The sequence below is a fragment of the Xenorhabdus griffiniae genome (genome assembly GCF_037265215.1).
In the GTDB taxonomy this organism is placed as follows: domain Bacteria; phylum Pseudomonadota; class Gammaproteobacteria; order Enterobacterales; family Enterobacteriaceae; genus Xenorhabdus; species Xenorhabdus griffiniae.
In genome coordinates, this window is record NZ_CP147737.1 from 403,700 (window position 1) to 461,370 (window position 57,671).

Annotated in this window: 45 protein-coding genes, 2 tRNA genes, 3 rRNA genes and 1 riboswitch (2 of these 51 running past the window's edge); of the genes, 28 read left to right on the plus strand and 22 right to left on the minus strand. The window is 45.4% G+C overall.

From position 1 onward, the window contains the following. The 5 genes in view from WDV75_RS01805 to thiC are tightly spaced (at most 19 nt apart) and all read right to left on the minus strand, a layout consistent with a single transcriptional unit that may run on beyond the window. Positions 1 to 356, minus strand: the beginning of a protein-coding gene (locus WDV75_RS01805; protein ID WP_273570655.1) for a thiazole synthase. Its footprint begins 415 nt before the window's first position; 356 of the gene's 771 nt are visible here — the first part of the coding sequence; it begins with the start codon at positions 354 to 356; the stop codon falls past the left edge of the window. 19 nt (positions 357 to 375) lie between these two features. Beyond that, entirely contained in the window at positions 376 to 591 is a 216-nt protein-coding gene (gene thiS, locus WDV75_RS01810; protein ID WP_273570657.1) for a sulfur carrier protein ThiS, read from the minus strand. Then, entirely contained in the window at positions 588 to 1,373 is a 786-nt protein-coding gene (locus WDV75_RS01815) for a HesA/MoeB/ThiF family protein (RefSeq protein ID WP_273570659.1), read from the minus strand. The genes thiS and WDV75_RS01815 overlap by 4 nt, the downstream gene beginning before the upstream one ends. Then, positions 1,367 to 2,041 (minus strand): thiamine phosphate synthase, encoded by a 675-nt coding sequence (thiE, locus tag WDV75_RS01820; RefSeq protein ID WP_273570661.1) that lies wholly within the window; start codon positions 2,039 to 2,041, stop codon positions 1,367 to 1,369. The genes WDV75_RS01815 and thiE overlap by 7 nt, the downstream gene beginning before the upstream one ends. Then, the gene (gene thiC / locus WDV75_RS01825; protein WP_273570663.1) at positions 2,025 to 4,001 is read right to left on the minus strand and encodes a phosphomethylpyrimidine synthase ThiC; all 1,977 of its coding nucleotides are present in this window, start codon (positions 3,999 to 4,001) and stop codon (positions 2,025 to 2,027) included. The genes thiE and thiC overlap by 17 nt, the downstream gene beginning before the upstream one ends. Positions 4,002 to 4,146: 145 nt before the next feature. After that, positions 4,147 to 4,271, minus strand: a riboswitch (TPP riboswitch). Positions 4,272 to 4,534: 263 nt separating this feature from the next. Here thiC and nudC point away from each other — a divergent pair. From nudC to WDV75_RS01855, 6 genes are all read left to right on the plus strand, one after another. After that, the gene (gene nudC, locus WDV75_RS01830) at positions 4,535 to 5,302 is read left to right on the plus strand and encodes an NAD(+) diphosphatase (RefSeq protein WP_273570665.1); all 768 of its coding nucleotides are present in this window, start codon (positions 4,535 to 4,537) and stop codon (positions 5,300 to 5,302) included. Positions 5,303 to 5,408: 106 nt separating this feature from the next. Beyond that, on the plus strand, positions 5,409 to 6,473 hold the full coding sequence (hemE, locus tag WDV75_RS01835; protein WP_189759096.1) for a uroporphyrinogen decarboxylase: 1,065 nt from the start codon (positions 5,409 to 5,411) through the stop codon (positions 6,471 to 6,473). Positions 6,474 to 6,477: 4 nt separating this feature from the next. Further along, entirely contained in the window at positions 6,478 to 7,155 is a 678-nt protein-coding gene (gene nfi / locus WDV75_RS01840) for a deoxyribonuclease V (RefSeq protein ID WP_273570668.1), read from the plus strand. Positions 7,156 to 7,231: 76 nt separating this feature from the next. Then, positions 7,232 to 7,822: a YjaG family protein gene (locus WDV75_RS01845; protein ID WP_273570670.1), complete on the plus strand. Its 591-nt coding sequence runs from the start codon at positions 7,232 to 7,234 to the stop codon at positions 7,820 to 7,822. Positions 7,823 to 8,007: 185 nt separating this feature from the next. Then, positions 8,008 to 8,280 (plus strand): nucleoid-associated protein HU-alpha, encoded by a 273-nt coding sequence (hupA, locus tag WDV75_RS01850; protein WP_010848914.1) that lies wholly within the window; start codon positions 8,008 to 8,010, stop codon positions 8,278 to 8,280. A gap of 40 nt (positions 8,281 to 8,320) precedes the next feature. Next, positions 8,321 to 8,995, plus strand: coding sequence for a DUF1481 domain-containing protein (locus WDV75_RS01855; protein ID WP_337927178.1), 675 nt, complete (start codon positions 8,321 to 8,323; stop codon positions 8,993 to 8,995). 29 nt (positions 8,996 to 9,024) lie between these two features. Here the strand turns inward: WDV75_RS01855 and purD are convergent, their stop codons facing one another. Both purD and purH read right to left on the minus strand, forming a co-directional pair. After that, positions 9,025 to 10,320, minus strand: coding sequence for a phosphoribosylamine--glycine ligase (gene purD, locus WDV75_RS01860; RefSeq protein WP_273570671.1), 1,296 nt, complete (start codon positions 10,318 to 10,320; stop codon positions 9,025 to 9,027). 30 nt (positions 10,321 to 10,350) lie between these two features. After that, a complete protein-coding gene (gene purH / locus WDV75_RS01865; protein ID WP_273570673.1) occupies positions 10,351 to 11,940 on the minus strand; it encodes a bifunctional phosphoribosylaminoimidazolecarboxamide formyltransferase/IMP cyclohydrolase in 1,590 nt (529 codons plus the stop codon). A gap of 589 nt (positions 11,941 to 12,529) precedes the next feature. On the opposite strand from purH, the gene WDV75_RS01870 reads away from it, so the two are divergent. The 5 genes from WDV75_RS01870 to rrf all read left to right on the plus strand — a co-directional run bounded on the left by WDV75_RS01870 (position 12,530) and on the right by rrf (position 17,595). After that, positions 12,530 to 14,071 (plus strand): 16S ribosomal RNA (locus WDV75_RS01870). Positions 14,072 to 14,137: 66 nt separating this feature from the next. After that, positions 14,138 to 14,214, plus strand: a tRNA-Ile gene (locus tag WDV75_RS01875). Positions 14,215 to 14,234: 20 nt separating this feature from the next. Further along, positions 14,235 to 14,310, plus strand: a tRNA-Ala gene (locus tag WDV75_RS01880). A gap of 169 nt (positions 14,311 to 14,479) precedes the next feature. After that, positions 14,480 to 17,390, plus strand: a 23S ribosomal RNA gene (locus WDV75_RS01885). Between the two features lie 89 nt (positions 17,391 to 17,479). After that, a 5S ribosomal RNA gene (gene rrf, locus WDV75_RS01890) occupies positions 17,480 to 17,595 on the plus strand. The 16S, 23S and 5S rRNA genes sit together here with 2 tRNA genes alongside, the layout of an rRNA operon. A 55-nt stretch (positions 17,596 to 17,650) precedes the next feature. On the opposite strand, the gene WDV75_RS01895 is transcribed toward rrf, so the two are convergent. Continuing rightward, a complete protein-coding gene (locus tag WDV75_RS01895) occupies positions 17,651 to 18,316 on the minus strand; it encodes a GntR family transcriptional regulator (protein WP_273571104.1) in 666 nt (221 codons plus the stop codon). A gap of 419 nt (positions 18,317 to 18,735) precedes the next feature. Between WDV75_RS01895 and WDV75_RS01900 the strand changes: the two genes are divergently transcribed. From WDV75_RS01900 to WDV75_RS01915, 4 genes are all read left to right on the plus strand, one after another. Next, positions 18,736 to 19,503 (plus strand): LamB/YcsF family protein, encoded by a 768-nt coding sequence (locus WDV75_RS01900; RefSeq protein WP_273571103.1) that lies wholly within the window; start codon positions 18,736 to 18,738, stop codon positions 19,501 to 19,503. 43 nt (positions 19,504 to 19,546) lie between these two features. After that, on the plus strand, positions 19,547 to 21,175 hold the full coding sequence (locus WDV75_RS01905; protein ID WP_273571102.1) for a 5-oxoprolinase/urea amidolyase family protein: 1,629 nt from the start codon (positions 19,547 to 19,549) through the stop codon (positions 21,173 to 21,175). After that, positions 21,172 to 22,944, plus strand: a complete 1,773-nt coding sequence (locus tag WDV75_RS01910; RefSeq protein WP_273571101.1) for an acetyl/propionyl/methylcrotonyl-CoA carboxylase subunit alpha — start codon at positions 21,172 to 21,174, stop codon at positions 22,942 to 22,944. Before WDV75_RS01905 ends, WDV75_RS01910 begins: the two co-directional genes overlap by 4 nt. A gap of 94 nt (positions 22,945 to 23,038) precedes the next feature. Next, positions 23,039 to 25,141, plus strand: a complete 2,103-nt coding sequence (locus tag WDV75_RS01915; RefSeq protein ID WP_273571100.1) for a TonB-dependent receptor domain-containing protein — start codon at positions 23,039 to 23,041, stop codon at positions 25,139 to 25,141. A 77-nt stretch (positions 25,142 to 25,218) separates the two neighbouring features. Here WDV75_RS01915 and frdD read toward each other — a convergent pair whose 3' ends face one another. Genes frdD through frdA form a run of 4 tightly spaced genes read right to left on the minus strand, consistent with a single transcriptional unit; the run spans position 25,219 to position 28,522 of the window. Further along, positions 25,219 to 25,575, minus strand: coding sequence for a fumarate reductase subunit FrdD (gene frdD, locus WDV75_RS01920; protein WP_273571106.1), 357 nt, complete (start codon positions 25,573 to 25,575; stop codon positions 25,219 to 25,221). Positions 25,576 to 25,588: 13 nt separating this feature from the next. Further along, complete coding sequence (gene frdC, locus WDV75_RS01925; RefSeq protein ID WP_189759585.1) at positions 25,589 to 25,984, minus strand: fumarate reductase subunit FrdC; 396 nt, start codon at positions 25,982 to 25,984, stop codon at positions 25,589 to 25,591. Between the two features lie 14 nt (positions 25,985 to 25,998). Next, positions 25,999 to 26,733 (minus strand): succinate dehydrogenase/fumarate reductase iron-sulfur subunit, encoded by a 735-nt coding sequence (locus WDV75_RS01930; protein WP_273571099.1) that lies wholly within the window; start codon positions 26,731 to 26,733, stop codon positions 25,999 to 26,001. Beyond that, entirely contained in the window at positions 26,726 to 28,522 is a 1,797-nt protein-coding gene (frdA, locus tag WDV75_RS01935; RefSeq protein ID WP_273571098.1) for a fumarate reductase (quinol) flavoprotein subunit, read from the minus strand. The genes WDV75_RS01930 and frdA overlap by 8 nt, the downstream gene beginning before the upstream one ends. Positions 28,523 to 29,123: 601 nt before the next feature. Here frdA and epmA point away from each other — a divergent pair. Then, positions 29,124 to 30,101, plus strand: a complete 978-nt coding sequence (gene epmA, locus WDV75_RS01940; protein ID WP_273571097.1) for an elongation factor P--(R)-beta-lysine ligase — start codon at positions 29,124 to 29,126, stop codon at positions 30,099 to 30,101. Between the two features lie 73 nt (positions 30,102 to 30,174). Here the strand turns inward: epmA and glpQ are convergent, their stop codons facing one another. Together glpQ and glpT are read right to left on the minus strand one after the other, a co-directional pair. Further along, the gene (gene glpQ, locus WDV75_RS01945) at positions 30,175 to 31,251 is read right to left on the minus strand and encodes a glycerophosphodiester phosphodiesterase (protein ID WP_189759581.1); all 1,077 of its coding nucleotides are present in this window, start codon (positions 31,249 to 31,251) and stop codon (positions 30,175 to 30,177) included. Positions 31,252 to 32,093: 842 nt separating this feature from the next. Next, positions 32,094 to 33,446, minus strand: coding sequence for a glycerol-3-phosphate transporter (gene glpT / locus WDV75_RS01950; RefSeq protein WP_189759580.1), 1,353 nt, complete (start codon positions 33,444 to 33,446; stop codon positions 32,094 to 32,096). A 1,182-nt stretch (positions 33,447 to 34,628) separates the two neighbouring features. On the opposite strand from glpT, the gene WDV75_RS01955 reads away from it, so the two are divergent. The 3 genes from WDV75_RS01955 (at position 34,629) to WDV75_RS01965 (ending at position 36,384) form a co-directional block, all read left to right on the plus strand. Beyond that, positions 34,629 to 34,934, plus strand: coding sequence for a hypothetical protein (locus WDV75_RS01955; protein ID WP_273571096.1), 306 nt, complete (start codon positions 34,629 to 34,631; stop codon positions 34,932 to 34,934). Beyond that, entirely contained in the window at positions 34,922 to 35,104 is a 183-nt protein-coding gene (locus WDV75_RS01960) for an MbtH family NRPS accessory protein (protein ID WP_273571095.1), read from the plus strand. The genes WDV75_RS01955 and WDV75_RS01960 overlap by 13 nt, the downstream gene beginning before the upstream one ends. 185 nt (positions 35,105 to 35,289) lie before the next feature. Further along, the gene (locus tag WDV75_RS01965) at positions 35,290 to 36,384 is read left to right on the plus strand and encodes a Fic family protein (RefSeq protein ID WP_273571094.1); all 1,095 of its coding nucleotides are present in this window, start codon (positions 35,290 to 35,292) and stop codon (positions 36,382 to 36,384) included. 70 nt (positions 36,385 to 36,454) lie between these two features. Here the strand turns inward: WDV75_RS01965 and WDV75_RS01970 are convergent, their stop codons facing one another. Further along, on the minus strand, positions 36,455 to 37,555 hold the full coding sequence (locus WDV75_RS01970) for a glycerol dehydrogenase (protein WP_189759576.1): 1,101 nt from the start codon (positions 37,553 to 37,555) through the stop codon (positions 36,455 to 36,457). 193 nt (positions 37,556 to 37,748) lie between these two features. After that, on the minus strand, positions 37,749 to 38,417 hold the full coding sequence (locus WDV75_RS01975; RefSeq protein WP_273571093.1) for a 7-cyano-7-deazaguanine/7-aminomethyl-7-deazaguanine transporter: 669 nt from the start codon (positions 38,415 to 38,417) through the stop codon (positions 37,749 to 37,751). 271 nt (positions 38,418 to 38,688) lie between these two features. Between WDV75_RS01975 and tusA the strand changes: the two genes are divergently transcribed. Further along, positions 38,689 to 38,943, plus strand: a complete 255-nt coding sequence (gene tusA / locus WDV75_RS01980) for a sulfurtransferase TusA (RefSeq protein ID WP_273571092.1) — start codon at positions 38,689 to 38,691, stop codon at positions 38,941 to 38,943. 255 nt (positions 38,944 to 39,198) lie between these two features. Here tusA and WDV75_RS01985 read toward each other — a convergent pair whose 3' ends face one another. The 4 genes from WDV75_RS01985 to rsmD all read right to left on the minus strand — a co-directional run bounded on the left by WDV75_RS01985 (position 39,199) and on the right by rsmD (position 43,486). Further along, a complete protein-coding gene (locus tag WDV75_RS01985; protein WP_273571091.1) occupies positions 39,199 to 41,553 on the minus strand; it encodes a zinc/cadmium/mercury/lead-transporting ATPase in 2,355 nt (784 codons plus the stop codon). A gap of 191 nt (positions 41,554 to 41,744) precedes the next feature. Continuing rightward, on the minus strand, positions 41,745 to 42,371 hold the full coding sequence (locus WDV75_RS01990) for a lysoplasmalogenase (RefSeq protein WP_273571090.1): 627 nt from the start codon (positions 42,369 to 42,371) through the stop codon (positions 41,745 to 41,747). A gap of 213 nt (positions 42,372 to 42,584) precedes the next feature. Next, entirely contained in the window at positions 42,585 to 42,866 is a 282-nt protein-coding gene (locus tag WDV75_RS01995) for a DUF1145 family protein (RefSeq protein ID WP_189759571.1), read from the minus strand. A gap of 41 nt (positions 42,867 to 42,907) precedes the next feature. After that, the gene (gene rsmD / locus WDV75_RS02000) at positions 42,908 to 43,486 is read right to left on the minus strand and encodes a 16S rRNA (guanine(966)-N(2))-methyltransferase (protein WP_273571089.1); all 579 of its coding nucleotides are present in this window, start codon (positions 43,484 to 43,486) and stop codon (positions 42,908 to 42,910) included. 227 nt (positions 43,487 to 43,713) lie between these two features. Between rsmD and ftsY the strand changes: the two genes are divergently transcribed. From ftsY to WDV75_RS02025, 5 genes are all read left to right on the plus strand, one after another. Next, positions 43,714 to 45,234, plus strand: coding sequence for a signal recognition particle-docking protein FtsY (ftsY, locus tag WDV75_RS02005; RefSeq protein WP_273571088.1), 1,521 nt, complete (start codon positions 43,714 to 43,716; stop codon positions 45,232 to 45,234). A 6-nt stretch (positions 45,235 to 45,240) separates the two neighbouring features. After that, positions 45,241 to 45,906: a cell division ATP-binding protein FtsE gene (gene ftsE / locus WDV75_RS02010; protein ID WP_074024812.1), complete on the plus strand. Its 666-nt coding sequence runs from the start codon at positions 45,241 to 45,243 to the stop codon at positions 45,904 to 45,906. After that, positions 45,899 to 46,873, plus strand: a complete 975-nt coding sequence (gene ftsX / locus WDV75_RS02015; protein ID WP_273571087.1) for a permease-like cell division protein FtsX — start codon at positions 45,899 to 45,901, stop codon at positions 46,871 to 46,873. The genes ftsE and ftsX overlap by 8 nt, the downstream gene beginning before the upstream one ends. 208 nt (positions 46,874 to 47,081) lie before the next feature. Beyond that, entirely contained in the window at positions 47,082 to 47,939 is an 858-nt protein-coding gene (gene rpoH / locus WDV75_RS02020; protein ID WP_189760839.1) for an RNA polymerase sigma factor RpoH, read from the plus strand. A gap of 105 nt (positions 47,940 to 48,044) precedes the next feature. Next, positions 48,045 to 49,178, plus strand: a complete 1,134-nt coding sequence (locus WDV75_RS02025; protein WP_273571105.1) for a glycerate kinase — start codon at positions 48,045 to 48,047, stop codon at positions 49,176 to 49,178. 18 nt (positions 49,179 to 49,196) lie between these two features. On the opposite strand, the gene WDV75_RS02030 is transcribed toward WDV75_RS02025, so the two are convergent. Continuing rightward, positions 49,197 to 50,411, minus strand: coding sequence for an MFS transporter (locus WDV75_RS02030; RefSeq protein WP_337927181.1), 1,215 nt, complete (start codon positions 50,409 to 50,411; stop codon positions 49,197 to 49,199). A 138-nt stretch (positions 50,412 to 50,549) separates the two neighbouring features. Here WDV75_RS02030 and WDV75_RS02035 point away from each other — a divergent pair, with 138 nt between their 5' ends. Beyond that, complete coding sequence (locus WDV75_RS02035) at positions 50,550 to 51,020, plus strand: MarR family transcriptional regulator (RefSeq protein WP_273571085.1); 471 nt, start codon at positions 50,550 to 50,552, stop codon at positions 51,018 to 51,020. A 102-nt stretch (positions 51,021 to 51,122) separates the two neighbouring features. Here WDV75_RS02035 and WDV75_RS02040 read toward each other — a convergent pair whose 3' ends face one another. Beyond that, positions 51,123 to 51,425: a helix-turn-helix domain-containing protein gene (locus WDV75_RS02040; RefSeq protein ID WP_273571084.1), complete on the minus strand. Its 303-nt coding sequence runs from the start codon at positions 51,423 to 51,425 to the stop codon at positions 51,123 to 51,125. Between the two features lie 1,035 nt (positions 51,426 to 52,460). Here WDV75_RS02040 and WDV75_RS02045 point away from each other — a divergent pair. Together WDV75_RS02045 and WDV75_RS02050 are read left to right on the plus strand one after the other, a co-directional pair. Then, on the plus strand, positions 52,461 to 52,622 hold the full coding sequence (locus WDV75_RS02045; RefSeq protein WP_273559819.1) for a hypothetical protein: 162 nt from the start codon (positions 52,461 to 52,463) through the stop codon (positions 52,620 to 52,622). Positions 52,623 to 53,808: 1,186 nt separating this feature from the next. Further along, positions 53,809 to 57,671: the 5' portion of an amino acid adenylation domain-containing protein gene (locus WDV75_RS02050; RefSeq protein ID WP_420497525.1), read on the plus strand. Its footprint extends 11,590 nt past the window's final position; only the first 3,863 of its 15,453 coding nucleotides appear in the window; its start codon is at positions 53,809 to 53,811; the stop codon falls past the right edge of the window.

Consider the following 57,671-nt stretch of genomic DNA (forward strand, 5'->3'; position numbering starts at 1 on the left):
TGTTCCGCCCCTTTTAATGTCTCAACGGGATCGGGCAGCAGGTATTTTACATCGGGGTGGATCTCCAATTTTATCCAGTGAGTTCCCAATGCTTCCCGTGCCAGGCGAGCGGCGAAAATAGCTTCTTCCGCTGTTTTGGCGCCAGAGGTATTGGGTAGCAGTTTGACACCCAACTGTTGCAATGGGGCAAGAATGCCATCGTCATTATTGCCGTGGAGATCGAGGCGTTTCATTGCCATTGTGACCAGTTGGCTGCCAGAGGCGCGGATCGCGTCGATCATTAATCCTGCATTGGCAAATTTGCCTGTTCCGGTAAATAAACGGGATTGGAAGATGGTATCTGCAATTTTTAACATAAATTAACCTCCGGCAATATCAGCCACCCGCAATGGCCTGAAACAGCAAGATAGTATCCCCGTCATTAATCTGATGGGTTTGCCATTCTGAACGCGGAATAATGGTTTGATTGATAGCCAACGCAGTGCCTGATTGCGGGCGTTCTATATGTTCCAGCAATTGATGTTCCAGAAATTGTTGCACCGTCATGGGCGCGTTCAGTGTCACTGGTTGATCGTTGACGATAATGTTCATGCGACTTCTTTTCCTAACCGTTTTTTATCGGTTTGTCTGGTAGTGCTACAAATTGGGCACTGTGATGAACGGGTAAGCTGTAATGTGCTCCAGCTTTGCTGTTTGCCATCAAACAGCCGGAGTTTTCCGTTTAAGGGAGAAGAAAGACCCGCCAGCATTTTTATGGCTTCCAGTGATTGCAAGGTGCCGATGACTCCAACAATAGGGCCTAAGATACCGGCTGTCCGACAATTTCGGTGGGGTTCTTCTTGGTTAGGATAGAGGCAGGCATAGCAACCGTGCTGGTAAGGGGGAGTCAATACCATTAATTGTCCACTAAAGCCGACGGCACTGCCGCTGATAAGTGGTTTGTTTTCTGCAATACAGGCGGCATTGATGGCATGGCGAGTTGCCATGTTGTCACAGCAATCTAATACCAGATCGACTTGACTGACAGCATTAACCAAAGATTCACGATCTTGCCGCTCAGCGAGGGCTGTGATATTGATTTGCGGGTTTAACTCAGCCAGTTGTTTTGCGGCTAATTGGGCTTTGTTGGCCGGAATATCTGCGGTGCGATAGATAATCTGGCGTTGCAGGTTTGAGATATGCAACTTGTCATCATCTGCCAGATAAAGGTTTCCCACCCCTGCTGCCGCGAGATAGAGCGCAGCCGGTGATCCTAATCCACCCAAACCGACAACCAATACCTTGCTGGCTTTTAATTTCTCTTGCCCTTCAGAACCAATGTCTTCCAGCAGTAATTGGCGACTGTAACGCATAAATTCTTGATCGTTTAACATAAAAGCCTCCGATCTTGCCCTTCAACCAGATGAAGTAGCCTGGCTGTTGCCTGTCGCCAATCTTTCGCTTTTGTAATGGCACTGACCAGTGCCACACCACCGACTCCCGTTGCCACCACATCAGGCACTCTTTCCAGAGAAATACCGCCAATGGCGACGGTAGGATATTCTGGGGTGATCTCGACCTGATGTTTGAGTGCGGCAAGTCCTTGTGGTGACGAGGGCATCTCTTTCGTGGTAGTGGGAAAAATATGCCCTAGTGCGATATAAGAGGGGCGCAGGGATTTTGCCCGCGCCAGTTCTTGTTGATCGTGGGTCGAAATGCCCAGACGCAACCCAGCGTGCTGGATGGCATTGAGATCGGCGATATCAAGGTCTTCCTGTCCCAAATGAACGCCATAGGCATGATGCTTGATCGCCAGACGCCAGTAATCATTAATGAATAATCGGGCATTATATTGGTGACCGAGGGCAATGGCAGATTGAATAGCTTTCTCTACCTGTTCTTCCGGCTGATCTTTGATGCGCAATTGCAGGGTTTTGACTCCAGCTTCCAGTAACCGCTCAATCCACATGAGGGAATCCACTACCGGATAAAGCCCCAAGCGGTGCACTGTGGGGGCAAAGGGGAGTTGTGGCAGCGTTGAGATATCAGGCTGATTTTTCACGCGTCACCTCCTCAGCACTGTGATAGAGTTCGCTGCCACGCGAACGGAAGGCTTCTGACATCTGTTCCATACCGGCTTCCTGTTCCAGTTTTGCTGCATAGTCGCGCACATCTTGTGTGATTTTCATTGAGCAGAACTTTGGCCCACACATGGAACAGAAGTGGGCAACTTTGCCGGATTCCTGCGGTAAAGTTTCATCGTGATAGGCGCGGGCGGTATCAGGATCAAGTGCCAGATTAAATTGATCTTCCCAGCGGAATTCAAATCGCGCCTTCGACATAGCATTGTCACGGATTTGTGCACCCGGATGGCCTTTGGCAAGATCTGCCGCATGGGCTGCGATTTTGTAAGTAATCAGGCCCTGTTTGACATCTTCCTTGTTGGGCAGGCCGAGGTGCTCTTTGGGGGTGACATAACACAACATGGCACAGCCAAACCAGCCAATCATGGCGGCGCCAATGCCAGAGGTGAAATGGTCATAACCTGGGGCAATATCGGTCGTCAATGGCCCTAAAGTATAAAATGGGGCTTCGTGGCAATGTTCCAGCTCTTCCGTCATATTACGGCGGATAAGTTGCATTGGGATATGCCCAGGACCTTCAATCATGACCTGAACATCGTATTCCCATGCGATCTTGGTTAGTTCACCAAGGGTATGCAGTTCGGCAAATTGGGCTTCGTCATTGGCATCCTGAATTGAGCCAGGACGCAATCCATCCCCTAAAGAGAGGGAAACATCATAGGCCGCGCAAATTTCACAAATTCCACGAAAGTGGGTATAGAGGAAATTTTCTTGATGATGGGAAAGGCACCATTTCGCCATAATTGAGCCGCCACGGGAAACAATGCCAGTCAGACGTTTGGCGGTCATCGGTACATAACGCAGCAGTACACCAGCATGGATAGTGAAATAATCCACCCCTTGCTCGGCCTGTTCCAGTAAGGTATCGCGGAACATTTCCCATGTCAGGTTTTCTGCAATGCCGTTGACCTTTTCCAGTGCCTGATAAATCGGCACAGTCCCAATGGGAACCGGACTATTGCGCAAGATCCACTCGCGGGTTTCGTGAATGTAGCGTCCGGTGGAGAGATCCATCACGGTATCTGCACCCCAGCGGGTAGACCAAATCAGCTTTTCCACCTCTTCTTCAATGGAGGATGTGACGGAGGAGTTACCGATATTAGCATTGACTTTTACCAGAAAATTGCGACCAATAATCATCGGCTCAGATTCAGGATGATTAATATTGGCGGGAATAATCGCGCGGCCGGCAGCAACTTCCTGGCGGACGAATTCGGGGGTAATGTTTTCCGGTAAGTTGGCACCGAAACTTTGCCCTGCATGTTGCTGGCGCAAGACTTCACTACGAATGCGTTCGCGCCCCATATTTTCACGCAATGCGATAAATTCCATTTCGGGTGTCACGATCCCCTGGCGTGCATAGTGCAATTGGGTGACTCGCTTGCCATGCCTAGCTTTCAGTGGATGCGGGCGATAGTGAAAACGCAGGTGATCTAATCCGGCATCGGCAAGGCGTTGTTGGGTAAAATCGGAACTGAGGATTGAAACAGGTTCGGTATCATTGCGTTCATCAATCCACGGTTGGCGGATCTTAGACAACCCCTTCCTTACATCCAGTATGGCAGCAGGATCGCCATAAGAGCCGGAAGTGTCATAAACGGGAACCGGTTCGTTTGCCTCAAATTGGGGATTTTCTTTCGTGCCCCCAATAAATGTGGGAGAAAGTTGGATCTCACGCATAGGAACCTGAATATCTTGACGTGAGCCTTCAAGGTAAATGCGTTTTGAGTTGGGAAAAGTAACCCCTTGAATGGAATGGATAAACGCTTGTGCCGCATCTCGTTGAGCCTTACGTGGCCGTGCTGGATGGGCTTTAGGCGAGATATCAGCCGTTGGAATAACAGTATTCGAAATAACGATATTGTTGGACTTAGACATAGCAAATTCCTGACCGTGTTATCGCCTGTCTCATTGTTGATCAGGCTTAAGTTGAGAAAATTGCTTGTCTGGAGCTCGCAGGGAGTAATGGTTGGTGCTGATTAATATCTGTACATGTAATGTATAGATGTACGATTGTTGGCAGCGGGGGATTACTCTTGTTCCCTTCGCGGGTATTAGCCCGATCAGGTTCTGCGGATCCCGAATTAACGGTCTCAGCCTGTGTCCATCGTGATATACGTTGAACGCTAGGCACTCCGACAAGAAAAAAACACCCCAAAGTATAAAGGGGATTGTGAAAACTACAACCCCGTTTTTGGGAGCATGTGTTTATTACTGTGACGCCCATTTAAGAAGAGTATTTGCCAGTGCGGTTAATATAATGAGATTGAAGACGTTATATACCCATCTCACTTCAAGATGCATATTGTTTCTCCCCGCTTCGCGGGGAGAAACAATGAGTTATGTTGTCTTATAATGAGCAACTTGAAAGGTAAAGCGTATAAATCACATAACCCATGATGGAACAGATTATGCAACAAAAACTGACAGGTGGAGAACAAGGCTGGTGGATTGTCAGTCTCGAAAATCGCGTTTGGCTCCCGCAAGGAGAGTTACCTTTAGGTACGGCCAGTCAATGGTCCTTACAAGGCCATATGGCAAAACCGATTGGTGAGTGGTTGGGGGAAACGGTCTGGCTGGTGCGTCATAAAATGGCTTCAGATATGTCCTCTCCCCGTTTAATTGCTGATCGGGATGCTAAGTTATTTCAGTTGGTTGGGCGCGGTGTTCAACTGGCTGAATTTTATCGTTCACATCATTATTGTGGTTACTGTGGTCATGAGATGCAGCATAGTCAGCATGAATGGGCCTGTTTGTGCAACCACTGCCATGAACATTACTATCCACAAATTGCGCCCAGCATCATTGTCGGTATTCGCCGTGATGACCATATCTTGCTGGCACAACACCAGCGTCACCGTAATGGGATCCATACCGTGCTGGCCGGGTTTGTTGAAGTGGGGGAAACTCTGGAGGAAGCTGTGCATCGTGAAGTGATGGAAGAGAGCGGAATTAAGATCCGTAACTTGCGTTATGTCGCCTCCCAGCCGTGGCCTTTTCCAAATTCATTGATGGTGGGTTTTCTGGCCGATTATGAGAGCGGTGAAATCAATATTGATCCCGTCGAACTTATTAGTGCAGATTGGCACCGTTATGATCACCTTCCCTTGATTCCTCCCCCTGATACGATTGCCCGCCGTTTAATTGAAGATACAGTTGCGTTATGCCGACATCAATAATCATCACGTTATTGGCGGTTATGTCAGAAGTTCAAATTTAGGCATGTTAAACTGCACCGGTTTTCTCGTGTGTTTGTCGTGCATAAATTAATCAAGGGAGCTTGTCATGAATGAGTTGAAAAACGACCGCTATCTGCGTGCCTTATTGCGTCAGCCCGTCGATATCACACCGGTATGGATGATGCGTCAGGCTGGTCGATATTTACCTGAATATAAAGCTACGCGTCAGGCGGCGGGAGATTTCATCTCGTTATGTAAAAACACCGAATTGGCTTGTGAAGTCACTCTCCAGCCCTTACGTCGCTTTCCGCTGGATGCAGCTATCCTGTTTTCTGATATTTTGACTATTCCTGATGCGATGGGATTAGGGCTGTATTTTGAAACTGGAGAAGGGCCACGTTTTCATTCTCCGATTCAGAATCATGCTGATGTAGAAAAATTGCCTGTGCCTGATCCCGAACTGGAGTTAGGCTATGTTATGGATGCCGTGCGGGCTATTCGTAAGGCATTGGCAGGGCAAGTCCCTTTGATCGGTTTTTCTGGTAGCCCGTGGACATTGGCCACTTATATGGTTGAAGGCGGTAGCAGCAAGGCTTTCACCAAAATTAAGGCCATGATGTATACAGAGCCTGCTACCTTGCATATGTTACTGGATAAATTGGCAAACAGCGTTATTCTATATCTGAATGCGCAAATAAAAGCCGGTGCTCAATCTGTCATGATTTTCGATACTTGGGGTGGGGTTTTGTCCCATCGCGATTATCTGGCGTTTTCCCTGCAATATATGCATAAAATTGTTGATGGTTTGATCCGCGAACATGAAGGACGTCGTGTGCCGGTTACCCTGTTTACCAAAGGGGGAGGGCAGTGGCTTGAAGCGATGGCGGCGACAGGATGTGATGCGCTGGGTTTGGATTGGACAACGAATATGGCTGATGCGCGTCGGCGTGTTGGAGATAAGGTCGCTTTGCAGGGTAATATGGATCCGTCCATGCTATATGCCCCGCCAGCGCGAATTGAAGAAGAAGTTTCGACAATTTTGCAGGATTTTGGTGTGGGTAGTGGGCATGTTTTCAATTTGGGGCACGGTATTCATCAGGATGTTCCGCCAGAGCACGCAGGTGCATTTGTCGAAGCTGTACATAGACTTTCAGTAAAATACCACCAATGATTTTATGATTGATACAAAGGCATTACGTCAAGAACAGAGAGAGAAATCACAGCTGGTTATCCGCCATGATGTTTTTTCCGCATCTTTTACGCCAAGGTTCATTGCGGGTGCTGATGTTGGATTTGAAAAAAGCGGTACGGTGACGCGTGCCGCTATTGCGGTATTGCAATATCCCTCACTAGAATTGGTCGAGTACCAAATTGCCAGAATTGATACAGTACTTCCCTATATCCCCGGTTTGCTCTCATTTCGTGAATATCCTGCACTGATAGCTGCATGGCAAAAATTAAGTTTGCGGCCTGATTTGGTCATGGTGGATGGTCAGGGTATTGCCCATCCTCGGCGTTTTGGTATCGCCAGCCATTTTGGTGTCTTAGTGGATGTTCCCACCATTGGGGTGGCAAAAAGTCGTTTGTGTGGTGAACATATACCGGTAGGTGAGGTTCTGGGTGATCGTCAGCCATTAATAGATCACGGTGAACAGATTGGTGTCGTATTGAGGAGCAAAAAAAGATGCAATCCGCTCTATATTTCTCTTGGACATAAGATCAGTATTGATAGTGCGGTATTCTGGGTTGAGCAGTGTATAAGGGGATATAAACTGCCTGAACCCACCCGTTGGGCGGACGGGATTGCTTCAAATAGGGCGTTTTTTGAGCAAACAATGCAGAAAAATCTATAATTGTGGCGGAAAAGTGTGGATATTCTTGATTTTCAGGTAAACTTCGACGCAAATTAGGCATTATGAGTAACGACCAATGTTAAGAAACCCGATCCACCTGCGGTTGGAGAAACTCGAAAGTTGGCAACATTTGACTTTTATGGCTAGTCTATGTGAGCGGATGTATCCAAATTATCAGGCATTTTGTCTCCAAAGCGGATTTGCAGACCCTGTACAATATCGACGCATTTTGGATCTTGTGTGGGAAATTTTGGTCGTTAAAGATGTAAAAGTGAATTTTGATAATCAGCTGGAAAAATTGGAAACCATTATCCCATCATCAGAAGATTATGATATTTATGGTGTGTATCCAGCGATTGATGCGTGCATTGCATTGAGTGAAGTAATTCATTCTCGTCTGAATGGCTCGACGTTAGAGTATGCAATAACCGTCAGTGAAACATCCGTCCGTACTGTTGCGATGCTAGAAATGACGCAGGCCGGTAGGGAAATGACTGAGGATGAGTTAAAAGTATTACCTGCCATTGAGGAAGAGTGGGACATTCAATGGGAGATTTACCGTTTGTTGGCAAATTGCGAAGAACGGGACATCGAATTGATTAAAGGATTAAAGGCTGATCTCCGTGAGGCGGGGGTTAGCAATATCGGTATAAATTTGGCGCAATAACTTATAAAACGTGACTTAGTGCTTGATTTGCCGTATTTAAAGGCTTCACATTTGCCCTCACTCTGTTCTACATTGGGGGGCGAAAAGAAGTGGCTATCGGTGCGTGTATGCAGGGGTGCTGTCAAATCGGCATATCCGTCGCACTCGATGCTTTGCAAACGATAAACACACTGTAAGGATAATCTATGAATAAGACTGAATTAGTTGATGCAATTGCAGCAGGTGCAGACCTGACCAAAACCCAGGCTAAAGCTGCTCTGGAATCAACTCTGAATGCAATCACTGAATCTCTGAAAAACGGTGATGCAGTGCAGTTGGTAGGCTTTGGTACTTTCAAAGTTAATCATCGTGCAGAGCGTACTGGTCGTAACCCACAGACTGGTAAAGAAATTAAAATCGCAGCAGCAAACGTACCTGCTTTCTCCGCTGGTAAAGCACTGAAAGACGCAGTTAAGTAATCGAATTGCAAAAAAAATAAGAGGGGGAAATAAACCCCTTTTGTTGATTCTACAGGGGCTGTTAGCATTAGGGTTCATCTCTTTGCTCAGCGCCTGTTCGATTCAGCCAACAACCCCGCTTTTCAGCGCCAGTGGTTTTGTGACCGATAACGGCGTGATTCGTTTATGGCGTTTAAACGATCAAGACAGTAAGCCTCAGGTTATCATGAGTGTTTACAGCCCCTACCACAATAAAGCTCCCCATAATAAAGATACGATTGTGACTTTCTACGAATATCGTCATGGCAGCTTGTGGCAAATTCGCCGCAATGTGTTTGATAATCCACCCATTGTAGAGACATTACGTATTTCTCAGGATAATTCTGTCATTTTCAAGCTACGGCAATTACAAAAACGCAATGAACCGTTGTCCGATGATGATGTGACTCGTCTGAAATTTGACGCTAAGCAGATAGAAAAAATCAGTGACGCTTTAATTGCTGATAAGGTTAAGTTGCTGCAAGGGCATTGGCAGAATGGACGAGTGACCACCTGCTTAGGAAAACAATTATTCATTGAATTTGGGCCTCATGCGCAAAAATGGCTCGAAGAAAGGCAAAGCAATAGCTCCGGTTTACTGACTATTGCATGGTTGGATTCGCCTGAAGGTAAAAAGCTATTGTTGGTCGCCAATGATGATTTTTGTCGTTGGGAACCGACGAAAGATAAGCTGTAATTCTGTTATTTTCGTCGGTTGAGGTTGAGCTATTTCAAACGGGCAATGGCTCGGTAGCCAATATCTTTACGATAAAAGCACCCTTCCCAGTCGATTTGTCCGGCTCTCAGATAGGCTTTTTTCTGGGCCTCTGCGATATCGCAACCTAAGGCAGTAACACATAAGACACGCCCGCCCGCGGTGATAATATTTTCATCTTTAAGGGCTGTCCCTGCGTGGAAGACTTTTTCATTGGTGTCAGATTCATCGGCATCAGACTTCTCTAACCCACTGATAACGTCACCTTTGGTATAACTGGCCGGATAACCGCCCGCCGCCAGTACAACGCCCAAAGCAGGACGGGCGTCCCATTCAGAGGTTTTTTCACCTAACTGACCTTTAGCTCCGGCAAGACACAGTTCGACCAAATCAGAACGTAGACGCATCATGATAGGTTGGGTTTCGGGATCACCAAAGCGACAGTTAAATTCGATCACTTTCGGTTCACCTTGGTTATCAATCATCAATCCCGCATACAGAAATCCAACGTAGGTATGGCCTTCAGCCGCCATTCCTTCCACTGTGGGGTAAATGATTTTTTCCATCACTCGCTGATGGATCTCATCTGTGACTACCGGAGCGGGGGAGTAAGCCCCCATTCCTCCGGTATTTGGCCCTGTATCACCGTCACCTACGCGCTTGTGATCTTGACTGGTTGCCATCGGAACCACGTTTTTGCCATCCACCATAACAATAAAACTGGCTTCTTCTCCTGCCAGAAATTCTTCAATGACAATACGATGCCCAGCATCACCAAATGCATTACCTGCCAGCATATCTTTGATCGCGTTTTGTGCTTCTTCCAGGGTTGTAGCAACGACTACACCTTTACCGGCAGCTAAACCATCGGCTTTGATAACGATTGGCGCGCCTACTTTTTCCAGATAAGCCAGTGCGGGTTCAATTTCTGTGAAATTTTGGTAGGCCGCTGTAGGTATATGATGGCGGGCAAGAAAATCTTTAGTAAAGGCTTTGGAACCTTCCAATTGCGCGGCCGCTTTTGTCGGGCCGAAAATAGTCAGCCCTGCCTGTTGGAAAGCATCAACTACACCGATAACCAGTGGCGCTTCAGGCCCCACAATGGTTAGGCCAATATCATTATCTTGGGCAAATGCCAGTAACCCTTCAATATCAGTCGCGGCAATGTCCACATTTTCTAAATTAGCTTCCAACGCAGTACCTGCGTTACCTGGTGCGACATATACCTTGTTTGCCAGAGGCGATTGTGCTGCTTTCCAGGCTAATGCATGTTCTCTTCCGCCACTGCCAATAACTAATATGTTCATCTGGAGCTCCTATTAATAAGACATAAGTTGTTAATGGCGAAAATGGCGCATGCCAGTGAAAATCATGGCGATGCCGTGTTCATTGGCAGCGGCAATCACCTCATCATCACGAATGGAGCCACCAGGTTGGATAATACAGCTCACACTTACAGCGGCTGCGGCATCAATACCATCACGGAATGGAAAAAATGCATCTGAAGCCATGGCACAGCCCTGAACTTCCAATCCTTCATCTGCTGCCTTAATGCCGGCGATTTTGGCAGAGTAAACACGGCTCATTTGTCCGGCTCCAATACCAACGGTCATATTATCCTTGGCATAAACAATCGCATTGGATTTGACGAACTTAGCAACTTTCCAGCAAAACAGAGCATCCTGCATTTCTTGTTCCGTTGGCTGACGTTGGGAGACAACAACCAGATCATCGTTTGTCACCATACCTAAATCGCGATCTTGGACCAGCAAACCGCCGTTGACACGTTTGAAATCCAAGCCGGCAACCGGAGAATGCCATTCACCACACGCCAAAACGCGGACATTTTGTTTTGTTGCCAGAATTGGCAGTGCTGCTTCACTAACGGAAGGCGCAATGATGACCTCAACAAATTGACGTTCAATAATGGCCTGAGCGGTGTTGATATCGAGTTCACGGTTGAAGGCTATAATGCCACCGAATGCGGAAGTAGGATCGGTTTTAAAGGCGCGATCGTAGGCGGTATGGATATCAGAACCAATCGCAACGCCACAAGGATTGGCATGTTTGACAATGACACAAGCTGGTTCGGAAAAGCTTTTTACACATTCCAGTGCGGCATCGGTATCTGCGATATTGTTATAAGAAAGTGCCTTACCTTGTAACTGGGCTGCCGTAGCAATTGAAGCTTCTGCGATTTGGTCTTCTATATAGAAAGCGGCATCTTGGTGGCTGTTTTCACCATAACGCATATCCTGCTTTTTAATGAAGTTGAGATTCAGCGTGCGGGGGAAACGTCCTGATGGCTGATCAGTTTCGCCATAATATGGCGGAACCAACTTGCCAAAATAATTGGCAATCATGCTGTCATAAGCGGAGGTATGTTCAAACGCCTTGATGGCTAGATTAAAGCGAGTGGAGTGTGTCAGTGAATTTTGATTGTTGTCCATCTCCTCAATAATTTTGTCGTAATCCTGGCTATTGACAACAATCGCCACATCTTTGTGGTTTTTAGCCGCGGAGCGAACCATTGTTGGGCCGCCAATATCAATATTCTCTACTGCGTCTTCCAGAGAGCAATCGGGTTTCGCTACGGTTTGAGCAAAGGGATAAAGGTTAACAACCACCATATCAATCTGTGAAATCTGGTGTTGTCCCATCACTTCATCATCTAATCCACGCCGACCCAAAATGCCGCCATGAATTTTAGGATGGAGTGTTTTGACACGCCCATCCATCATTTCGGGAAAGCCTGTATAGTCAGAAACCTCGGTGACATTCAATCCTGCTTCGGCCAGCAGACGAGCAGTGCCTCCCGTTGAAAGCAGTTCGACACTGCGATTGGATAAGGCTTTGGCAAATTCAACAACCCCCGCTTTGTCAGAAACACTTAGCAGGGCACGGCGGATTGGACGAAGCTGTTGCATTGGTGTGATCCCTTGAATTTCATAAAACAAGAATGTGCTATTGGGGAAAATCCACTGATTGAGAGAAAAAAATGATTTCTGCAATAACATTTCAAAACAATCTGAAAAAACACTTGGTGATTTTTCCTTCGCAGATTGTAACGAAAACGTTTGCGTGATGCTCGATAAATTTTATCAAAATATCACTTTGTGGATAAATCTGTGCATATGTAGGTATAAAGCAGTGTTTTGCTGTGTAATTCATCAAGCGATAATTATTTCAAAAAAAACTATTGCCAGCGCCGAAAAACTCCCTATAATGCGCCACCACTGACCGACGCTGAGCTGAAACAAGCCGCGAAGGCCGGTGAGAGAAAAGGGAAAATAATCGCTTGACTCTCAAGGCGAAAAGCGTAAGATACGCAGCCTCGCAACCCGGAAGACGCTTCCGGTTGCCAATGCTCTTTAACAAGTTAATCAGACAATCTGTGTGGGCACTCGCAAGAGACTATCGAATTGCCGCAAGGCAAAAAAGATTCAAGTCTTAAAGAGTGACTAAGCAGTTAATTCATTATGAACTAACAGTGAAATTCTTTGAGCATCAAACTTTTAATTGAAGAGTTTGATCATGGCTCAGATTGAACGCTGGCGGCAGGCCTAACACATGCAAGTCGAGCGGCAGCGGGGGAGAGCTTGCTTTCCTGCCGGCGAGCGGCGGACGGGTGAGTAATGTCTGGGGATCTGCCCGAGGGCGGGGGATAACCACTGGAAACGGTGGCTAATACCGCATAATCTCTAAGGAGCAAAGTGGGGGACCTTCGGGCCTCACGCCTTCGGATGAACCCAGATGGGATTAGCTAGTAGGTGGGGTAATGGCTCACCTAGGCGACGATCCCTAGCTGGTCTGAGAGGATGACCAGCCACACTGGGACTGAGACACGGCCCAGACTCCTACGGGAGGCAGCAGTGGGGAATATTGCACAATGGGCGCAAGCCTGATGCAGCCATGCCGCGTGTATGAAGAAGGCCTTCGGGTTGTAAAGTACTTTCAGTGGGGAGGAAGGCACAGGGTCGAATACACCCTGTGATTGACGTTACCCACAGAAGAAGCACCGGCTAACTCCGTGCCAGCAGCCGCGGTAATACGGAGGGTGCAAGCGTTAATCGGAATTACTGGGCGTAAAGCGCACGCAGGCGGTCAATTAAGTTAGATGTGAAATCCCCGGGCTTAACCTGGGAATGGCATCTAAGACTGGTTGGCTAGAGTCTCGTAGAGGGGGGTAGAATTCCACGTGTAGCGGTGAAATGCGTAGAGATGTGGAGGAATACCGGTGGCGAAGGCGGCCCCCTGGACGAAGACTGACGCTCAGGTGCGAAAGCGTGGGGAGCAAACAGGATTAGATACCCTGGTAGTCCACGCTGTAAACGATGTCGATTTGGAGGTTGTGGCCTTGAGCTGTGGCTTCCGGAGCTAACGCGTTAAATCGACCGCCTGGGGAGTACGGTCGCAAGATTAAAACTCAAATGAATTGACGGGGGCCCGCACAAGCGGTGGAGCATGTGGTTTAATTCGATGCAACGCGAAGAACCTTACCTACTCTTGACATCCACGGAATTCTGCAGAGATGCGGAAGTGCCTTCGGGCACCGTGAGACAGGTGCTGCATGGCTGTCGTCAGCTCGTGTTGTGAAATGTTGGGTTAAGTCCCGCAACGAGCGCAACCCTTATCCTTTGTTGCCAGCACTTCGGGTGGGAACTCAAGGGAGACTGCCGGTGATAAACCGGAGGAAGGTGGGGATGACGTCAAGTCATCATGGCCCTTACGAGTAGGGCTACACACGTGCTACAATGGCAGATACAAAGAGAAGCGACCTCGCGAGAGCAAGCGGACCTCATAAAGTCTGTCGTAGTCCGGATTGGAGTCTGCAACTCGACTCCATGAAGTCGGAATCGCTAGTAATCGCAGATCAGCATGCTGCGGTGAATACGTTCCCGGGCCTTGTACACACCGCCCGTCACACCATGGGAGTGGGTTGCAAAAGAAGCAGGTAGCTTAACCTTTTGGAGGGCGCTTGCCACTTTGTGATTCATGACTGGGGTGAAGTCGTAACAAGGTAACCGTAGGGGAACCTGCGGTTGGATCACCTCCTTACCAAACGATAGTGATTGTGCAGTGCTCACACAGATTGTCTGATAAAAGAAGAGACGGAAACGAAATAGGCTTGTAGCTCAGGTGGTTAGAGCGCACCCCTGATAAGGGTGAGGTCGGTGGTTCAAGTCCACTCAGGCCTACCAATTTTGCTGTCCGGTGACATGGGGCTATAGCTCAGCTGGGAGAGCGCCTGCCTTGCACGCAGGAGGTCAGCGGTTCGATCCCGCTTAGCTCCACCATGACTCTTCTTGACTTGAATGATTTCAGAACGCATCAAACGTGGTGTGTTGTGAAATTATGGCTCTTTAACAATCTGGAACAAGCTGAAAATTTGAAACCGTCAATGTTATGGAATTAACATTGATGAAACTCTCAACACTCCGACCGGAAGACTTCTTCGGGTTGTGAGGTTAAGCGACTAAGCGTACACGGTGGATGCCTAGGCAGTCAGAGGCGATGAAGGACGTGCTAATCTGCGAAAAGCGCCGGTGAGCTGATATGAAGCGCTATCAGCCGGCGATGTCCGAATGGGGAAACCCGGTGCAATCCGTTGCACCATCATTAACTGAATCCATAGGTTAATGAGGCGAACCGGGGGAACTGAAACATCTCAGTACCCCGAGGAAAAGAAATCAACCGAGATTCCCCCAGTAGCGGCGAGCGAACGGGGAGGAGCCCAGAACCAGCATCAGTGTGTGTGTCAGTGGAAGCGTCTGGAAAGGCGCACAGTAAAGGGTGATAGTCCCGTACACGAAGAGACACAGGCTGTGAGTTCGATGAGTAGGGCGGGACACGTGTTATCCTGTCTGAATGTGGGGGGACCATCCTCCAAGGCTAAATACTCCTGACTGACCGATAGTGAACCAGTACCGTGAGGGAAAGGCGAAAAGAACCCCGGCGAGGGGAGTGAAAAAGAACCTGAAACCGTGTACGTACAAGCAGTGGGAGCCTTGATTTATCAGGGTGACTGCGTACCTTTTGTATAATGGGTCAGCGACTTATATTCTGTAGCAAGGTTAACCGTATAGGGGAGCCGCAGGGAAACCGAGTCTTAACGGGGCGTTAAGTTGCAGGGTATAGACCCGAAACCCGGTGATCTAGCCATGGGCAGGTTGAAGGTTGGGTAACACTAACTGGAGGACCGAACCGACTAATGTTGAAAAATTAGCGGATGACTTGTGGCTGGGGGTGAAAGGCCAATCAAACCGGGAGATAGCTGGTTCTCCCCGAAAGCTATTTAGGTAGCGCCTCGTGAATTCATCTTCGGGGGTAGAGCACTGTTTCGGCTAGGGGGTCATCCCGACTTACCAACCCGATGCAAACTGCGAATACCGAAGAATGTTATCACGGGAGACACACGGCGGGTGCTAACGTCCGTCGTGAAGAGGGAAACAACCCAGACCGCCAGCTAAGGTCCCCAAGTCATGGTTAAGTGGGAAACGAAGTGGGAAGGCTCAGACAGCCAGGATGTTGGCTTAGAAGCAGCCATCATTTAAAGAAAGCGTAATAGCTCACTGGTCGAGTCGGCCTGCGCGGAAGATGTAACGGGGCTAAACCATGCACCGAAGCTGCGGCAGCGACACAACGTGTCGTTGGGTAGGGGAGCGTTCTGTAAGCCGTTGAAGGTCCACTGTGAGGTGGGCTGGAGGTATCAGAAGTGCGAATGCTGACATAAGTAACGATAAAGCGGGTGAAAAACCCGCTCGCCGGAAGACCAAGGGTTCCTGTCCAACGTTAATCGGGGCAGGGTGAGTCGACCCCTAAGGCGAGGCTGAAAAGCGTAGTCGATGGGAAACAGGTTAATATTCCTGTACGGGCCCGAATTGCGATGGGGGGACGGAGAAGGCTAGGCAAGCCGGGCGACGGTCGTCCCGGTTTAAGTGTGTAGGTGGGCTGACCAGGCAAATCCGGTGAGCCACAACACTGAGGCACGATGACGAGGCACTACGGTGCTGAAGTTGCTGATGCCCCGCTTCCAGGAAAAGCCCCTAAGCTTCAGATTCGGGTCCATCGTACCCCAAACCGACACAGGTGGTCAGGTAGAGAATACTCAGGCGCTTGAGAGAACTCGGGTGAAGGAACTAGGCAAAATGGTGCCGTAACTTCGGGAGAAGGCACGCTGGCGTTAGGTGAAGGAACCTGCTTCCGGAGCCGAGGCCAGTCGCAGATACCAGCTGGCTGCAACTGTTTAATAAAAACACAGCACTGTGCAAACACGAAAGTGGACGTATACGGTGTGACGCCTGCCCGGTGCTGGAAGGTTAATTGATGGGGTTATCGCCTCGGCGAGAAGCTCTTGATCGAAGCCCCAGTAAACGGCGGCCGTAACTATAACGGTCCTAAGGTAGCGAAATTCCTTGTCGGGTAAGTTCCGACCTGCACGAATGGCGTAATGATGGCCAGGCTGTCTCCACCCGAGACTCAGTGAAATTGAACTCGCTGTGAAGATGCAGTGTACCCGCGGCAAGACGGAAAGACCCCGTGAACCTTTACTATAGCTTGACACTGAACATGGAGCCTTGATGTGTAGGATAGGTGGGAGGCTGTGAAGTGTGGACGCCAGTCTGCATGGAGCCATCCTTGAAATACCACCCTTGAATGTTTGATGTTCTAACGCCGGCCCGTTATCCGGGTTGCGGACAGTGTCTGGTGGGTAGTTTGACTGGGGCGGTCTCCTCCCAAAGTGTAACGGAGGAGCACGAAGGTTAGCTAATCACGGTCGGACATCGTGAGGTTAGTGCAAAGGCATAAGCTAGCTTGACTGCGAGAGTGACGGCTCGAGCAGGTACGAAAGTAGGTCTTAGTGATCCGGTGGTTCTGCATGGAAGGGCCATCGCTCAACGGATAAAAGGTACTCCGGGGATAACAGGCTGATACCGCCCAAGAGTTCATATCGACGGCGGTGTTTGGCACCTCGATGTCGGCTCATCACATCCTGGGGCTGAAGTAGGTCCCAAGGGTATGGCTGTTCGCCATTTAAAGTGGTACGCGAGCTGGGTTTAGAACGTCGTGAGACAGTTCGGTCCCTATCTGCCGTGGGCGTTGGAAGATTGCAAGGGGCTGCTCCTAGTACGAGAGGACCGGAGTGGACGCACCACTGGTGTTCGGGTTGTCATGCCAATGGCACTGCCCGGTAGCTAAGTGCGGAAGAGATAACCGCTGAAAGCATCTAAGCGGGAAACTTGCCTTAAGATGAGTCTTCCCTTACTCCTTGAGGGTACTGAAGGAACGTTCGAGACGAGGACGTGGATAGGCCGGGTGTGTAAGCGTTGCGAGACGTTGAGCTAACCGGTACTAATGAACCGTGCGGCTTAACCTGACAACACCGAAGGGGTTTTCGGGAGTGGAAAGAGAGAGACGGGTTTCAGCGTAGAAAAGCAGCTTGTTCGGGATTGAAAACAGGATTTGTCTGGCGGCAATAGCGCGGTGGTCCCACCTGACCCCATGCCGAACTCAGCAGTGAAACGCCGTAGCGCCGATGGTAGTGTGGGGTCTCCCCATGTGAGAGTAGGGCACTGCCAGACATCAATTAGTCAGAGAAGCCATCCGTCACCGGATGGCTTTTTTGCGTTTAATTTTTTAGGATGTTCGATTATTTTTGCGTGTATAAGCGGCCAATATCGCCCTTTCTGATAATTCCAGATACTCTTTCATTGCTCTGGCTGCTTGATCATTTTTTCCTGAATTGAGTAATTCCAGAATATGTGCATTTTTATCGATATAAGGTGCATACAAAAGCTCAGGATCATTCAAAATACCAAAAGCCAAACGCAGTTCTGCGGAAATATTGTGATAGAAAGCGATCACCCTATCACTATCAGTTAATTCTACGATTGCGGCATGAAAGTGCATATTTTCTGTTCCGGCGCTAATCCAATCTTGTTGCTCGCGACATTGTTGGGCGGCTTCAACAGCTTGTTTCATTTTGGCAACACTGGGATGCATTGGATAAGCCTGAGCAAGCGCCTGACATTCAATTAACTGCCGTACTCGATAGATATCAATAATAGATGCGATATCGGGCGTTGCAACAAACACGCCACGATTAGGTTCATGTTTCAGCAGCCCTTCTTGCGTGAGAAGGCGGAACACTTCACGTAATGTATTCCGTGAAATTTCAAGCTGTTCACTCAACGCAGCTTCCGATAGTCGTTGTCCAGGTAATAACTCCCCAACAACCAGTTTATTTCTGATGGTTTCAGCGATTCTTTTGCTCAAAATTTGGGGAGAATGGTTTTTTTTCATAGTTATCCGTTAGATTTAATGGCTGATAACAAGCACCTTCAAAGCATATACGAAAGTGAATCTTCACATATTCCCCGATAACCAGCAAGTTACAACTATAGAGCCAATATAGAGCAATATTATTGTGTCTATTGCACCTAATTTGTACGTCTTGACGATAAATCCAACGAAAAATGTTAATAAAGTGATCTCTATTGGATTTTGAAGATCGATAATACAAATTTGTTTGCTTATTTCCTCATCAGATCTTATTTATTGTTCAACAATATATTCACTTTAATCAAACAATCTGTTTCTTTAGTCTTACAAAGACGTAGGTTTTGTTAAAAAACAATAGATTATGTTTTGACATAGTGCATGAGCGCCGTGTCTATCGGCTCAATCTTTGAGTTTTTTGAAATCAGCTGAGGGAAATCATCATGATAAAAACGATCGATTTAAATAGTGATCTTGGCGAAAGTTTTGGTCAATGGCGCATGGGACATGATGAAGAAATACTGGGTATCGTTAGTAGTGCTAACGTTGCTTGTGGTTTTCATGCGGGTGATCCGGTTGGAATTTTGCAAACATTGAAATCTGCGCAGAAAAACAATGTAACGATAGGTGCTCATGTTTCTTATCCCGATTTGGTTGGCTTTGGGCGGCGTAAAATGGATATAACCAGTCATGAACTTACCGCTGACGTTATTTACCAGATTGGTGCTTTGCAAGGATTGGCCACGGCGGCAGGTACTAAAGTGAGTTATGTCAAACCGCATGGCGCGCTTTATAACACGATTGCAAATGACGAATATCAGGCAATTGCTGTTATTGAAGGAATTCTGGCGATAGATCCTAACCTTGTGTTAGTTGGTCTGGCGGGATCAAACATTCTCAAATTAGCTCAGGAAAGAGGTGTGAGAACCATAGCAGAAGCGTTTGCTGATCGTGCTTATACCTCACAAGGAGAATTAGTCTCCCGTCGTGAAACAGGATCTGTTTTGCATGATGCGGATCTCGTTGCTCAACGTATGTTGCAATTGGTGACAGAAGGGGGAGTTGAGTCAATTGATGGCAAATTTACCCCTATTCAGGCGGATTCAATTTGTGTGCATGGTGATACTCCTGGCGCGGTAGCGATGGCAAAACAGGTTAAGACCGTTTTGCAGCAGGCAGGAATAACTATTCAGCCATTTATTCATTCATAAGAATGGATCACATTAATATGGTTAATCATTTGAGGAGATCGCCTTGCGTTTTTTACCTGTTAATAGCAATACCATCATGGTTGAATTGAGTGGATTGGCAGAAACATTGGCTCTGCTTGATTCACTGAACATGGCACCTATTTTGGGGATTGAAGAAATTATTTCGGCAGCGAGAACGCTGATGGTTCGTTTTCGACCGACAAAAATATCAATCCAACAATTGGCAGCCGCAATCAGTAGCCGGGATTTGCAAGAGCGCAGTCATACGACGGGAAAAAGCATAGAAATTCCTGTGCATTACAACGGTGATGATCTCGCACTGGTTGCGGAAATATTGGGATGTACTGTTCAAGAGGTTATCCAGCAACATACCGAAAATGAATATACCGTTGCCTTCACAGGCTTTGCCCCTGGGTTTGCCTATATGGTATCGAAAACCTCACAATGGAATATACCTCGCCGCAAAACCCCCAGAACGCGCATTCCGGCAGGTGCTGTTGCATTGGCAGGGGAATTCAGCAGCATTTATCCGCAGACAAGCCCCGGAGGATGGCAGCTTATCGGTATTACGACTGAACGTATGTGGGATCTTTCCCGCCCATCTCCGGCCTTATTGCAACCGGGTTATCGTGTTAACTTTCGAGATGTTGGGCGTCACCCTGCAACAATCAGTTTACCTGAAACTGGTGAAACAGAAATTAGCCTGCCTGAAACATCGGACCATAACATGGTTCTTACTCCAGGGGATTCCTGCCATTTGGAAATTTTGTCGGTGGGATTACTAACCTTATTGCAAGATCTGGGGCGGGTTGGACAGGCAAAATCGGGGATCTCAGAATCGGGTGCAATGGATAAAAGCGCCTTGCGCAGCGCAAACCGTATTGTTGGCAATTCCTCTGACCAGGCTTGTCTGGAAATCGTTTCGGGCGGGTTTAAGGCAATCGCATATGGACAGATGCTGGTTGCAATTACGGGAGCTTCATGTCCAATAGAGATCAAAACGCCATCGGGTGAAATATTCCATGTAAATACTTACCAACCCATTGATTTAAACGATGGTGACGAAATTTCGTTGGGTGTTCCTGTCGCTGGCATACGTTCTTATTTATCGGTACGTGGAGGCTTTACGGTTCCAGCCATCTTATCCAGTCGTTCATTTGATACGTTGTCCAATATTGGGCCGGCTCCATTAAAAATGAATGATAAATTAGTTGTCGGAGAAACATCTCGCTGTGCAGCGATATCCATCTCTGAGACTCCGGCTTTTGACATGCCAAATAGAGATAAAATCGTCGTATTGGATATCCTATTTGGTCCTCGTACAGATTGGTTTACGCAAGAATCCATTGACTTATTGAGCAAGCAGATTTGGCAGGTAACACCTCAATCCAATCGGATTGGTTTGAGGCTAAATGGTAAATGCTCACTATCGCGAATTAAGTTACAAGAACTACCCAGCGAAGGAACATGCATAGGGGCGATACAAATTCCAGCCAGTGGGCAACCGGTACTATTTTTGGCTGACCATCCATTGACCGGAGGATATCCAGTTATCGCTTCAGTCGCTGATTATCACCTCGATCTTGCTGGCCAGATCCCCGTTAATGCCAAAATTCGGTTCAACCCCATTAGCCAATTCCATGAAATTCAAGGGAGTAATGATTTGCCATGAACACCACTGTGAACCCTTTAAATAACAAAATGAATAAGAAAGTGTTGATTGCCAACCGTGGTGAAATTGCTGTTCGGATCATTCGAGCTTGCCGCGATTATGGAGTACAGACAGTCGCTGTTTATGCGGATGCCGATATCAACGCACAACACGTCCAACTGGCTGATGAGGCTTATTCTTTAGGAGGGAATAGCCCTACAGACACTTACCTCAATATTCCTCGTTTGTTGGAAATAGCGAAGAGAGCTGGTGCAACCCTGGTGCATCCAGGTTACGGTTTTCTGTCTGAGCGAGCGGAATTTGCTCAGGCAGTGATTGAAGCTGGCTTAACTTGGATTGGCCCTAATCCTGAAACGATTGATGAGCTGGGAGACAAAGTTAAGGCGCGTAAGATAGCCCAGAAAGTGGGAGCGCCGCTGGTTGTTGGGACATCCGAGCCAGTCAAAAATGTACAGGAGGTTGTTGCTTTTGCGGAGCAACATGGCTTGCCGATTGCCATCAAAGCGGCTTTTGGTGGTGGTGGACGAGGCTTGAAAGTTGCCTGGCGCATGGATGAAGTGGCAGAACTTTATCACTCAGCGGTACGTGAGGCGACAGCGGCTTTTGGCCGTGGTGAATGCTTTATTGAGCGATTTTTGGACAAGCCACGCCATATCGAAGCACAGGTTATTGCGGATAAGCAGGGTAATGTTGTGGTACTTGGCACCCGTGACTGCTCTTTACAACGCCGTAATCAAAAGTTAGTGGAAGAAGCGCCCGCGCCATTTTTAACTCAGGAACAACGAGAACGTATTCATCAGTCGGCAAAAGCCATTTGTGAGGAAGCCAATTATGTGGGAGCGGGTACAGTAGAATTTTTACTGAGCGCAGATGGCACGCTTTCTTTTCTGGAAGTAAATACTCGCTTACAAGTAGAACACCCAGTAACAGAAGAAACAACAGGTATTGATCTGGTTATCGAGCAGTTGCGAGTAGCGGAAGGTTATCCATTAAGTATTCAAGAAACACCGATCCCAAGAGGGCATTCGTTTGAATTTCGTATTAATGCGGAAGATGCGGCTAAAGGTTTCTTGCCAACATCAGGCACAATCACCGAATTTATTCCGCCGGCTGGCCCTGGTATTCGTCTGGACTCTGGAGTGATTAATGGTTCTACAATTCCGGCAACTTTTGATTCACTAATGGCAAAATTAATTGTCACAGGAGCAAGTAGAGAACAGGCCATTGTTCGGGCACGTCGGGCATTGAATGAGTTTAAGATCCGTGGGATAGCCTCTGTTTTACCTTTCCACCAAGCAGTAATGGAGCATCTTGATTTTATTTCTGGTGATAAATTCAATGTCCATACCCGCTGGATTGAAACAGATTTCGTAAATGAACTAGAGGCTTCATTACGTCAGTTTCCACTTGCAGATAAAAATATTACCCGTACTTTTATTGAGATTGATGGCCGCAGGCATGAATTGGGATTGCCATTGGATTTATTGGCGCATTTAGCCCCTGTGGGTGAACAGCCGCTTTCGTCGTCTGTGATAAAGGAAAAATTGCTGGAAGATCCTTGTCAGGTAAAAGCGCCTATTTCCGGTATCTTGCATTCTTGGATGGTTAAAGAAGGTGAGAAAGTTAGTGAAGGCGATGTAATTGCAGTGATGGAAGCGATGAAAATGGAAATACAAATCAATGCTCATCGTTCAGGAAAAATCACATTCTGTTCTCAGGCAGGGGATTATCAGGATGCAGGAAGTGTTTTGGCTAACATAAGTGAGTAATTAATATACCCTATGTTCGTCTTTAAAGTTATTTACATTTCTCTTAGAAATGTAAATAATAATGCTTCTCAATAGTATTTTTGCTTGAAAATAAATGTCTAAAATTACCAAAATTTACGCTAGCCTGGCGAAAAGTGGCCTGTGTGTTCCTTTGATGTCCGCATCTATGCTGACAGTCGCTATCTCTACCAACGCATTTGCAAATGCTGAAAATACGACTAAGAAATCGACTAATACTAGCGATACATTGGTTGTTATTGCGGATAACAATGGCCAAGATGCCCCAGAAGATAGAAAAGTTAGCCGTAATGAAATCAGAGTTAAACAAGCACAAAGTGTCGGTGAAATTTTAAAGAATGTACCGGGCGTACAAGCCGGTCACCCCAGCGCTTTAGGACAACGTTTTAAAATCCGTGGTATGGATGATCAATTCATCAACGTGACGATTGATGGCGCAAGGCAAGAAGGGTATCACTTCCACCATGCAGGAAATTATGGCATCGATCCTGAAATGTTGAAGCAAGTTGATATCAAGGTCGGTAGTAACAGTATTACCCACGATATCGGTGCTCTTGGTGGTGCATTAAAATTTGAGACTGTTGATGCCGGTGATCTGTTAGAGCCTGGACAACTTTTTGGCGCTAAAGGAAAATTAAACTACTCAAGCAATGGTTCTGAATTCCAACAATCTTTAGCAACCTATGGTCGATTGGGTGCTGCTGATTTATTAGGTTACTTTACCCATCGCAATATGCACGACTCTAAATCTGGCAGAGATAATAGCGGGCGAGATCCAATCCCGACAGATGGAAGGTTATTAAATTACTTATTAAAAGCGAAATTTAATCTGACAGATGAACAGTATATTAATGTATCAAAAGAACATTATAAAAATGATGCGGTAACCAATCATAGGTTAAATTTTGGTAATGATGTCAGCCCTAAAGTAAATAACGGAAATAAAGCGAAGTACGCTATTGATCGTGATACCCACAGTATCATTTATGGATATGCGCCAGTTGATAATGATCTGATTGATTTAAAACTAACCGCTTATCATACAGAACAGACCTCTACCCATATGAAGTCTGTAAGCGGAAATGGGAAAGGATTCGATAGTTTTGTTAAAACTCAAGGTATTAAAGTTCGTAATATTTCTAGTTTTGATACCCAAAAGTTAGCTCATGCTTTAACTTATGGATATGAATATTTTGATACCAGAATGGGATATACGGATGTAAAAGAGAATGCATATAAAAAAGAAACAGAAAGAGGAAATGCATCAGCTGTTTATTTAGAGGATGATATTCAATTAGCTGATTTCCACATCATACCGGGTGTTAGATGGGATCACTACAAATATCATACCATTAATAATCATGAATCTTTTGACCGAACTTATGCTTACTTTTCAAAAGCACTCGGATTAAAATACGAGTTTGGGGCGTCCACAACATTATTTGCCAACTATACCGAATTATTTAGAGGGCCATTAGGTAAAGAGCTGGGTAGGGGCATAAGCAACCATAGTAATAACCTGAAAGCAACAACGGGTTATAACTTGGAAACGGGTGTGGCAGGTACTTATTCTGGTATCTTTACTGACAATGACTCGCTGGTTGTATTAGGTAAAGTATTCCAAACAAACTTTAAAAACCTGTCTACAACTTTAGCCAAAAATGAGCTGCATAATATCCCGAAAGCCAGACTGCAAGGGTTTGAATTAGCGACGAGCTATAAACTGGATAATTTATCTTTAAAAGCCACTTATGCCAAAGTCAACAATAAGATTATTGAAGGTAATGGACTGTTTGATAAGGCTTTTACCAGAGGATTAGAGTTTGGGCCATCAGTGGGTGACTCTATTACCGTAGGCGGTAGTTACTTATTTGATACCACTGACATTGAACTCGGCTGGAATACCCGCTTTGTTCTGTCAAAGAACTCAAAAGGTAAAGACACAAATGATAAGAAAGAAGCCATTATTGTTGATGTACATAAACAAGGATATGGCGTAAGTAATATGTATGTCTCTTGGGCGCCAAAAACAGGAGCATTTAAAAATACTGAACTCCTGTTTGGTATCGATAATATGTTCGATAAGCGCTACAGAGAACATTCTTACTACTTGGGTACAACACCAGGACAAGAAGAGAAAGGGCGCACATATAAAGCGACAATTTCTTATAAGTTCTAATCAACATATCTTAAAGGTTTCAAATACCTTTTATAACAAGTCTGCGGTTGATCCGCAGACTTTTTCCTGATTCTCAATTACAGCGTAAAAATCCCGATTAAAGCAATAACAGTCAAAATTGCGGCGGCGCCATAAAACACCCATTTACTGGCGGGAATAGGGATTTGCAGATCATGCATACCATGATGCAGGCGGTGCAAACCGCACCATAAAGGCAAGCTAATCATCAACAGTAAAAAGATGCGGCCAATAAAACTCTGGCAAAAGGTCAGGATACGTTCATAAGAAAGCGCTTCTGGCGCCAATCCCAGTGGCAGCAAAATACCCAGCAGTAGAATGATTGCTGGTCCAACAATCGCGCTCCACATACCGCCAGCACCAAATAGCCCCCAGAAAATCGGTTCATCGGAACGTTTAGGTACTTGATTCATCAGCTCCTCCTTGGGGTTAGAAAAACAGGGCTACGCCGAGGATCACGACAGTAGCAATAATCGTGATTGTCCATAGCAGCTTGACAATCGGCTCTGGCGGCATTTTCTCATTCTTAACGATAATATTGAGTGCCTTGGGCGCCAGCTCAAACCAGGTTTTGGTATGCAGCAAAGTAGCCAGCAGGGTAATGATATTAATCAGCAATACCAGTGGATTTTGCAGAAAAGAGACAAATCCTGCCCAGCTTTCAGGGCCACCTTTCAGGGCAAACAAGCCGTAAAGTACCAGGACACTGAACCAAACGGTGGGGATGGACGTTCCTTCACGCAACATATAAAAGCGATAAAAACCGAGTTTACGCCACCAGTTAGCTTCCATACCACGCACATAAGGCTTACGTTTTGTTGTCATTACTCTCTCCTCCCTTATTGTGGTTTCAGCATGGAGATAAGAAAATCTTTGGCGCTTTCTGCTTTGCTCTGTTGGATCGCACCGGCTGGATCAACATGTTTCGGGCACACTTCAGAGCAGTAACCGACAAAAGTGCAAGACCAGACGCCATTATCGCTGTTGATTTGCGGCATACGTTCTTTCTTGCCGTGATCGCGGCTATCAAGATTATAGCGATGTGCCAGCGTGACTGCGGCAGGCCCAATGAATTCAGGATTCAGGCCAAATTGAGGACAGGCGGCATAGCACAGGCCGCAATTGATACAACCAGAAAATTGATGATATTTTGCCATCTGAGCAGGTGTTTGCACATTTGGGCCATCGGCAGGTTTGCGACTATTGCCAATGATATAAGGCTTGATAGCTTCCAGGCTCTCAATAAAGTGAGTCATATCCACAACCAGATCCCGCTCAATGGGGAAATTACCTAGTGCTTCGACTTTCATTCCTTGAGCATAATCGCGCAGGAATGTTTTACAGGCCAGTTTTGGTACACGGTTTACCATCATGCCGCAGGAGCCACAGATTGCCATGCGGCAGGACCAGCGGTAGGAGAGGTCAGGCGCCAGATTGTCCTTGATATAACCCAATGCATCCAGTAGTGAAGTTTGTTCATCATAAGGCACTTCATAAGTGACGAAATGGGGCTCACTGTCAATTTCCGGGTTATAGCGCATGACTTCCATTTTCAAATTGTTCATCTCAGCCATTCGCTTGCTCCTTCTGTTTTTTCTCTTGTGCAGCCGCCTCCCCCCCATAGACACGTTTCGCAGGTTGAGATTTGGTGATCTTCACATCACTGTATTCCAGACGTGGGGCACCTTCTGGGTTATAGAACGCCAGTGTATGTTTCAGGAAATTCGTATCATCACGTTCGGTACAGCCTTCATCAAGACGCTGGTGGGCTCCGCGGGACTCTTTGCGATTCATGGCAGAATGCGCCATACATTCAGCAACGTCCAAACCAAATCCTAATTCAATGGTGTAAAGCAGATCGGTATTGAATACACTGGAACGGTCGCTAATTCCGATATGTTTGAAACGCTCTTTCAGTTCGGCAATTTTATCAATGGTTTTTTGCATTAATTCTGGTGTACGATAAATTCCGCAGCCTTCTTCCATGGCGGTTCCCAGTTCATCGCGGATTTTCGCCCAGTTTTCACCACCTTTCTGGTTCAGCAATTGATTGAGTTTATCTTCAACATCACGAGATTGAGCATCCAATACGCTATTATTGGCGGGTTTCACTTCCTGGATATGTTTGACTGCTTCTTCACCGGCCAGGCGGCCAAAGACAACTAATTCAGCCAGCGAGTTAGAGCCGAGGCGGTTTGCACCATGCAAACCAACAGAAGAGCATTCACCGATAGCGAATAATCCCTTGATGCGAGTTTCACACTGTTGATTCGTTTCGATTCCGCCCATAGTGTAATGTGCCGTTGGACGAACAGGGATTGGCTCTTTGACCGGATCAACGCCGACATAGGCTTTTGCCAGTTCACAGATAAAAGGCAGGCGTTCGAGCAGCTTTTTCTCACCTAAATGACGCAGATCCAGATGCACTACATCGCCACGCGGTGTTGCGATAGTGCGGCCTGCCTGCCATTCATGCCAGAACGCCTGCGACACTTTGTCACGCGGGCCTAATTCCATATATTTGTTTTCAGGGTGTCCAAGAGGCGTTTCTGGCCCCAGACCATAATCCTGTAGATAACGATAACCCTCCTTGTTCACCAGAATCCCGCCTTCACCACGGCAGCCTTCGGTCATCAAAATACCGGAACCAGGCAGGCCGGTTGGGTGATATTGCACAAATTCCATATCGCGTAATGGGATACCGTGACGGAATGCGATTCCCATACCATCACCCGTGACAATGCCGCCATTCGTGTTATAACGGTACACACGTCCGGCCCCGCCAGTTGCCATAATGACTGCATTAGCGCGGAGCTGAACTTTCGTCCCTTCCATCATATTCAGCGCAACCAATCCGCGTACTTGCCCTTCATCCACCAAAATATCGAGGACAAAATGTTCATCAAAGCGCTGGATTTGTGGATACTTGAGCGAAGTCTGGAACAGTGTATGGAGCATATGGAAACCCGTCTTATCGGCGGCGAACCATGTGCGCTCAATTTTCATGCCTCCGAAACGACGCACGTTCACAGAGCCATCATCCTTGCGGCTCCACGGGCAGCCCCACTGCTCTAGTTGGATCATTTCTGTCGGGCAATGCTTGACGAAATACTCAACTACATCTTGTTCGCATAGCCAGTCCCCACCGGATACCGTGTCATTGAAGTGAAAATCATAGGAATCGTGTGCCTGAGTGACAGCGGCGGATCCGCCTTCTGCGGCCACAGTATGGCTACGCATAGGATACACTTTTGAGAGCAAGGCGATTTTGAGTTGAGGATTGGCTTCAGCAGCAGCGATGGCAGCTCGTAGCCCTGCACCACCGGCTCCGATAATCGCGAGGTCGACATTGAAGGTTTGCACTGCTCTTCTCCATTGTTCAAGTGAGCGTCAATCTACTATTTTTTTATGGCTTAATTATAGCGAAGAGTGTCGGAAGTAATTTTGATATGGATGCGGGTTTTGCTGGATTTTGCCAGTAAAACGTGATCTAACGCATGTTTTTACTGATCTAAATATTGTGGTTAATCAATTCATCATTATACCGAGATGGGTTATATACCAATCTAACTTCAAGATGCGTGTTATATTTCCCCACGTAGCGGGGAAATATAAGGTCTCGCCTTGTCTTGCGGATTGTAACTTGAAGTTGCATGTGTATATCTATTAAGAGAGCAAAAATAATTTTAATTAAGTTTTTTTATTTATAAATAAATGAATAACAAATAGAGTTAATCGTTCCGCAAATTAAAAAATTAAGTGTATACCAATTGCCTTTCAAGATGCGTCTTATATCTCCCCGCGTAGTGGGGAGATATAAACAATCACATTGATTTGTAAGCTGCAACTTGAAATTCATTGGGAATAAAGAATAAAGATATAAAGAAATTGAGGACAATGAATTGTCTGGTAAGCTTGATGAAGGTAAACTGCGCGTTTTGCTTTATTTTGGAGTCATAGAAATATGAACGAAAACGCGAATTGGCAGCCAAGTGCCCCTATCGCCAATTTATTGAAAAGGGCAGAGATTTTAGCAGAAATACGGCGCTTTTTCGCAGATCGTGGGGTGTTGGAAGTTGAAACACCTGCTATGAGTCAGGCGACTGTCACCGACGTTCATCTGGTCCCTTTCCAGACACAGTTCGTTGGACCGGGAGCGGCAGATGGCTTGACTCTGTACTTGATGACTAGCCCTGAATACCACATGAAGCGTCTGCTGGCAGCTGGCAGTGGTTCCATTTATCAGATGGGGAGAAGTTTCCGCAATGAGGAAGCGGGTCGTCATCATAATCCAGAGTTCACCATGCTGGAGTGGTATCGCCCACACTACGATATGTATCGCTTAATGAACGAAGTCGATGATCTGTTGCAGCAGATCCTGGATTGTGAAAGTGCTGAATCGCTGTCTTACCAGCAGGCTTTTATGCGATATCTGGATATTGATCCCCTTACCGCAAGCAAAGAAAAATTGCGTGAAGTTGCGGCGAAACTCGATCTCAGCAATATCGCTGATCAGGAAGAAGATCGGGATACCTTATTGCAGTTACTTTTTGTCATGGGGGTAGAAACTCAGATCGGCATTGAAAAACCGACGTTTATTTATCACTTCCCAGCCTCTCAAGCGGCATTGGCAGAAATCAGCAAGGAAGATCACCGTGTTGCGGAGCGTTTTGAAGTCTATTTTAAAGGTATGGAGTTGGCGAATGGGTTTCGCGAACTGACCGATAGCAATGAACAACGTCTTCGTTTTGAACAGGATAACCGTAAGCGTGAAGTGATGGGCTTGCCGATTCAGCCAATTGATGAATACCTGCTTGCTGCCCTTGCTCACGGAATGCCTGAATGTGCAGGTGTAGCATTAGGGGTTGATCGTTTGATTATGCTGGCACTGGGTGCTGAACGGATTAGTGAGGTTATTGCTTTTCCTGTGGGGATCTCGTAGCAAAATCATTTACGTCATTAGCCGAGGGGCAGTCCGAGACTGCTCCTCGGTTTTTCTACATTATTTGCACTGATTATTTATGTTCGTGGTGTTTTCTCAGGAACTTCACTGCCAAATCAGGGAAATCTGTGAATGCCCCATCGACATTAGCCTTGTCGAAAACGATATCAAACAACTGGTTGCCGCTGGTGGCATATTTTGGCAATTGATCGATACGGATGGTATACGGGTGTACCGCCAGATGGCTGGCGTGAGCCTCTTTTACCATGCCAGTTAATTTAATGTGGTTTGGCGTAGAGTCACTGGCGATAAGCATATGGTAATCAGGACCAATTCCATCAGCATATTTTGCGACTTCTTTCATCGCGCCAGGTTTAAACATCCAGTCATAGCTATAATTCTGCCATGTACCATCTGACTTTTGTTCGTAGGTTTCGTTCCAGTCAGTGTAAGCGATAAGCTGAATCAGTTTCAGATCCATCCCCAATTTCGGCTCTAGTTCATTCTTGATGCGTTTAAGTTCATTGGCATCAAAACATTGCAGATAAACTTTATCGCTCTTTTTGGTGTAACCATACTGTTTCAGAACTTCCAGCACCTTGCGGGTGATATCTTTGCCTTCCTGACGATGGAACCACGGCGCCTTGATTTCAGGGTAGATGCCAATATCTTTACCCGTGGATTTATTCAGGCCCTGAATAAACTCCAGTTCTTCCTGAAAGGTATGAATGTGGAAATCTGACTTACCCATCGGGAAACGTCCGGGATAGCTTTGGACTTTTTTGCCATCCTTGATATCAAAACCTTCCGTAAATTTCAGTGACTTAATTTCTGGCAGGGTAAAGTCGATCGCATAATAGCGACCGTCAGCACGGGCGCGGTTTGGGAAACGTTCTGCGACATCCGTTACGCGATCAAGATAGTGATCGTGCAGTACAATGAGCTGGTCATCTTTGGTCATAACCAGATCTTGCTCAAGATAATCTGCGCCTTGTGCATAGGCCATTGCTTTAGCGGGTAATGTGTGTTCGGGTAAATAACCGCTAGCGCCACGATGGGCGATAACAATCTTATCTGCTGCATGTGCAATACCTGACATAGATGATGCTAACAAAATACCCGCCATAATAGCCTTAATAGGTGTCTGCATTGAGGTTCTCCATTTATTCTAATAAAAGTCTTAAACAAAAAATTAGGTTACTTACTGTCTTGCTGATTTTTCGTGAGTCGCCAGAAAAATAGGGTGATCATTCGAGTCGATTTTTATAGAAAATAATGACATATACCCATCTAACTTCAAGATGCGTGTGACTTTTCCCCGCGAAGCGGGGAGAAGTCAGGTTTCATATCGTGTCGTAAATTGCAAATTGAAGTTTAATGCGTATAACACAATCCTGAATATTAATTTTATCAGCAGTATGTCACAGTTTTATGACATAAAAATTTTCTCTAAGCTCTGTTTATATCCCGTTTCATTCTGGCTGTTATTAAATTAACAAAATCACTATAAATAGCGTTTCAAAATGATAGGAGTATTCCTTACCCCGCGCTCCGCGCGGGGTAAGGAACTCCAACATCTGATACTCTCAGTATTATGAAAACCTATTTATAAGATGGCTTTTTTATTACTAATGAAAGATGTAATAGAAAAGCATTGGCTTATATACCAATCTAACTTCAAGATGCGTGTGATATCTCCCCGCGAAGCGGGGAGATATCAGGTTTCATATAATGTTGTCAATGGCAACTTGAAATTTAATGCGTATATAATATGAAAATAACACATGTAAAATATAGAGTTACGATTACAATAGAACATCTTGAAAGTGTTAAATCAAAAAACTGTTAATACAGTATGGATATAAAGAAGATATCCATAAGTAAAAGTAAGCAATATATTTAACGCTGTATAACATGATAACCCATGAGATCGCAGTACAAGAGAGTTGTACTGCGATTGATATGGTTATTAATCAGCGTATTACAATGACATCACTGACCTTGACGGGCAATTTCCTGCTTATGCTTATTTTCACTCAACATAACAAACAGCAGCAGAATAACCGAGAGGATACAACCGCCGATCATGACCATAAAGCCACCGTCCCAACCGAAGTAGTCAACGGTATAGCCGACGATGATACTGGCCGCAACCGAACCGCCCAGGTAGCCAAACAAACCGGTAAAGCCCGCGGCTGTGCCTGCTGCTTTTTTCGGTGCTAATTCCAGGGCATGTAGGCCGATTAGCATCACCGGACCGTAAATCAGGAAGCCGATAACCAGCATACAGATCATATCGATATCAGGATTACCCTCTGGGTTCAGCCAGAATACGATAGTGGCGATGGTGACAAGGATCATGAAGAATACGCCTGTGGCACCACGGTTGCCTTTAAATACTTTGTCCGACATCCAACCACACAGCAGCGTACCCGGAATACCCGCATACTCATACAGGAAGTAAGCCCAGGAAGACTTATCCATGGTAAAGTCTTTCACTTCCTTCAAGTAAGTCGGTGACCAGTCAAGAATACCGTAGCGCAGTAAGTATACGAATACGTTGGCAACTGCGATCATCCACAGTAATTTATTCGGCAAAACGTACTGCATGAAAATTTCTTTTGCAGTCAGTTCTTTTTCGTTTTTTTCCGTATAGTCAGGTGGATAATCGTTTTTATACTCTTCGATAGGGGGTAAACCACAGGATTGTGGAGTATCGCGCATTAAAGCGAAAACAATGAGTGCCACGATGATAGCTGCAAAGGCTGGCATGTAGAACGCGGCTTTCCAGTCATTGAACCAGGCCATTCCCAACATGAACAGTAATGGTGGCACGCCGCCGCCAACGTTATGTGCACAGTTCCAGACAGAAACAATTCCACCACGCTCTTTCTGTGACCACCAGTGAACCATGGTACGCCCGCAAGGAGGCCAACCCATACCCTGGAACCAGCCGCAGAGGAACAGCAGAGAAAACATGATAGCAATGCTGGAAGTCGCCCATGGCACGAAGCCCATAATCAGCATCACTGCCGCCGCCAGTATCAAACCCGCAGGTAAGAAAACACGTGGATTCGAGCGGTCGGAAACGGAGCCCATGATGAATTTTGAGAAGCCGTATGCAATTGAAATCCCTGATAATGCAAAACCAAGATCCCCCTTAGAAAAGCCTTGTTCGATCAAGGAAGGTATGGCGAGAGCAAAGTTTTTTCTTACCAGATAGTAAGCCGCATATCCGAAGAAGATCCCCATAAAAATTTGCCAGCGCAAGCGACGATAGAGTGGATCTATTTCCTGCGCAGGCAACCGAGCCTTATGAGGCGCCGGCTTGAAAATACTTAACATATTTTTTGTCTCCACATGACTTTTGTATGAGCGAATCACCACCATCAAGCAATGATGGCGTTAAACGAAAAATTTTAGCTATTTATTTTCTATATCGAAGCTAATATTAGCTGAAAACAACCTTATATGACTGTGAGGTATCGCTAACATATAGATATAATTTCGCAAAGTCGATAATTTTGAGTGATTTAGCGCTTTTTTTGAATACAAATTATTTATATTAGTGTGACAGCAGTCACAATAAACGGGACTTTTGGGCTATTTTTTATTTTTGTACGTTTAAAGTTTGTATATATACCAATCTCCTTTCAAGATGCGTCTTATAAATGGTTTTCATAATACTGAGAGTATCAGATGTTGGAGTTCCTTACCCCGCGCGCCGCGCGGGGTAAGGAATACTCCTATTATTTTGAAACGCCATTTATCTCCCCGCGTAGCGGGGAGATATAAACAATCACATTGATTTGCAAGCTGCAACTTGAAGTTAGATTGGTATATTCTCGACCAAATAAAAGCTCATTATTATTAGGGAAATGTGCCTGATGTAGTAACCATAGAAAAGTTAGATAAATATAACCCACACAAACGTTCCTATTATAAAAATTATTTAATAAATAACTGTTGGTTTTTTCTGCTTGCTTTTTTTATAAGTGGTACTATTTTCCTGATGGTGTTATTTAAATAATATTCTCATTTGCATATGCAATTTATTTTTATTTACATGCGTTGCGTTTTTTGTAACGCAGTTATAAATAAAATGTTTGAAATTAAAATTCAAAATAATGGATATTACTACAAATAGTTATTCATGCTGCTGATAACAGTTTACATGCAGGGCTGGATAACCATTTTGTGGTATAAATTTTAATAATATCAATGTGTTAATTGATTTTGGTTGCGGGTTGTATAGGCGTGATACACTCTGTCTTCCAAATAATAATGGGTTTTATATAAATTGATTGTTTAATGAATAAAAGATTACAAATTTATACTAATTAATATACTTATTAAATTCTAAGAAAATTTTTTTAATTTATTTTTTTTATCCAATTAGCGTCAACATAAGGTATTTGAAAATACTGAATGTAGGCAAAAATTGGAAGATAACGACTACCAGCATTGATGCCTCTACTCATCATGAAAAATGATGAAACCAATGAGGCTCAGAATGAGAGCATCATTATGAATACTTACACACACAAGGCAATATTACACACAGCATTTACTACTGGGCAAAAAAAATCTTCCGTTGTTGAAGCTGAATTTCATCGTAATATCAGTCATATGACAGCAGAATTTGAACCGTGCTTTAAGAACGCTCCTTCGGGGAGTCGTGATTTTTCCCGAATTCGAGCGCTTGCTACAGTATCACTGACGGGGGTGACCGGATATGTCCACCAAATATTACACTATCTGATTGGTATTGGATTCTTACCGGCAGCGCTTTCAAAAAGTTGCAATATGGAGGCTGTATCATGGAACGATTAATCAGAAAAGAAATCATGAATTGGATGATCGTTACCAATGGTAAACAGCATTATTCAGTCTGGCCTATTGAGTATGAGATCCCGCAGGGATGGATGGTCATAGGCAGAACAGGGACGAAAGAAGAATGTTTGAGTTATATTACTAAAATTTGGCAGGAGCCGACAAGATAGACATTGTTAACCAAGTTATGGGCATGTTCCTGCGGGTTCATGCCCGTTTTATTTCGCCAGTAAGTTTCGGTCAGTGAGTCAATTAATTATGCTATTCGCCTCATTTTGTGAGGCAAATAGCGTTGTTATTTGCCTCATTCTATGAGTAGAATGATTAGACTATTGGCGTCATAAGGTGGAATTCAATGTGGATCTGGGAACAAAAAAATTGGCCTAATTTCCAATGGGATGAGCATGTACTGAATCCTATTTTGCGGGAAATTCACTTTAATCAGGGGATGCTATTAGGAAAATCTGACGTTGAAAGTACAGAGCAAGCAACACTGGATAATCTTCTTGCCAGTATCCTCTATTCCTGTGAAATAGAAGGTGAAAAGTTGAATGCAGCATCAGTACGCTCTTCATTGGCAAATCGATTCGGGATCAGTGAAGCTAAGCCCTATCCAACCAGTGAGCAGACCGATGGTATGGCAGAAATTGCCTTTGATGTGGTGGTGAGATATAACGAATCTCTGACGCTAAATCGCCTTTTGAAATGGCACGAATTGATGTTTCCTGCGGATTATACTTTGTTTAGTCCCATTAAAGGTGGTCAACTGCGGCACGGGGGGATGCAAGTCATCTCTGGTAGAATAGATAATCCTATTGTTCATTTTGAAGCACCACCTGCCGAAAAATTGCAGGGAGAAATGACACAGTTTATTACCTGGTTTAATCAATCTCGTCATGAACTCTATCTTGATCCGATTTTGCGGGCAGCAATCGTACATTTATGGTTTGTCACGTTGCATCCAATGGAAGATGGTAATGGGCGCATTGCCCGTTTTTTGACTGATTTAGTATTGGCGCAAGGTGAAAGCCGTTCGATTCGATTTTATGCCATGTCAGTAAGTATTTGTGAACGCCGTAAGCAATATTACGAAATACTGGAACAGACTCAACGTGGTGATCTGGATATTACCGATTGGATGGTGTGGTTTCTGCAAACACTCAATAGCACCCTTATTGCTAAATTGAAGCAAATTGATGACCTAGTGAAAAAGACTCGATTCTGGCGTCGTGTTGATCAAAGCCAGCTCAATCAGGAACAAATAAAAGTATTGAACAGAATGTTAGATGCTGATTTTCAACAAGGTATTAATAGCAGCCAATATCAAAAAGTGGCTAAAGTGAGTCGTGCAACCGCGACCCGACATTTAAATCATCTAACAGAACTCGGTTGTTTGGAAAAAACTGAGGCTGGGGGCCGTAGCACACGTTATATTATTCATCATATTTGAATCTATTTTGGTCAAACTCTTAGGGCGGGAATTCCCGCACTAAGAGCAATCGAATTAATTTCGCAATCACTTAATACAACCAATCTTTACCCACTTGATCTGCGGCCAAAATTGCGGCGTAAACTTGTTCTGGTGTCACAACAAATGGCATATTGTGAATGGTTTCACCTTCGGCACAACTTGCGATAGCGACTTGCATGATTTTCTGATGCAGTTTCTCATTATCACGTAAGCCCAATTGCTCCAATGTGACGGGTAACCCGACCTGTACACAGAAATCGAGCACGGTTTCCAATTCTTCACTTGGGCTATTTTCTAAGATCAATTGTGTCAGAGTTCCAAACGCAACTTTTTCGCCATGATAGAGATGATGACACTCTTCCAGCACGGTAAAGCCATTGTGGATGGCGTGAGCTGCTGCTAATCCTGCACTTTCAAAACCAATGCCACTCAAGTAGGTATTTGCTTCCACAATATTTTCAACGGCTGGTGTACTGACACCGGCTTCTACCGCCAGTTTTGCTTTATAACCTTCCGCCAGCAAGGTTTCATAACACAGTTTTGCCAATGCCAAACCTGTAGTGGATGTTGCACCGCCAGCCATGGTTGGTTTGTGGGCTGTACTGCTGGCGCGTGCCTCAAAATAGGTGGCGAGTGCATCTCCCATACCTGCGACAAGCAGGCGAACCGGTGCCTTAGCAATGATATTGGTATCCATTAGCACGATGTTTGGATTTTGTGGATAGAACAGGTAGCTGTCGAATTCACCGAGTTCAGTATAAAGAACGGAAAGGGCACTGGTCGGTGCATCTGTTGAAGCAAGGGTAGGAGAAATAATGACGGGTATTTTGGCTTCGTATGCAACCGCCTTGGCAGTATCAATCGTCTTTCCTCCCCCGATCCCGATAACAGCCTGACATTGTTGTTTCAACAAAATGGCAGACAAGCGATAGATCTCATTACGGCTGCACTCACCATTGAAAAGTTCGAAATGGCTAGTCACTTCGTGTTCTTCGAGACTCTGGCTGACGGTATCCCCAATAAGGCTCATCACGAAATTATCAGCAATCACGAAGACGTGGTCAGCAAGTATTTTGGTGTATCGACCAATGTGAGATAACGCACCTGGCCCTTGAATATATTTGGATGGAGACTGGATCACTTTCAGCATAAGAAATATTCCTTCTTTACCGGAAACTAGGCATAGAGTGTCACAATACTGGCGTAGGGCAAGTTACGCATTGCCCATCCACACTATACGGCAAAATATGCAGAGAAGTTATGAGTAAAAGCAGGAAATGAGTGATATGAGGGGAAACACTGGCGGAACGTTTGTCCCCCTGATTGACTCAGGGAGGATGTTTTTAGTTGGCTTTGGCCAGGATTTTTTCTTCTGTTTGGGCGAAAAAGTATTTCAGGATTAAGTTTAACAGAATGCCATAAGCAGGCAGGAAGAACAGCATGCAGATAAACAGCTTGAAAGCATAATCTACTAGCGCAATTTCTACCCAGTGGGTTGCCATAAATGCATCCGTGCTGCGGTAAAACGCGATAAAGAAAAAGGCCAGTGTATCAAGCATATTACCGAAAAACATGGCGGCAGCCGGCGCTATCCACCAGCGGCTTTTTTGGCGAAGACGATTAAAAACACCAACATCTAATATCTGGCCGAGTACATAGGCCATAAAACTAGCGGCGGCAATGCGAGCGACAAACACATTAAAGGTTCCCAACGTCTCGAATCCTTGCCAGACTCCCTGGAAAAACAGAGCCGAAATCAGATAGGAGATCAGCAATGCCGGCAGCATAACGGAAATAATGATCCGGCGCGCCAATGGCGCACCATAAATACGCACGGTCAGATCAGTTGCCAAAAAGATAAAGGGAAATGTAAATGCTCCCCAAGTGGTATGAAAACCCAAAATTGAGATGGGTAATTGCACCAGATAGTTACTGGAAGTAATGATCAAAATGTGAAAAAGCGACAGCCAGATCAAGGCCGTAGCCCGCTGTTGCGTAGTTAATTGCAGCATATTGTACCTTTTTGGTGGATGGGGTGAGGGAACCCAATAAATCGATTTACCTGACGATCAGGCGGTGGGATCATACGTGTGTTGCGCAATAAAAGTAAAGTATGGCAGTTGACGATATTTTGTAATATACGCATTAAACTTCAAGTTGCCATTTACAACACGATATGAAACCTGCTTTCTCCTCGCTTCAAGGGGAGAAATCACACGCATCTTGAAGTTAGATTGGTATATAATCCATTGCCATAGATTTTTTGAACCTACAGAGATTGTTATGTCCGATATTTTTGCCAACCCTGACAAGACACTTGATACGTTGGGATTACGTTGTCCAGAGCCAGTAATGATGGTGCGCAAGACTGTCCGCCACATGGCTGCCGGTCAGACGTTGTTGGTCATTGCGGATGATCCGGCAACAACCCGTGATATTCCGGGATTCTGTCGTTTTATGGATCATGCACTAATCGCTCAAGAGACAGAGCAAACTCCGTATCGATATCTGCTCAGAAAAAGCGAAAATGCTGTTTAATTGAGAAACATCTATATAATTAACTGGCGAAAAAAGGGAGCCGTGCTAAGCTTTAACTATGGCATTTGGTTTCTTATCTATCACCTCGCTGGATGCCACATTTTCTTTTTCCTTAATAGCAACCTTTTGTAATTAATTATGATTTTGAAAAGGTGCATGTTAATAGTATTGCTATGCACCTTTTCAGTTTGTTATTTACCTTTGCCACTTTTCCATCCGTCTGCTTGTGGCAATGTAGGTTGAATATTCCGTGTATTATTTCAGAGGCTTGTTCCTAAGCAGCCGGACTGCGTTTGCTGTTACTAAAGCTGTGGCCCCTGAATCGGCCAGAACGGCCATCCATAGTCCGGTAATACCCAATAGACTTGTGATAAGAAATATCGCCTTTAGTCCTAATGCAATGGTGATATTTTGACGGATGTTATAATGGGTTGTTCGGGACAAGGAAATAATTTCAGGTAAACCCGTCAGTCGGTTATGCGTCAAAGCGGCATCAGCTGTTTCCAGTGCAACATCAGTACCGCTTCCCATAGCAACACCTATCGTGGCCGCTTTCATGGCTGGCGCATCGTTGATGCCATCACCAACCATCATGGTGCGGTGTTTTTGGTTCAACTCAATGACTGCTTTCACTTTATCTTCAGGCAGCAACCCTGCACGATAATCAATGCCCAGTCGATTCGCAATAGCTGCCGCGGCACGGGGATTATCTCCTGTCAGCATGACTGCGTCGACACCTTGTTTTTTCAGGATACGGATAGTCTCTATGGCATCCTGACGCAAGGTATCTTGCATTGCTATCAGCCCCATAAGTTGTCCATTTTGCATGACAGCAACGGCTGTTTTTCCATTGTCTTCCAGTTCAGTGACTCTCTGTTTCCATTGCTCGGACAAGGTATTTTCCGGCAATCTTCCGGGGGCTGCGACGAGAATTTTTTGCCCCGATAATTGCCCTTCAACCCCTATACCAGCCAGTGCCTTGCGTTGTTCAGCTTCAACAATTGTCACACCTCTGTTTTCTGCGGCATTCAGGATAGCTTTTGCCAGTGGGTGATGGGAGCCACTTTCTACAGCACCCGCCAGTGCCAGTAAGGTTTCTGCACTGATATTTTCCACCGGTTCAATTTCAGTGATCTGGGGTTTTCCTTCGGTCAAGGTTCCGGTTTTATCCAGTGCAATGGTGCGCACTGAACCAAGTTGTTCCAAGGCTGCTCCACCCTTGATTAGGGAGCCACGACGGGTTGCTGCGGCCAGCGCGGAAGTAATGGCAGCAGGCGTCGAGATGACCAATGCGCAAGGGCAACCAATTAACAGCAGCGTCAGGCCACGGTAGATCCAGGTTTCCCATGAGCCAGCAAAAAACAGGGGTGGGACGACTACCACCAATGCAGAGAACAAGATAATCAGCGGAGTATAGATACGACTGAAACGGTCGATAAAGCGCTCAATCGGTGCACGACGCTCTTCCGCTTCTTCAATCAGTTGCAGAATGCGGTCAATGGCGTTGTGACCCGGTTCAGAGATCACCTTCATCTGCACGGCACTATCAACAGAAAGGCAACCCGCGGCGACTTTTTCTCCTTGCTGCCGTTCAACCGGAACTGATTCACCGGTCAGGGCACTTTCATCGAAACTGGCAAAGGGACTGAGCAGTTCGGCATCGGTAGGTAAGCGTGCACCTGGGGCGATTTCGATGATATCCCCCGGACGCAGATCCGCCGCTGGCACGGTTTTCTTTTTTCCATCCTTAATGAGTAAGGCTTGTTCAGGAACTAATGCCATCAAGGCACTGACGCCACGACGTGCGCGTCCGGCGGCATAGGATTCCATTATTTCCCCTAACTTGAACAGAAGAATAACCATTGCCGCTTCTGCGGTAGCATCAATAAACAAAGCACCGATGGCAGCAACGCTCATCAACGTTTCAATGGCGAAAGGTGTGCCAGAACGGATCAGTTTGATGGCCTTGGTCGCTACCGGATATAACCCAATGAGTGTAGTGATAATGAAAGCAATTTGCCCTGCGGGGGCATTCGCTTTTGCTATTCCCCAACTGACGAACATCAAGGCGGCCAGAATCAAAATGGGGGAAAAAGTCTTCCAGTAACTGACTGCCGGAGGCAATTTAGATGCCGAACTTGCCTCTTTGATGGTAAAGCCGGCCTGTTTTACTGCTTGTTCAACGGCAGCACGAATATCAATATCAGCATCGACCACCAGTTTCTCTGTTGTAAACAGGACCTTGACCTGTCTGGCTTCTGGCAGTTTTTTGACAGCATTTTCGATTTTGCCTGCACAGCTTGGACAATCCATGCCTTGGATAGTCCAATTAAAACGCTGTCTCGCGGTTAATTCGGTGAGAACGTTATCCTGCATAGTATGGGCATGATCGTGTGAACAGTGTGCACCATTATGTTCATGGGAGTGCACTGTGCCAGTAGAGCAACAAGAAGAGTTATGGTCTTGTGTGTGAGAATGATGCAAATGTTCGTGGCTGTGATTATGATGTGAATGCTCACTTACATTATTGGCGATATTCTGATATTCATCTTTTTGCAAAGATAGAGAATCGTGCGGTGATTGCTTATGTTTTTTAGTCGTGGATAACATAGGCGACCTCTTAAAATAGAGTTAATTTTAGACATTAGCATTAACTCTACACGTTGGAGTAAACTCCAGAGTCAAATCCAATAAGAGGAATTCTTTTGATGATTTGTGCTAATTCAGATAAGTTCTCATCGTCAATGTTCTTCCTCTTGATGTTGTTTGCTTTTTAACCCTTAGTTAGTAAGGGCAAACTATCATAGGTATAGTGAACGAATAATCAAAAAATGGCCGATAAAACCACAGGTAGCAACCATCGCTTTTGACAATTTAAAAGGGAAACGATATTGAGCAATGATATTGATACTGTATGAAAGGAATAGCAGGATAGCCCCCGCGATGACAGAAAACCGGCTGTCGTTGCTGAGCGAAAAATATTGTTCTCCGGCAACCCAAGCCATCAGTAGTGCCATAACGAAACTATCTACTACTCGCCAACGCATATTATCCAGACGATTCCAGACTGTCAGCATGACCACAATACCAACGACCAACAAGATCAAAGGCAGCGGGAAGAAGAAACTGAAATCCATATGTAAGGCAAAACTGATGGTGTATAACAGGTAACTCAGGAATAGTGCGATGAATGAGAAGAGTAAATACTTACCAGGGAGCATGCGGAGTGTATCAGAGAGCAAAGCAGTCAAAAGGCCCGCAATAATAAGGTAGCCTGAAACCTCAAGATTGGGCGCCTGGCAAGCCCATAACAATAAAAGTAACATAGTGACGGGGCGGAAAACCCATTGCTGCCAGTTGGTGCCACGATAAGCAGCATCAATATATAACCACCCAGAGAAAAACACAGCAAGAAATGGCCAACTCATATTTTTCCTTTCCTCAAAGTTCAGTGCCCGTTTTGTCAGGCAATTTTATTTATGATGGGTTTGGTACGGAGAGTATCTTGATTTATCAATATTAATTCATTATTAACGAACAAATAACGTTTTATTATCAAAAACAAAGGGCGTCAATAAGTTATTACAAGAATGACTTATTGACGAAGGAAAAAGGTAAGATGAGTCACACGGTATGTGAAGTTATTTTTTTTCCTGTTGCTTCCCTTTTTGTTGTTTCTTCTGCCAGGCTAATAATTCAAAGACGCCAAAAAAGAAGATCTTAGTCTGGAGAAAACCAGACAGTTTTTGATCTTTCGGCTGGGAGTTTTTCAGTAGCAGCAACTGAAAGGAGTGCATGATTACCGTAAATACCATTGCAATATCCATGAAATATCTCAATGGTTTAGGGAATGGGTGAAACAAATTGAAGATCATGATACCCCACACTAAGATCATGATCCCTCTGCCTAATTGAATAAACATCATCGACTCCAAAATCGTGTGTAAACCGTTCAAACTCCCGATTACGGGTGGCGAATATATAAACGATAAGCAACTTGTCCGGCCGTTTTTTGCCGATGCAGTTGCCAGTTTGGGGGAACTTCTGTCGCAGCAGATTCTGCTTCTGCCTCAACATAAATCCAGCTTTCTTCTGCCAGCCAGTTATTGGCTTCCAATAAATTGATTGTTTCAGCCAGCATTCCCTTACGGAATGGTGGATCGAGGAAAACCACATCAAACGGTGTTCCGGTGTTGTTAAGGTATTGTAGTGCATTGCCTTGCACCACATCGGCATTTTCAGCTTTCAGTAAGGCCAGGTTAGCCGATAGTTGTTTCGCCACATTACGATCATATTCAATTAAGGTCGTGTGGCTGGCATAACGAGACAAAGCTTCAAATCCAAGCGCTCCGCTACCTGAAAAACAATCCAGGCAACGAGCACCCTGAATCACTGGCATAAGCCAGTTAAAAAGTGTCTCGCGAACGCGATCTGTTGTTGGACGCAGGCCGTCACTATCAGGAACCGGCAATTTTCTTCCGCGCCATTTTCCGCCAATAATGCGGATTTGTCCCAAAGACAGACGCTGTGGTTTTTTAGTCATAATTTACATAACTTAAATATTTGCCATCCGCCGCGACTCAATAATATCTGGCGGAGACAAAAAGTGAGTGAAAACGAAGATATCCATTGATTAATTTACCACGAAATCCTCTATAGATATGTGTTGTGGTGTGATGAAAATGTTAGACTGGATTCATTACCGTTAGAACCTATCTCAGTGGATATAACAGCATATATCTAACTTAACCGCGAGGAGTGTAGTGGCCGATGGCAAAAGAGAAAAAAAGAGGTTTCTTCTCTTGGTTTGGACTTGGTCGTCAAGATAACAAACAGCAAGAAGAACAAGCTGAACAAGAAAGAGTTGCTGCGGAAGAAGCCGCCCGTCGCGCAGCAGAAGAGGCAGAACAGCAACGTTTAGCAGAAGAAGCAGCCCATCGCGCGGCAGAAGAAGCAGAACAGCAACGTTTAGCGGAAGAAGCCGCCCGTCGCGCGGCAGAAGAAGCAGAACAGCAACGTTTAGCGGAAGAAGCCGCCCATCGCGCGGCAGAAGAAGCAGAACAGCAACGTTTAGCGGAAGAAGCCGCCCGTCGCGCGGCAGAAGAAGCAGAACAGCAACGTTTAGCGGAGGAAGCAGCCCGTCGCGCCGCAGAAGAAGCAGAACAGCAACGTTTAGCGGAAGAAGCCGCCCGTCGTGCGGCAGAAGAGGCAGAACAGCAACGTTTAGTAGAAGAAGCAGCCCGTCGAGCAGCAGCAGAGGCAGAACAGCAACGTTTAGCGGAAGAAGCCGCCCGTCGCGCAGCGGAAGAGGCAGAACAGCAGCGTTTAGCGGAAGAGGCGGCCTTACCTAAGGAACAAGAACGACCGACTAAAGAGGGATTTTTTGCTCGTCTGAAACGCAGTTTAGTTAAAACTCGTCAAAATCTTGGTTCCGGCTTCTTGGGATTATTCCGTGGCAAGAAAATTGATGATGATCTGTTTGAAGAGTTGGAAGAGCAATTATTGATTGCAGATGTGGGCGTTGAAACGACTCGTAAGATTATTACTAATCTGACAGACCACGCTAGCCGTAAAGAGTTGAAAGATGCGGAAGCACTTTACTCTAAACTGAAAGAAGAGATGTCAACCATTCTGGCGAAAGTTGATAAGCCGCTAGAGATAGAAAGCAAATCACCTTATGTCATTTTGATGGTGGGAGTAAATGGGGTTGGTAAAACGACCACGATTGGAAAGTTGGCGCGTCAATATCATTCACAAGGCAAATCCGTCATGCTGGCAGCTGGAGATACTTTCCGTGCGGCTGCGGTAGAGCAGTTACAAGTTTGGGGAGAACGCAACAAAATCCCAGTGATTTCCCAACATACAGGAGCAGATTCCGCCTCAGTGATTTTTGACGCCATCCAGTCAGCCAAGGCTAAAGGTATTGATGTCCTGATTGCAGATACCGCTGGGCGCTTGCAGAACAAATCCCATTTGATGGAAGAACTGAAAAAAATCGTTCGCGTGATGAAAAAACTGGACGAAGACGCACCTCATGAAATTATGCTGACTCTGGATGCCAGCACAGGTCAAAATGCAGTAAGTCAGGCTAAACTATTTCATGAAGCTGTGGGATTGACGGGTATTTCACTGACCAAACTGGATGGTACTGCGAAAGGGGGAGTTATCTTCGCTATTGCCGACCAATTTGAGATCCCAATCCGCTACATTGGTGTGGGTGAAGGCATTGAAGATCTCCGTCCATTTAAGGCAGACGATTTTATTGAGGCTCTTTTTGCCCGAGAGGATTAACTATCAATGATTCGCTTTGAACAGGTCAGTAAAGCCTATCTGGGAGGGCGGCAGGCGCTGCAAGGGGTGGATTTTCATCTACTTCCAGGAGAAATGGCATTCTTAACCGGTCATTCAGGGGCCGGTAAAAGTACACTTTTGAAACTTATCTGTGGTATTGAACGCCCTAGCGCAGGCCATATTTGGTTTTCTGGTCATGACATTAGCCGATTAAAATCCCGTGAGATCCCTTTTCTGCGCCGTCAGATCGGCATGATTTTTCAGGATCATCACCTGCTTTTGGATCGTACCGTATACGAGAATGTCGCTATGCCGCTGATCATCTCAGGGGCAAGTGCTGAAGACATTCGGCGACGGGTATCTGCAGCGTTGGATAAGGTCGGCTTACTGGACAAAGCGAAAAACTTCCCCATTCAGCTTTCCGGTGGAGAACAACAGCGTGTTGGTATCGCTCGTGCGGTGGTGAATAAGCCAACCGTGTTGCTGGCAGATGAACCGACGGGAAATTTGGATGGGGCATTATCAGAGGGGATCATGCGTCTGTTTGAAGAATTTAACCGAGTCGGCGTGACGGTTCTGATGGCTACCCATGATACAGCCCTCATTGAACGAAGAAAATATCGTATCTTGACTCTGAATCAGGGACGTATGCAAGGAGGACATCATGGCTAAGTATGTCCGTCATTCAGCGAAAAAAACACACTCCCCAAAATCCAAATCATTAAAAGGGGGATGGCGTGTACAGTGGCGTTATGCGTGGAAAAGTACGCTGTCCGATATGTTCCGCCAACCGTTGGCAACGTTGCTGACAGTTATGGTGATAGCGATTTCCCTGACCTTGCCGAGTGTGTTCTATATTGTTTGGAAAAACGTCAATCAAGCAGTGATGCAGTGGTATCCCATTCCACAACTCACGGTCTATTTGGATAAGTCACTGAATGACAATAGCGTCAAACAGGTTATTGATCAGTTGAAAAATATGGATGGGGTGAAATCGGTCAATTACCTTTCCCGTGACGAAGCCGTAAACGAATTTCGTGCGTGGTCAGGTTTTGCCAGCGCGCTCGATTTGCTGGAAGAAAATCCTTTGCCGGCGGTTGCCATCGTTTCTCCTAAATTGAATTTCCAGGATTCTCAGGCGCTAACAACATTGCGCGATCAAGTTGCGCAGATTAAAGGCATTGAAGAAGTCAGGATGGATGATAGCTGGTTTGCCCGTTTGACCGCGTTGGCTGACCTTGTAGGCAGAATTGCAGCGGTGATAGGTATTTTGATGGTGGTTGCACTGCTCTTGGTCATCGGTAATAGTGTCCGGCTGAGCATCTTTAGCCGTCGTGAGACGATTAATGTCATGAAGTTGATTGGGGCAACGGATGGTTTTATTTTGCGTCCTTTCCTCAATGGTGGAGCTTTATTGGGGATTTTGGGCGCAATATTCTCCTTAATCCTCTCTTCCCTGCTGGTGTGGAAACTTTCCAATGTGGTCACAGAAGTGGCGAGTGTTTTCGGTACTAGCTTTATACTGCATGGTTTGGAGTGGGATGAATCACTCTTGTTAGTGCTTATTTCAGGTATGATTGGTTGGATAGCTGCATGGTTTGCGACAATTCAGCATTTACGTCGTTTTAGGCCAGAATAAAGGTGTTGCAGGGCTTACTGAACTGTTGGGCATAATTGTTGTCAAAATCACAGTTATGGTTTTGTCCTGCTATTCACACAACTGAGGCGATTTGAATATGATCTCTATGGTGGTAAAATAGACGCATCTTTGGCTTGAATAAACCATACTGGTGAACTCAGGCAAATTTGAAGGCCATCAATTTGGATCTAATTTTGAGAGAATTTGAATGACAAAAGAAATGCAAACTTTGGCGTTAGTTCCACAAGGTAGTTTGGAAGGGTACATCCGTGCCTCCAATGCTTATCCTATGCTTTCTGCCGAGGAAGAGAAGGAACTGGCAGAAAGGCTGCATTACCAGGGAGATCTGGATGCAGCGAAAAAGCTGATTCTTTCTCACCTGCGCTTCGTTGTTCATATTGCCCGCAGTTATGCCGGTTATGGTCTGCCGCAAGCGGATTTAATTCAGGAAGGTAATATTGGCCTGATGAAAGCGGTTCGTCGTTTTAATCCAGAAGTGGGCGTACGTCTGGTTTCTTTCGCTGTTCACTGGATTAAGGCAGAAATCCATGAATATGTATTGCGTAATTGGCGTATTGTGAAGGTCGCAACAACAAAAGCTCAGCGAAAGCTGTTCTTTAATTTGCGCAAGGCTAAACAGCGTCTGGGGTGGTTCAATCAGGATGAAATTGAACTGGTTGCCAAAGAATTGGGCGTGACCAGCAAAGATGTCCGAGAGATGGAATCCCGCATGTCAGCGCAGGATATGGCATTTGATATGTCTTCTGATGATGACAATCATGATAGCCAGCCAGTGGCTCCGGTGCTGTATTTGCAAGATAAGGCTTCTGACTTTGCCGATGGCATTGAAGAAGATAACTGGGAAACTCACGCTGCGGATAAGCTTTCTGTGGCGATGGAAGGGCTGGACGAACGTAGCCAGGACATCATTCGTTCTCGTTGGTTGGATGATGACAACAAAACTACCTTGCAAGAATTAGCGGATAAGTATGGTGTATCTGCTGAACGTGTTCGGCAGCTAGAAAAAAATGCCATGAAGAAATTGCGACTGGCTATTGAAGCGTAATCTCATAGCTGAGCAAAATTTTCTGGATTAAAAAGCGATAATTTGTTTATCGCTTTTTTTATGCGTGTAAAACAAACAGCACCAAAGAACTGAGGAAATTCCATGATGAAAATTGTGATTGCCCCTGATTCATTTAAGGAAAGTTTGAGTGCCTTGCAGGTGGCACAGGCAATAGAGCGGGGATTTAAGGAGATTTATCCGCAAGCAGACTATATCAAGTTACCTATGGCGGATGGCGGCGAAGGGACAGTCGAATCACTGGTGGCTGCAACCGGAGGAAAACGTATCGTGTGTACTGTTACTGATCCTTTGGGGCAACCTGTTGAGGCATTTTTTGGTTTGCTTGGCGATGGAAAAACCGCAGTGATTGAAATGGCTGCCGCTTCTGGTTTGCACTTGGTGCCGATGAAGCAGCGTAACCCTCTGATAACGACGAGTTATGGAACGGGAGAATTGATTCTGGCTGCATTGGAACAGGGGATACACAAACTGATTTTAGGCATTGGTGGCAGTGCAACCAATGATGGTGGCGCAGGCATGATGCAGGCACTTGGTGCGACTTTATTGGATGGGGACAGTCGTATTCTGCCATTCGGCGGCGCGGCATTAACTCGGCTGGAAGGGATTGACTTAACGAACCTTGATCCACGTCTCAGGCAAATTGAATTTATCGTGGCTTGTGATGTGAATAACCCATTATGTGGTGAACAGGGAGCATCAGCGGTATTTGGTCCACAAAAAGGCGCGACACCGGAGATGGTGAAATCGTTAGATTCTGCATTGCGTCATTATGGCATGAAAATAGAATCCCTAATGGGAAAAAGCGTGATTGATGCTGCTGGTGCAGGTGCGGCTGGAGGGATGGGCGCATCCTTATTGGGGTGCTTGGGAGCAAGATTACAGCCTGGTATTGCCATTGTTATCGAAACCTTGCAACTGGAAAAAGCGATTCAGGGGGCAGATCTGGTCATTACGGGGGAAGGGCGTCTGGATAGCCAGACCATATACGGTAAAACCCCTATTGGTGTTGCCCGTGTTGCGAAAAAGTTTGGCATTCCCACCATTGCGTTAGTTGGGGGAATGAGCCGAGACTATCATGTTGTGCATCAGCACGGGCTGGATGCGGTCTTTTCCATCATACCGGAGGTTTGTTCCCTTGCTGATGCCCTTGCCAATGGTGCCGATAATTTGCAGATAACGGCCCGGAATATTGCCGCGATTTGGGCTATTTCCCACTAAATTGCCTTATAAGCGCTGCTATCGCCGTTTACTGTGCCGTTGAGTCATGATGGCAGTGAAACCGATAGATGCAGCAAATAACAACGCCCCCGTTAAAAATACCCATTCATAGTGGTTATTGAATAACAAGACACTGCCAACCATTGGGCCAATAGCCATTCCCATATATCGAATAAAATTATAAAGCCCAATCACAGTTGCCCGTTCTTCCACAAAGGTTTTTAACAGTAAAGTGGCATGTGTAGGTGTTGATAGCCCTAGAGTGAAACCGTATAAAGCGGTGACAATAATCAATGTGGGAACGCCGAACCGATATGTGATGGAAAACAACAGGATTAAAGCCAGATTTAGCAAACTACTGACAATCAGGCCATTTATCTCAGAAAACCGATGATGGAGTAAACGATAGCTATAGCTGCCACCAATCATTGCCAGTGATATGGGAATGTACATCCAACCGATATCGGCAGGGCTGAAATCATATTCATGGTTTAAGATGATGGGTAAAAAAGTCAAAAAACAGAAATAACAATAGGACAACATAAAACCAATACAGAAAACGGATTGCGTGATGCGATCTGACAAAATCTGGCCGAACTGCCAAAACACCTTTTTGGCACTTGCTGACGGTTTTGGCATATTTTCGGGTATGGTTTCAGGTTTAGTCTCTGGTAACCAAAGCAAATTGCTGATCAGTATTAGCCCACCGATAACAGCAATAAATTGGAAAATCGCAACATATCCGTTTAATTCGGCTAAATAGCCACCGAGCAGTGGTCCCAAAGCAGGAGTCAGCGTTAACAACATCTGATAAGTACTGATGGCTTTGGCACGATGTTGCTCTTCATACAGATCACCAATAATTGTCGCTGCAATAACAGGAATAGCGGCAATCCCAATAGCTTGAACTATTCGAAAGGCAATCAGCCAATAAATATCGGAAGCCATCGCACAACCAACAGAGCCAATGACGGAAATAGTCAGAGCAGGAAGTAAAATAGCTTTACGGCCTTTATTGTCCGCTAGTGGACCATACACGATTTGCATAATAGCTAAAACAAATGTGAATGCTGATACCGTCAGGTTTACTAAAGGTAGGGACGCATTGAATAGCGCCTGTATGGTAGGGATCACGGGAACATAGATATTTTGAGCAAGAGATCCTAATAGGGCACTAAAGCATACCAGGTAGAAAATCACCTTTACATGACGAATTGAGTTATATCGATTCATTTTTTTCTCCATTTTTGTTTCCAAGGAAACAATATGAAGATTAATAAACGGGGAGATTTTGTAAAGATCTTTTTCTTCTTTTTTTGTTATGATGCAAATAATATTTTCCTCAGAAACATTATTTTGGAAAAGTTGTAAATGAGTAACAGTACAGTTTACCAACGTGAGATCCTTGCCGCCGTTAATCACTTGATACAGCTAAAAGATGGTATTAAGAGAGGGCATAATGAAGAGACACTCCGCGAATATGGGCTCAGTGGCTATTCATTATCTGAACTACATGTGATCCAGTGTATAGGAGAATCGGTATTATTAAATATCACAAGTATCAGCCAGACGCTGGGAATGACTAAGGGGGCTATCTCAAAGATCTGTGCAAAACTTCTTCAGCGCTCTATCGTTGAAAAACTGAAAATGGTAGATAACCAAAAAGAGACCTATTTCAGCCTCACTGACGAAGGGAAACAGATATTTTTTGCGCATGAAAAACTGCATCGGCAAATAGAAGCAAGATGGTTGCAAATATTGGAAAGCTATTCGCCGGAAGAATTGATGACCATTAAGCGATTTATTGCTGACATATCGAATATAGTGGGACACTCTCGATAATGAATTGCCGCCATGTATCGTGGCATGACAAGAATCAGAAGCCTGACTGGGATAATTAAAATCAGTAAACAACAGGCTTCTGACGAAGTTATCTTGCCTCATTCAGCAACCATTCTTGCCTATAATTGTCTCGGCAATGGGGATATATTGATCTGTAATTTTATTAACAACATTGTCCTCTTTCTTGACGGGTTTGCAGTCTTCGAAAAACCACTGAATTGGCGTATTAAATATACAGGCAATAACAACGAGATGGGAGAGATTGATTCGATTCACTCCCGTTTCGTAACGTGAAAGTTGCTGTTGACTGAGGCCGAGTCGATTTGCCAATGCTGTAGCAGTGATACCTAGCTCTTTCCTTTTGATCTGAATACGTTTTCCGACTAATAGGTTTGCATCTTCCATATCTCATCCTTTTTTCATTAGTAAGTTATGGCGTCATCAAGGAGAATTGCTGAAGCTTAAAATGAGTTCGATTTTTGCCCCGCTAGTTGCCCGTAAAATAGGGCCTGCCTTGACGGATTATCGTTCACGGTATGCCTATTGTTACCACCTGATTCGCCGTTTTTGTTTTCTAACATGCGTCTTGTTTTTGTCATCCTTGCCTTATGGCTACCTCTGCATATTTTTTCGGTTGAGTTACCGATGCGGCTTAAACAGAGGTCCGATTCTCCTTGCATGAAAGATAACCAATATGTTCCTGATTTTTATTTTATGGGATTTTGTCTATTTAAATAAATTTATTTAATTGATTTTTAATGATTTTTAGTCGATTGATTAAGGTAAACCTGCAAAAAGTAGTGAATTTTTGTCTAACCTCATGTTTATTGACATATATCATTCTTGTTGATGATTTTCTTGAGGTTATAAACTGGACAAAATATACCAAACTGTCTAGTTTAGATTTATAATTCGTATTGGTATCTCTAAAAAGAATTAAATTTTGGATATGTAATGCTTTTAAAACATTAATTCTGGATGATCTGACAATATTTGACCGGCATCAAGTAATATTTTTTCACCATTAATATTATGATGATGCAACAAAATATGTGAATAACAAAAAAAATTCATATATTATAATTGCTTAAATGGAATGATTTGTAGTATGTAATGAAATTTGACTTAGGTTAAATTATGTAGGATTATGTTTACAGTTTGGTATAAATTGTTTTGTTTTTTAATATAATTTTATTTATTTGGATTATGTAAAGGTATTTTGATGTTTTAGTGGATTATTTCGGCTGTTTTACCTTATTTTTATTAAAAATATTATTTACCATTACCTTTTCCACTAAATTGACTTTTAATTCGCCTAAAAATGAGGTTTACTCGCATTTTTGCATTTTTTGAAAATGGCAAGAGTATCTCTTATGGGATATTGAGATATTTTTTATTTTTCTAATAAAAACAATACGATATAAATTTTCTCGGTGGATTATGGCTTTATCAAGTGGTATTCTGTTTTTCTTTGAGGATCTTTCTATGGAAAATAACGGCATTGAAGTGTTTTTTCGGCATATCGCATTAAAATTGAAAAAAACAGCTGTTGTACAAGGTTCCCAGAAATACCATTGTGGCTGGAAACATCGCAGCCGATAAGCTAGCAAAAACTGACTAAAACCTCACCCCAAGGAATGACGTTGTTGTGATTTCCTTTCCTGCTCAGCACATTGTTGCACCTGTCACTTATGTTCAGCCTGTTGCTTTTTCAGCAACGTTCCTTACCCCCGCGCGGCGCGAGGGGGTAAGGAATATTCCTATCATTTTGAAACGCTATTTATCCGAAGTCTCTGGTTGTAATTTACAACACTATATGAAACTTGATATCTCCCCGCGAAGTGGGGAGATATCACACGTATCTTGAAGTTAGATTGGTATACACCTGAAGAGTTATAGTGGAATAACGCCTAACTTTGTCAAGCTTGTTTTTTCAAATGGCGTAGTGACTTATTTATCTTCATGGTTAAGTTATCGCATTCCGTATCATAAACGGAAACATGAAATTAAATGGATGGGCTGATTTATGGAATAAAACCGAAGATAACCTCAAATTTATCGACTATTTCACTGAGCACTTACGTGAAAATTAATATTTATTTGAAATTGTTTTATTTTGTTATTAAATATAATGATTGTTTACATTTACATTAGTTGTGTAATTTGATTACTATAAAATAATATGTAGTTGAGTTAGTTTATTTTTTACATGGAGAAATATACATGTTTTTATTATAACAAAATGATAAATAATGATTTTTTTATTTTGCTTTTCCTTGGTTGTTAGTGGTTATTTATAAACATAAGCACTTTATTTTATCTGAAATAATTTCATTTGAATACTAATGTTAAATGGAGAAATACTGCAGGGACTTAGTGTTCATGCCAATAGATATATTCAATAGATCCATTTTTATTTAGTTATGGAATTCAGCGTAATAAAAAATTGATGTAGATCAAAAACGCTTATCTAAAAAACAGGGAAAAATGGAATGCCTTTTTATGGTTCATCAAATGAATCATTTATTCCGTTGTCTGGGAAATAATTGCCACATCATTTTTTGCTGTGCGGTTATTAACCGGACTATGACATCCAGCGCCTGAGAAAAATATTGTCTGAGTATCTTTCGATGCTTGGTATGCCCGTTGTTATTTCTCCTAAAAGTAAAAGAAAAATATTTGTGACGGCGGCTGGGAATAACAGTTTTCAAATATCCGATAGATTCGTTGAGGTAGTAAGTAAATGAAAGACAGTATTACCAGCACGGAAAATACCCTTAAAGCGGGGTTGCTGGAAACTTGGAACGCCACGGAAACTCCCTATCCTGACCATGTATGCATTCATCAGTTGTTTGAACAACAAGCAGAGAAAACCCCGATTGCCACCGCATTAATCGCTGGCGATCAGACTCTGAGCTATGCGGACCTGAACGCCAGAGCCAACAGATTGGCTTGCCAACTGATTGAACAAGGGGTTTGCCTGGGTGACCACGTAGCGATCTTGTTAGAACGCTCAATTGAACTGGTGGTGGCTCAGTTAGCTATCTTTAAGGCGGGGGCGGTTTATGTCCCTGTCGATCCCAATGTACCGGATGAGCGGAAAAACTGGCTGATAAACGATTGTGCCGCCAAATTACTGCTAACGGATATGCAGACGGCGATCCCCGCTGAATTGCTTGTCCCGCGGTTCCGTCTTACCGGCGAGACAGAGCCGATTCAGGCAGAAGATCACTGCAATCTTGATTTATCGGGAGCCAGTGCCGAACCCGCGTATATCATGTACACCTCTGGTTCGACGGGGACACCAAAAGGCGTCATCGTGCCTCATCGGGCTGTGGTCCGGTTGGTTATCAATAATGGCTATGCTGATATCGAACCTAATGACCGGATTGCCTTCGCCGCTAATCCCGCTTTCGATGCCAGTACCTTTGAAGTTTGGGCGCCGTTGCTTAACGGTGCTGCGCTGGTGGTTATTGATCATACTACGTTGCTGACACCGCGGGATTTTGTTCAGGCGTTACAGGCGCATCGCATTACGGTTCTGTGGATGAGTGTCGGGCTGTTTAACCGGCTGGCGGAGGAACTATCCCCAGTGTGGCCTCAGCTTAAAATACTGCTGGTGGGAGGGGATGTCCTCGATCCGCATATCATTGCTCAAGTGCTGCGTAAAAACCCGCCACAAAAGTTATTGAATGCCTACGGTCCGAGTGAGGGAACCACGTTTACCACGACTTACCCTATTCACGGCTTAACATCGGGTACAACTTCAATTCCTATTGGTCGGCCTATTGCCAACACCCGAATTTATTTGCTGGATACTGACGGCCAGCCGGTGCCATTGGGGATGACCGGTGAGATTTATATCGGGGGTGACGGAGTGGCCTGCGGTTATCTCAATCGCCCTGAACTGACTGCTGAACGCTTTCTCCCCGATCCATTTAGCAATAAACCGAATGCACGTATGTATCGCACCGGCGATTTAGCCCGCTATCTGCCGGACGGCAATCTTGAATTTTTGGGCCGTAACGACCAACAGGTGAAAATCCGCGGTTTCAGGATTGAACCGGGAGAAATTGAAGCTCGACTGGTGGAGTATCCGGCAATACGTGAAGCGGTGGTGCTGGCGTTAGGAGAGGGACAAGACAAACAACTGGTTGCCTATGTGCTGACCCAAGAGAGTGACGGTTTGGCTGTTCGCCTGCGTGAACACCTGAGTGCGCGGTTGCCGGATTATATGCTACCGGCGGCCTTTGTGCGTCTGGATGAATTCCCATTGACGCCGAATGGTAAATTGGATCGCCGAGCGTTGCCAGCACCAGGGGAGGATGCCTTCGCCCGTCAGGTTTATGCCGCACCGTTAGGAGAAAAGGAAATTATTCTGGCGACCCTTTGGCGCGAATTACTGGGTATTGAACGAATAAGCCGACATGATAGTTTCTTTGCGCTGGGCGGTCACTCTTTGCTCGGTATCCGGATGATTGAACGCCTGCATAACCTGGGATTGACACTGGCCGCCCGTAACCTGTTTCAATGTCCGGTGTTGTCAGAACTGGCCCAGGCATTGGAACAACATCAGGCTGTAGTCGTACCGCCGAATGTCATTACCCCAGCGACCACCGTGCTGACACCCGCAATGTTGCCACTGATTGATCTGTCCCAGTCTGAGATTGACAACATTGTTGAACAGGTGCCGGATGGGATCGCTAATATTCAGGATATTTATGCCCTGTCGCCGTTGCAGGACGGTATCTTATTTCACCATCTGCTGGCGAAGGAAGGTGACCCTTATCTGTTGGCCTACCCGATGATTTTTTCTGACCGGACGCTGCTGGATCGCTATCTGGCAGCCGTGCAACAGGTGGTTGATCGCCATGATATCTTGCGAACCGCATTTATCTGGCAGGGATTACCTGCACCGGCGCAGGTGGTTTGGCGTCAAGCGCCTTTATCGGTCACTGAACTGACTCTGGATCCGGCTGATGGGCCAGTGGGTGAGCAATTGGCTCACCGCTTTGACCCACGTCAGTACCGTTTTGATCTGAGTCAGGCTCCATTGTTGCGCTTTGTAGTAGCACAAGAAACAGTAGCACAAGAAACAGCAGCACAAGAAACGGATGGCCGCTGGCATGTGCTGCAATTGCAGCATCATCTGATTGGCGATCATACGACAATGGAAGTGATGCACCGCGAAGTGCAAGTTTGTCTTGCCGGGCAAGATGACAACTTGCCAGTACCGGTGCCTTTCCGCAATCTGGTGGCGCAGGCTCGATTGAATGCCAATCAAGCAGAACATACCCGTTTCTTTACTGATATGTTGGCTGACGTGGATGAGCCGACGCTGCCGTTTGGTCTCACCGAAGTGCATTGTGATGGTTCGCAGGTTACACAATCACACCGGATGTTATCGCCGGAATTAAACAACCGTCTTCGTCAACAGGCAAAACGTCTGGGCGTCAGTGTAGCAACATTGTGTCATTTAGCTTGGGCGCAGGTGTTGTCGCAGACCAGTGGTCAGGAAAAAGTGGTGTTTGGCACGGTGCTGTTTGGGCGTATGGCGGCGGGGGAAGGGGTTGATAGCGGCATGGGGCTGTTTATCAATACCTTGCCGTTGCGACTGGATATGGATGATACACCGGTGCACGACAGTGTACGGCTGGCACAGTCTCGGTTGGCCGGATTGCTGGATTATGAGCATACTTCACTGGCGCAGGCCCAACGTTGCAGTGGTGTAGCGGGTGGCACGCCACTATTTAGCGCCCTGTTGAACTACCGACATAATGAGCAGCCGCTGATACCACATGAGGTTGTACCGGGTATCGAATTTCTGGGTGAACAGGAGCGAACCAACTATCCGTTAGTGCTGTCGGTAGAGGATGGCGGTTCTACTCTGGGGCTGACTGCCCAGGTAGTACAGCCATTTGAGCCGGATCGGGTATGTGGTTATATGCAACAGGCGCTGACCAGTCTGGCAGAAGCGCTAGAGCAAGCACCAGAAACACCGGTACGGGAACTGAACATTTTGCCTGCAACGGAACGTACGTTATTGCTGGAAACCTGGAACGCAACTGAAACACCGTATCCTGGGCAGTTATGCATTCATCAGTTGTTTGAACAACAAGCAGAGAAAACGCCGGTTGCTACAGCGCTGATAGCGGGAGATCAAACCCTCAGTTATATGGAACTGAATATCCGTGCTAACCGGCTGGCTCGTCAGTTAATTGAGCAAGGGATTTATCCGGGGGAACATGTTGCGCTCTTGTTAGAGCGATCTATTGAGCTGGTCGTGGCTCAGTTAGCTATTCTCAAGGCGGGTGCGGTGTATGTCCCGATAGATCCGGGTGTACCGGACGAGCGGAAGAGTTGGTTGATAAAAGATTGTTCAGCCAAATTGCTGCTCACCGATATGTGGACTGATATTTCGGCTGACCTCCTGACTGTGCCGATATTTCGTTTCTCTGGTGAGATGAGTACCATCAGGGAAGAAGATCGCCTCAATCTTGATTTACCCGCTTCCAGCACGGGAGCGGCGTATATCATGTATACCTCTGGCTCTACTGGTACACCAAAGGGCGTGGTAGTGCCTCATCGGGCGGTGGTTCGGTTGGTTATCAATAATGGTTATGCTGAAACCGGACAGGCTGACCGAGTAGC

Coding starts and splice junctions, on each gene's coding strand:
- hemE (WP_189759096.1), top strand. CDS start 5,409: ATGAATGAGTTGAAAAACGACCGCTATCTGCGTGCCTTATTGCGTCAG.
- WDV75_RS01965 (WP_273571094.1), top strand. CDS start 35,290: ATGTGGATCTGGGAACAAAAAAATTGGCCTAATTTCCAATGGGATGAG.
- WDV75_RS02025 (WP_273571105.1), top strand. CDS start 48,045: ATGAAAATTGTGATTGCCCCTGATTCATTTAAGGAAAGTTTGAGTGCC.
- WDV75_RS01910 (WP_273571101.1), top strand. CDS start 21,172: ATGAACACCACTGTGAACCCTTTAAATAACAAAATGAATAAGAAAGTG.
- WDV75_RS02030 (WP_337927181.1), bottom strand. CDS start 50,411: ATGAATCGATATAACTCAATTCGTCATGTAAAGGTGATTTTCTACCTG.
- tusA (WP_273571092.1), top strand. CDS start 38,689: ATGTCCGATATTTTTGCCAACCCTGACAAGACACTTGATACGTTGGGA.
- WDV75_RS01930 (WP_273571099.1), bottom strand. CDS start 26,733: ATGGCTGAGATGAACAATTTGAAAATGGAAGTCATGCGCTATAACCCG.
- nfi (WP_273570668.1), top strand. CDS start 6,478: ATGATTGATACAAAGGCATTACGTCAAGAACAGAGAGAGAAATCACAG.
- frdC (WP_189759585.1), bottom strand. CDS start 25,984: ATGACAACAAAACGTAAGCCTTATGTGCGTGGTATGGAAGCTAACTGG.
- WDV75_RS01990 (WP_273571090.1), bottom strand. CDS start 42,371: ATGAGTTGGCCATTTCTTGCTGTGTTTTTCTCTGGGTGGTTATATATT.
- WDV75_RS01985 (WP_273571091.1), bottom strand. CDS start 41,553: ATGTTATCCACGACTAAAAAACATAAGCAATCACCGCACGATTCTCTA.
- glpT (WP_189759580.1), bottom strand. CDS start 33,446: ATGTTAAGTATTTTCAAGCCGGCGCCTCATAAGGCTCGGTTGCCTGCG.
- WDV75_RS01955 (WP_273571096.1), top strand. CDS start 34,629: ATGAATACTTACACACACAAGGCAATATTACACACAGCATTTACTACT.
- WDV75_RS01895 (WP_273571104.1), bottom strand. CDS start 18,316: ATGAAAAAAAACCATTCTCCCCAAATTTTGAGCAAAAGAATCGCTGAA.
- WDV75_RS01915 (WP_273571100.1), top strand. CDS start 23,039: ATGTCTAAAATTACCAAAATTTACGCTAGCCTGGCGAAAAGTGGCCTG.
- rpoH (WP_189760839.1), top strand. CDS start 47,082: ATGACAAAAGAAATGCAAACTTTGGCGTTAGTTCCACAAGGTAGTTTG.
- rsmD (WP_273571089.1), bottom strand. CDS start 43,486: ATGACTAAAAAACCACAGCGTCTGTCTTTGGGACAAATCCGCATTATT.
- ftsY (WP_273571088.1), top strand. CDS start 43,714: ATGGCAAAAGAGAAAAAAAGAGGTTTCTTCTCTTGGTTTGGACTTGGT.
- WDV75_RS01815 (WP_273570659.1), bottom strand. CDS start 1,373: ATGTTAAACGATCAAGAATTTATGCGTTACAGTCGCCAATTACTGCTG.
- thiC (WP_273570663.1), bottom strand. CDS start 4,001: ATGTCTAAGTCCAACAATATCGTTATTTCGAATACTGTTATTCCAACG.
- WDV75_RS02045 (WP_273559819.1), top strand. CDS start 52,461: ATGGCTTTATCAAGTGGTATTCTGTTTTTCTTTGAGGATCTTTCTATG.
- nudC (WP_273570665.1), top strand. CDS start 4,535: ATGCAACAAAAACTGACAGGTGGAGAACAAGGCTGGTGGATTGTCAGT.
- WDV75_RS01900 (WP_273571103.1), top strand. CDS start 18,736: ATGATAAAAACGATCGATTTAAATAGTGATCTTGGCGAAAGTTTTGGT.
- purH (WP_273570673.1), bottom strand. CDS start 11,940: ATGCAACAGCTTCGTCCAATCCGCCGTGCCCTGCTAAGTGTTTCTGAC.
- WDV75_RS01960 (WP_273571095.1), top strand. CDS start 34,922: ATGGAACGATTAATCAGAAAAGAAATCATGAATTGGATGATCGTTACC.
- purD (WP_273570671.1), bottom strand. CDS start 10,320: ATGAACATATTAGTTATTGGCAGTGGCGGAAGAGAACATGCATTAGCC.
- glpQ (WP_189759581.1), bottom strand. CDS start 31,251: ATGCAGACACCTATTAAGGCTATTATGGCGGGTATTTTGTTAGCATCA.
- epmA (WP_273571097.1), top strand. CDS start 29,124: ATGAACGAAAACGCGAATTGGCAGCCAAGTGCCCCTATCGCCAATTTA.
- WDV75_RS02040 (WP_273571084.1), bottom strand. CDS start 51,425: ATGGAAGATGCAAACCTATTAGTCGGAAAACGTATTCAGATCAAAAGG.
- hupA (WP_010848914.1), top strand. CDS start 8,008: ATGAATAAGACTGAATTAGTTGATGCAATTGCAGCAGGTGCAGACCTG.
- WDV75_RS01995 (WP_189759571.1), bottom strand. CDS start 42,866: ATGTTTATTCAATTAGGCAGAGGGATCATGATCTTAGTGTGGGGTATC.
- WDV75_RS01975 (WP_273571093.1), bottom strand. CDS start 38,417: ATGCTGCAATTAACTACGCAACAGCGGGCTACGGCCTTGATCTGGCTG.
- thiS (WP_273570657.1), bottom strand. CDS start 591: ATGAACATTATCGTCAACGATCAACCAGTGACACTGAACGCGCCCATG.
- WDV75_RS01970 (WP_189759576.1), bottom strand. CDS start 37,555: ATGCTGAAAGTGATCCAGTCTCCATCCAAATATATTCAAGGGCCAGGT.
- ftsE (WP_074024812.1), top strand. CDS start 45,241: ATGATTCGCTTTGAACAGGTCAGTAAAGCCTATCTGGGAGGGCGGCAG.
- WDV75_RS02035 (WP_273571085.1), top strand. CDS start 50,550: ATGAGTAACAGTACAGTTTACCAACGTGAGATCCTTGCCGCCGTTAAT.
- ftsX (WP_273571087.1), top strand. CDS start 45,899: ATGGCTAAGTATGTCCGTCATTCAGCGAAAAAAACACACTCCCCAAAA.
- WDV75_RS01845 (WP_273570670.1), top strand. CDS start 7,232: ATGTTAAGAAACCCGATCCACCTGCGGTTGGAGAAACTCGAAAGTTGG.